This window comes from Coleofasciculus sp. LEGE 07092 (genome assembly GCF_015207375.1).
Classification (GTDB): domain Bacteria; phylum Cyanobacteriota; class Cyanobacteriia; order Cyanobacteriales; family Coleofasciculaceae; genus LEGE-07092.
Window position 1 is genome coordinate 1 of sequence record NZ_JADEWY010000003.1, and the last position, 57,671, is coordinate 57,671.

Annotated in this window: 49 protein-coding genes and 1 pseudogene (1 of these 50 running past the window's edge); 39 read left to right on the forward strand and 11 right to left on the reverse strand. The window is 43.9% G+C overall.

Annotated elements, in window-relative coordinates; all coding sequences use genetic code 11:
- The first annotated feature begins 144 nt into the window (after positions 1-144).
- Positions 145-1,656, forward strand: coding sequence for a helicase C-terminal domain-containing protein (locus IQ257_RS01215; protein WP_193876134.1), 1,512 nt, complete (start codon positions 145-147; stop codon positions 1,654-1,656).
- Positions 1,657-1,719: 63 nt separating this feature from the next.
- Complete coding sequence (locus tag IQ257_RS01220; protein ID WP_193876132.1) at positions 1,720-2,130, forward strand: hypothetical protein; 411 nt, start codon at positions 1,720-1,722, stop codon at positions 2,128-2,130.
- A 49-nt stretch (positions 2,131-2,179) separates the two neighbouring features.
- Here IQ257_RS01220 and pth read toward each other — a convergent pair whose 3' ends face one another.
- The 7 genes from pth to IQ257_RS01255 form a co-directional block, all read right to left on the reverse strand.
- Complete coding sequence (pth, locus tag IQ257_RS01225) at positions 2,180-2,803, reverse strand: aminoacyl-tRNA hydrolase (RefSeq protein ID WP_193876130.1); 624 nt, start codon at positions 2,801-2,803, stop codon at positions 2,180-2,182.
- Positions 2,804-2,907: 104 nt separating this feature from the next.
- A complete protein-coding gene (locus tag IQ257_RS01230; protein WP_193876128.1) occupies positions 2,908-3,132 on the reverse strand; it encodes a DUF2811 domain-containing protein in 225 nt (74 codons plus the stop codon).
- 545 nt (positions 3,133-3,677) lie between these two features.
- Positions 3,678-5,375 carry an HD family phosphohydrolase gene (locus IQ257_RS01235; RefSeq protein WP_193876126.1) on the reverse strand — a complete coding sequence of 566 codons (1,698 nt, stop codon included), beginning with the start codon at positions 5,373-5,375 and terminating at the stop codon, positions 3,678-3,680.
- 862 nt (positions 5,376-6,237) lie between these two features.
- Positions 6,238-6,657: a secondary thiamine-phosphate synthase enzyme YjbQ gene (locus tag IQ257_RS01240; RefSeq protein WP_193876124.1), complete on the reverse strand. Its 420-nt coding sequence runs from the start codon at positions 6,655-6,657 to the stop codon at positions 6,238-6,240.
- A 122-nt stretch (positions 6,658-6,779) separates the two neighbouring features.
- Entirely contained in the window at positions 6,780-7,397 is a 618-nt protein-coding gene (locus IQ257_RS01245; RefSeq protein ID WP_193876121.1) for a hypothetical protein, read from the reverse strand.
- A gap of 9 nt (positions 7,398-7,406) precedes the next feature.
- Positions 7,407-8,192, reverse strand: coding sequence for a hypothetical protein (locus tag IQ257_RS29690; protein WP_228060324.1), 786 nt, complete (start codon positions 8,190-8,192; stop codon positions 7,407-7,409).
- Entirely contained in the window at positions 8,189-9,289 is a 1,101-nt protein-coding gene (locus tag IQ257_RS01255; RefSeq protein WP_193876119.1) for a glycosyl transferase, read from the reverse strand. Before IQ257_RS01255 ends, IQ257_RS29690 begins: the two co-directional genes overlap by 4 nt.
- A gap of 458 nt (positions 9,290-9,747) precedes the next feature.
- Between IQ257_RS01255 and IQ257_RS01260 the strand changes: the two genes are divergently transcribed.
- The 20 genes and pseudogenes from IQ257_RS01260 (at position 9,748) to IQ257_RS01355 (ending at position 30,994) form a co-directional block, all read left to right on the forward strand.
- Positions 9,748-11,238 (forward strand): hypothetical protein, encoded by a 1,491-nt coding sequence (locus tag IQ257_RS01260; RefSeq protein ID WP_193876117.1) that lies wholly within the window; start codon positions 9,748-9,750, stop codon positions 11,236-11,238.
- Positions 11,239-11,282: 44 nt separating this feature from the next.
- Positions 11,283-11,696: a hypothetical protein gene (locus IQ257_RS01265; protein WP_193876115.1), complete on the forward strand. Its 414-nt coding sequence runs from the start codon at positions 11,283-11,285 to the stop codon at positions 11,694-11,696.
- Between the two features lie 51 nt (positions 11,697-11,747).
- A pseudogene (locus IQ257_RS31325) lies at positions 11,748-11,924 on the forward strand (ABC transporter permease); the annotation flags it as partial.
- Between the two features lie 16 nt (positions 11,925-11,940).
- Positions 11,941-13,164 (forward strand): glycosyltransferase family 4 protein, encoded by a 1,224-nt coding sequence (locus tag IQ257_RS01275; protein WP_193876113.1) that lies wholly within the window; start codon positions 11,941-11,943, stop codon positions 13,162-13,164.
- A 157-nt stretch (positions 13,165-13,321) separates the two neighbouring features.
- Complete coding sequence (locus IQ257_RS01280; protein ID WP_193876111.1) at positions 13,322-15,100, forward strand: calcium-binding protein; 1,779 nt, start codon at positions 13,322-13,324, stop codon at positions 15,098-15,100.
- Between the two features lie 97 nt (positions 15,101-15,197).
- Entirely contained in the window at positions 15,198-16,358 is a 1,161-nt protein-coding gene (locus tag IQ257_RS01285; RefSeq protein WP_228060325.1) for a glycosyltransferase, read from the forward strand.
- A gap of 33 nt (positions 16,359-16,391) precedes the next feature.
- The gene (locus tag IQ257_RS01290) at positions 16,392-17,351 is read left to right on the forward strand and encodes a class I SAM-dependent methyltransferase (RefSeq protein WP_193876109.1); all 960 of its coding nucleotides are present in this window, start codon (positions 16,392-16,394) and stop codon (positions 17,349-17,351) included.
- An 18-nt stretch (positions 17,352-17,369) separates the two neighbouring features.
- On the forward strand, positions 17,370-18,314 hold the full coding sequence (locus IQ257_RS01295; protein ID WP_193876107.1) for a glycosyltransferase: 945 nt from the start codon (positions 17,370-17,372) through the stop codon (positions 18,312-18,314).
- A gap of 105 nt (positions 18,315-18,419) precedes the next feature.
- Positions 18,420-19,163: an FkbM family methyltransferase gene (locus IQ257_RS01300; RefSeq protein WP_193876105.1), complete on the forward strand. Its 744-nt coding sequence runs from the start codon at positions 18,420-18,422 to the stop codon at positions 19,161-19,163.
- Between the two features lie 30 nt (positions 19,164-19,193).
- Entirely contained in the window at positions 19,194-20,336 is a 1,143-nt protein-coding gene (locus IQ257_RS01305; protein WP_193876103.1) for a hypothetical protein, read from the forward strand.
- 66 nt (positions 20,337-20,402) lie between these two features.
- Entirely contained in the window at positions 20,403-21,479 is a 1,077-nt protein-coding gene (locus IQ257_RS01310) for an acyltransferase family protein (RefSeq protein WP_193876101.1), read from the forward strand.
- A gap of 124 nt (positions 21,480-21,603) precedes the next feature.
- Positions 21,604-22,626 carry a glycosyltransferase gene (locus tag IQ257_RS01315; RefSeq protein WP_193876099.1) on the forward strand — a complete coding sequence of 341 codons (1,023 nt, stop codon included), beginning with the start codon at positions 21,604-21,606 and terminating at the stop codon, positions 22,624-22,626.
- Positions 22,627-22,635: 9 nt separating this feature from the next.
- Positions 22,636-23,781 (forward strand): glycosyltransferase family 4 protein, encoded by a 1,146-nt coding sequence (locus IQ257_RS01320; protein ID WP_193876097.1) that lies wholly within the window; start codon positions 22,636-22,638, stop codon positions 23,779-23,781.
- 20 nt (positions 23,782-23,801) lie between these two features.
- The gene (locus tag IQ257_RS01325) at positions 23,802-24,602 is read left to right on the forward strand and encodes an FkbM family methyltransferase (RefSeq protein WP_193876096.1); all 801 of its coding nucleotides are present in this window, start codon (positions 23,802-23,804) and stop codon (positions 24,600-24,602) included.
- A gap of 47 nt (positions 24,603-24,649) precedes the next feature.
- Complete coding sequence (locus IQ257_RS30985) at positions 24,650-25,189, forward strand: acyltransferase (RefSeq protein WP_369076441.1); 540 nt, start codon at positions 24,650-24,652, stop codon at positions 25,187-25,189.
- A 206-nt stretch (positions 25,190-25,395) separates the two neighbouring features.
- Positions 25,396-26,022: a sulfotransferase domain-containing protein gene (locus IQ257_RS01335; protein ID WP_193876094.1), complete on the forward strand. Its 627-nt coding sequence runs from the start codon at positions 25,396-25,398 to the stop codon at positions 26,020-26,022.
- A 399-nt stretch (positions 26,023-26,421) separates the two neighbouring features.
- Positions 26,422-27,099, forward strand: a complete 678-nt coding sequence (locus IQ257_RS01340; protein WP_228060327.1) for an FkbM family methyltransferase — start codon at positions 26,422-26,424, stop codon at positions 27,097-27,099.
- 135 nt (positions 27,100-27,234) lie between these two features.
- On the forward strand, positions 27,235-28,458 hold the full coding sequence (locus IQ257_RS01345) for a glycosyltransferase family 4 protein (protein WP_193932904.1): 1,224 nt from the start codon (positions 27,235-27,237) through the stop codon (positions 28,456-28,458).
- On the forward strand, positions 28,445-29,761 hold the full coding sequence (locus IQ257_RS01350) for a hypothetical protein (RefSeq protein ID WP_193873352.1): 1,317 nt from the start codon (positions 28,445-28,447) through the stop codon (positions 29,759-29,761). Before IQ257_RS01345 ends, IQ257_RS01350 begins: the two co-directional genes overlap by 14 nt.
- A 27-nt stretch (positions 29,762-29,788) precedes the next feature.
- Positions 29,789-30,994 (forward strand): glycosyltransferase family 4 protein, encoded by a 1,206-nt coding sequence (locus IQ257_RS01355; RefSeq protein WP_228060328.1) that lies wholly within the window; start codon positions 29,789-29,791, stop codon positions 30,992-30,994.
- Between the two features lie 17 nt (positions 30,995-31,011).
- Here IQ257_RS01355 and IQ257_RS01360 read toward each other — a convergent pair whose 3' ends face one another.
- Entirely contained in the window at positions 31,012-31,968 is a 957-nt protein-coding gene (locus IQ257_RS01360; RefSeq protein ID WP_193873353.1) for a sulfotransferase family protein, read from the reverse strand.
- A gap of 39 nt (positions 31,969-32,007) precedes the next feature.
- Here IQ257_RS01360 and IQ257_RS01365 point away from each other — a divergent pair, with 39 nt between their 5' ends.
- Entirely contained in the window at positions 32,008-33,201 is a 1,194-nt protein-coding gene (locus IQ257_RS01365; RefSeq protein WP_193873354.1) for a glycosyltransferase, read from the forward strand.
- The gene (locus tag IQ257_RS01370) at positions 33,201-33,836 is read left to right on the forward strand and encodes a YdcF family protein (RefSeq protein ID WP_193873355.1); all 636 of its coding nucleotides are present in this window, start codon (positions 33,201-33,203) and stop codon (positions 33,834-33,836) included. The genes IQ257_RS01365 and IQ257_RS01370 overlap by 1 nt, the downstream gene beginning before the upstream one ends.
- Here the strand turns inward: IQ257_RS01370 and IQ257_RS01375 are convergent.
- Entirely contained in the window at positions 33,763-36,072 is a 2,310-nt protein-coding gene (locus IQ257_RS01375) for a GumC family protein (RefSeq protein WP_193873356.1), read from the reverse strand. The genes IQ257_RS01370 and IQ257_RS01375 overlap by 74 nt on opposite strands.
- Positions 36,073-36,124: 52 nt before the next feature.
- Here IQ257_RS01375 and IQ257_RS01380 point away from each other — a divergent pair, with 52 nt between their 5' ends.
- Both IQ257_RS01380 and IQ257_RS01385 read left to right on the forward strand, forming a co-directional pair.
- Positions 36,125-36,265 carry a hypothetical protein gene (locus tag IQ257_RS01380; protein WP_193873357.1) on the forward strand — a complete coding sequence of 47 codons (141 nt, stop codon included), beginning with the start codon at positions 36,125-36,127 and terminating at the stop codon, positions 36,263-36,265.
- A 641-nt stretch (positions 36,266-36,906) separates the two neighbouring features.
- Entirely contained in the window at positions 36,907-38,244 is a 1,338-nt protein-coding gene (locus IQ257_RS01385) for a glycosyltransferase family 4 protein (protein WP_193873358.1), read from the forward strand.
- Positions 38,245-38,286: 42 nt separating this feature from the next.
- Here the strand turns inward: IQ257_RS01385 and IQ257_RS01390 are convergent, their stop codons facing one another.
- On the reverse strand, positions 38,287-39,420 hold the full coding sequence (locus IQ257_RS01390) for a cob(I)yrinic acid a,c-diamide adenosyltransferase (RefSeq protein WP_193873359.1): 1,134 nt from the start codon (positions 39,418-39,420) through the stop codon (positions 38,287-38,289).
- 111 nt (positions 39,421-39,531) lie between these two features.
- The gene (locus IQ257_RS01395) at positions 39,532-40,011 is read right to left on the reverse strand and encodes a DUF3531 family protein (protein WP_193873360.1); all 480 of its coding nucleotides are present in this window, start codon (positions 40,009-40,011) and stop codon (positions 39,532-39,534) included.
- Between the two features lie 865 nt (positions 40,012-40,876).
- Here IQ257_RS01395 and IQ257_RS01400 point away from each other — a divergent pair.
- The 13 genes from IQ257_RS01400 to IQ257_RS01460 all read left to right on the forward strand — a co-directional run.
- Positions 40,877-41,872, forward strand: coding sequence for a glycosyltransferase family 2 protein (locus IQ257_RS01400; RefSeq protein ID WP_193873361.1), 996 nt, complete (start codon positions 40,877-40,879; stop codon positions 41,870-41,872).
- 13 nt (positions 41,873-41,885) lie between these two features.
- Positions 41,886-42,737 carry a glucose-1-phosphate cytidylyltransferase gene (gene rfbF, locus IQ257_RS01405; protein ID WP_193873362.1) on the forward strand — a complete coding sequence of 284 codons (852 nt, stop codon included), beginning with the start codon at positions 41,886-41,888 and terminating at the stop codon, positions 42,735-42,737.
- Positions 42,661-43,698, forward strand: a complete 1,038-nt coding sequence (locus IQ257_RS01410; protein ID WP_193873363.1) for an NAD-dependent epimerase/dehydratase family protein — start codon at positions 42,661-42,663, stop codon at positions 43,696-43,698. The genes rfbF and IQ257_RS01410 overlap by 77 nt, the downstream gene beginning before the upstream one ends.
- Positions 43,695-44,972 (forward strand): class I SAM-dependent methyltransferase, encoded by a 1,278-nt coding sequence (locus IQ257_RS01415; RefSeq protein ID WP_193873364.1) that lies wholly within the window; start codon positions 43,695-43,697, stop codon positions 44,970-44,972. Before IQ257_RS01410 ends, IQ257_RS01415 begins: the two co-directional genes overlap by 4 nt.
- Positions 44,969-45,499 carry a dTDP-4-dehydrorhamnose 3,5-epimerase gene (rfbC, locus tag IQ257_RS01420; protein ID WP_193873365.1) on the forward strand — a complete coding sequence of 177 codons (531 nt, stop codon included), beginning with the start codon at positions 44,969-44,971 and terminating at the stop codon, positions 45,497-45,499. The genes IQ257_RS01415 and rfbC overlap by 4 nt, the downstream gene beginning before the upstream one ends.
- 25 nt (positions 45,500-45,524) lie before the next feature.
- Positions 45,525-47,066 (forward strand): glycosyltransferase family 39 protein, encoded by a 1,542-nt coding sequence (locus tag IQ257_RS01425; protein WP_193873366.1) that lies wholly within the window; start codon positions 45,525-45,527, stop codon positions 47,064-47,066.
- A 54-nt stretch (positions 47,067-47,120) separates the two neighbouring features.
- On the forward strand, positions 47,121-48,782 hold the full coding sequence (locus IQ257_RS01430) for an NAD(P)/FAD-dependent oxidoreductase (protein ID WP_193873367.1): 1,662 nt from the start codon (positions 47,121-47,123) through the stop codon (positions 48,780-48,782).
- Between the two features lie 121 nt (positions 48,783-48,903).
- Positions 48,904-50,577: a glycosyltransferase family 39 protein gene (locus IQ257_RS01435; protein WP_193873368.1), complete on the forward strand. Its 1,674-nt coding sequence runs from the start codon at positions 48,904-48,906 to the stop codon at positions 50,575-50,577.
- A 55-nt stretch (positions 50,578-50,632) separates the two neighbouring features.
- Entirely contained in the window at positions 50,633-52,240 is a 1,608-nt protein-coding gene (locus tag IQ257_RS01440) for a glycosyltransferase family 39 protein (protein ID WP_228060329.1), read from the forward strand.
- A gap of 39 nt (positions 52,241-52,279) precedes the next feature.
- The gene (locus IQ257_RS01445; RefSeq protein ID WP_193873369.1) at positions 52,280-53,872 is read left to right on the forward strand and encodes a glycosyltransferase family 39 protein; all 1,593 of its coding nucleotides are present in this window, start codon (positions 52,280-52,282) and stop codon (positions 53,870-53,872) included.
- Positions 53,873-53,896: 24 nt separating this feature from the next.
- A complete protein-coding gene (locus IQ257_RS01450) occupies positions 53,897-55,024 on the forward strand; it encodes a glycosyltransferase (RefSeq protein WP_193873370.1) in 1,128 nt (375 codons plus the stop codon).
- Between the two features lie 67 nt (positions 55,025-55,091).
- The gene (locus tag IQ257_RS01455; protein ID WP_193873371.1) at positions 55,092-56,345 is read left to right on the forward strand and encodes a glycosyltransferase family 87 protein; all 1,254 of its coding nucleotides are present in this window, start codon (positions 55,092-55,094) and stop codon (positions 56,343-56,345) included.
- An 18-nt stretch (positions 56,346-56,363) separates the two neighbouring features.
- Positions 56,364-57,671, forward strand: partial view of an ArnT family glycosyltransferase gene (locus IQ257_RS01460; RefSeq protein WP_193873372.1) — the 5' portion only. The gene runs 348 nt beyond the window's last position; 1,308 of the gene's 1,656 nt are visible here — the first part of the coding sequence; it begins with the start codon at positions 56,364-56,366; its stop codon lies beyond the right edge, outside the window.

A 57,671-nucleotide genomic window follows, 5' to 3' on the forward strand; every position in this document is an offset into this window, starting at 1 on the left:
ATCTCCCCATCTCCCCATCTCTCCCGCTCCCCTTGGCATAATTAAGATGGCGCGATCGCTGCTTTTGTGTTGCTCCAGTAGCAACAGGCAAGGCAATGGAGCGCTAGTATAAATGTTCTGGGGGCGTTCAGGCGGTAAGTCAGCGTGATTGAAGTCGAAGTCCATTCTTCTCTACGTGCCTTTCTACGAGAGCAGGGTCAACCCAGTTGGCCCCATCATTTGACGATGGCGCGGCTGGTGGCTCGAGCGTTGCGGCTGGGTCGTCCAGCATTGATTCAAACGGGCAGCACGCAAGCACGGTATCGTTTGAGCTATCTAGCACCAGCATTGATTTGGGACGGACCAGTTATCTTGGTTGCCCCCGTATCGGTACAGCAGTGGTTGCTGCGGGTCGAGATTCCTCGCTTACAGCAATGGATTGGCACGGATAAGCCCATTCAAACGGGCGACAAATTTCCCGATGAGCGTTTTGACGGACTGCTGATTACTTCACCCGCATCTTGGCTGGCAGATCGGCTGGAAGACAAAACCTGTTTTCCTAATGGTGTTCCAACTTTAATTGATGGTGCCGATGACTTAGAAGGGTGGGTGCGGGAGCAACTCCAAGGCTGCCTCCAGCCCTGGGATTGGGATGAACTGATGCTGGCACGTCCTCATCAGGCTGACTGGATTCGGGACGTGCGCGTGCGACTGACTAAAGCGATATTTCAGCACCCTCCAAACCCCTATAATTGCTGCCTGATTGATGTACCAGAACAAGAGACATTACGGCAGTTGTTTGAAGTTCTTCAGAGTTCAGTTAAAGACCAATATCGCTATCTGCCCACATCCTGGCGATATTTTTGGCACTGCTGGCAGCGGTCAGATCAGCTAATCTGGGCTACCATTGCGCGATCGCAAGGTCACTTTTGCCTGTACTGCGAACCCTTAGAAGTGGCAGGTGTTCTCAGCCAAATTTGGTCTCAGCAACCGGTGGTGTTAGTGGGTGAAGCGTTGGATTTGGAAGCCTCTGCGTCTGTATACCGCCAGCAGCTCGGTCTGGGAGAGGTAACGTGCTTGAAGTTTTCGCCAGACCGACAGAGCGAACTGATTCAGCTCTACCTGCCTGACGGACTACCGATGCCGAATACGCCGCGATTTCAGGATGCTCTGATTCAACAAGTACGCACTCTGTTAATCCTGAGTGCCAGTATGAAAGGACCTGTTGTTTTCTTGGTCGGAGATATACCCCTGAAAGCTCAAGTCGGTGCAGTTTTAGCGGCTGAATTTGGGTCGCGGGTGCAGGTAGAGAAGACCGATTTGAACGAGAGCAGCATTCTCGTTTGCGGCTGGGAATTCTGGCGCTCTCATCAGACCTTTCTCCCGCCCCCCCAACTCTTGATTATTGCCACCTTACCCATTCCTTCCTTAGAAAATCCTGTCGTTGCTGGTCAAGTCGCTTACTACAAAAAGCAGCGCTTAGATTGGTTTCGCTTGTATCTGCTACCTGCGGCGTTGAGAGAATTACAACGAGCGATCGCTCCCGTGCGAGAATCTCAGGGTGTAGTGGCTCTTTTGGATAACCGAGTCAATCACCGCAGCTACGGGCGTCAAGTTCTATCCGCTCTCAGTCCTTTTGCCCGCATTAACTATCTTGATGCCAGTTGGTTTGATTAAACTTTTGATCGAATACTCACACTTTGTACAATACATCTATTAAAAGCTTGTGAATTGAGCAAAATGAAAAAGAGTTATTTGCTTGTGACCTTAGCCTTGTTGACTTGCGCTGTTACATCCCAGCAAGTTCTAGCGGACGAGGTTTGGACAACCGAAGAATACGATGTGGTCTATCTTGAAGATCGCAACAACACCGCTATCTGGCAATACGATCAAGATGGAGTGATCTTTATCGACGGTTTAGCAGGAGAGTACACTGACCGAGGTTCATACAGTGGCTATTGGGTACAGAATTCTTCGTCAGTGCGTTGTGATACCTACAGAGAGGGTGCTGATGGCAAACCAACTTACCACTGGGGCAGATTTGAAATTACGTTCATTGACCCAGATTTCCCCTCCCGTTGGCAAGCTGACGTTAGTCTTTGCGATCGCGACCCCATTTTTACCTTGAATGGCACACCTATCACGCAGTAAGTACCATCTTTCTCCACCAAAAAGTTTTTGATCTACTGAAATAGACCTCCTAATCGATTACCCCTGCATTGCGGCTATTGTAAAGGCTCATTGACTTTTCAACCCCTTGCTTGAGGGACAGTTCAATCGCGTCAGTAGCTAGTTGCAGAACCTCAGATACAATCTGGGATTCTTGAGGAGAGAACTTGCCGAGGACGTGGGATACGGTGTCTTTATCCTTACCAGACTTACTAATACCGATTCGCAGGCGTGGGAAATTTTGCGTACCCAAATGAGCGATCGCAGACTTCATGCCATTGTGTCCGCCGGCGGAACCAGAAAGGCGCAGTCGCAGACGCCCCACGGGTAAATCTAAATCATCGTAGACAATCAATACTGACTCGGCTGGTAGCTTATACCAATCAATGGCAGCACGAATCGCTTGTCCAGAACGATTCATGTAAGTCAGGGGTTTGAGCAAGCGGATTTTATCCCCTGTCACTCCTGTCCCTTCTGCCAACATTGCCTGAAAGCGCCGATTTTCGCTCCAAGACATCTGCCCCCGACGTGCCAGGGAATCAACAACAGCAAATCCAATATTATGTCGTGTTTGGTTGTATTGGGAACCTGGATTTCCCAAGCCCACAATGAGCTGAGGAATTACTAAAGTCGGCGCGGAAGTAGCTTCTGTCATCGATTTGTACAACAGAACGGTAGAGGCTGGGGAGTTGTCCTTGTCATTTGCATACCAACCAAGGACAAATGACAAAGGACACATAACTATCCAGTGTTAGTCAATCAACCAGGATAGTGAAACAAAGACTCCAGATAGACACGGGCGCAGGCACGATAAGTCTGCGAGGTTTCTGGCGTCCTGCCATTTCCATTTTGAAGTAAAAACAGCGATAGCGCTGCTGCAAAAACTCGGTCTTGATCCCAACTCGGATGAGTTTCCAGGTAGCGCTTGAGGGACTCGTGTAAGTCTTCAGGGATTTCTGCCAAAATGCTGATGGTTGCGTTCATAGTTACCTCTGTGATCAATAGCGTGTTGGAACAAAGCAACCTTGCTCTGTTGCGCCTGTGGAAATCGGCTAATGCCGCTCTTGCTTTCTCAAATAATGAGTTGGTCGCACTATTGTCGGCTGAGATGGGGTGGGGTTGTCAATAATGCGAAATATTACAACCTTACTCAAATCCCCAAAATATTTACGAGATAATCAGGCTTTTAAAGCGATCCCCGTTACATATCTTCACATGAACTCAGTCCATTACTGTTACAGAACAGCTTGCTGAGAAAATCCCCAGTAAGACGGGAAGACTCGATCCCATCGTTCATTCCTGTGGAAAACCAGCCACAACTTGTGGAAAAGGTGGAAAGACTGTGTGGAAATGCTGGGGAATCTTTTGGGGAAAACAGAGGCGAAGGATAAGAATTGCAAAGTATTGGATTGAGATGGAGATGGGGAGACTTCGGCGTGAGCGCTCAGTCGAACGCTGGGGAGATGGGGAGCTGATTCCCTTGTCTCCGTGTCTCCGCGTCCCCTTTTGTGCAGGAACTGTCTCAATCTTCAAGCTACAGAGTGAGCGTCAATGGTGAGGGTATGACCTAAAACCCTAAAAATCTGACGCTGCTCGAATAACTCGACCAAGTCGCTGTTGATTTTTGTTTTGCTGGCTTCCTGCCGGAGAATTTTGAGGGCGGTTTCTATGGGTAGCCGACGCTTGTAGGGGCGATCGCTAGCGGTGAGGGCGTCGTAAATGTCAGCAATGGTTAACATCTGTGTTTGCATGGAGATTTCTGCTTGTTTTAAACCCTGAGGGTAGCCACTGCCATCGAGTTTTTCGTGATGCCCGTAGGCAATGGTAGGCACATCTTTCAGATGCTTTGTCCAGGGAATCCGCTTCAGAAAGTGGTAGGTGTGAGTAACGTGAGCTTCGATACCCAAGCGTTCTTGGGGTGTGAGGTTGCCTTTTGGCACCAGTAACTGAACCATCTCTTCCTGGGAAATCAGGGGTTTGACTGTACCATCAACATCACGATAGGTATATTGAGATAGGGTATTCAGTTGAGCCATAGTCTCTTCTGAAAATGCCTGGAACTCTCTTGTCAGTACAATTTCAGGTTCATTGAGTTTTTGAACTAGCTCCTGGTAGCGCTCGAGGGTTTCAATTGCCCGAGTCAACTGGTTATCCAAGTGTTCAATTTTTTGGCAATGGGGACAGCTTGACCCTGAAGCACCGTTTTTATGACTGTGGCTGGGATGCTCTAGCAAGTACTGAAATTTGTTTTGAGCGCATTCCATTTCTAGAGTGCGCTGTGCCAGGGCAAAACGATGCCGAATGATTTCCAACTGTTCGGGGAAGAGTTTTTTCCGCTTGCCTAAAATAGCTTCTGGGACGCCCACTTTACCAAAGTCGTGCAACAGTGCGGCGTAGCGGATTTCTCTGATTTGGCGATCGCTCAAATAAACTGACCCTAGTGGACCGACCGTAACCAAAGATGCTTCTTCACCCAATCGCACAGTAAGTTCGGCAACCCGCTCTGAGTGACCAGAGGTTGTCGGGTCCCGCGCTTCAATAATCTGAACAGATGCCCGGACAAATCCTTCAAATAAATTTTCAATACTCTCTTGTAACTGATTGCGTTGGATAGTAATTGCCGCTTGAGACGCTAGCGATCGCACAATGCGCTCTTCCCATTCCGAGTAGGGTTGGATCATTGAGAGCGCATTTTCATTCGTGAACGCGACATCAGCATTTACCTTGCGATTAATAAGTTGGAGGACGCCAATTACCTCCCCATCAGGCTCTTGCATCGGCAGCACCAACACTGAGCAAGTGCGATAGGGCATATTGGTGTCAAAACTGCGATCGAGCTGATAAGGCACATCTGGTGGCAAATTGTAGGCATCTGACAAATTGAGGGTTTCACCCGTCAGTGCTACGTACCCCGCCAAACTTTTGCGAGTTAACGGCATCGAAAACTCATGAAAGGGAGCGTTGGGGAGTGAATCATTCTGCGCCACTTTGAACACTAACTTAGGAGGAGTGCTACTACGATCGACTAGATAAACACTACCAGCATCGCTACAGGTGATTTCTCGACTTTTGGATAAAATTAGCTGGAGCAATTCATTAAAATCGTTACTGCGTGAAAGGGCAGAACCAATTGCTAGCAACTGCTCGATCAGTTCTACTCTTTCATAAGATTCTTGCAGGAGTTCCTGGCTTTCAATGTTCGGGATCTGAAATTTATAAACACTCATGGATTCTTAAGAATTTAATTAACGATGCAGGCTAATGGCTGGTCAAAGCTGACGGACATAAAAGCTTTAAGCGACTCATTCGCAAGCACCGAATTGCTCCAGACTCGAAGCCATTTTAGGTCGCTCAGTGAGTTTTAATTATATCTATTCTATGCAAAATGTTGAAGAAATAAAACAGCCATATGACTTATATTTATTCAACTTTTAGTGCAATATTTATCTTTTTTGAAAACAAATTATCACTTGGTATAGAGGTGTTATTTTCAGGGTTTTCGTTCATGGCATTTCGATGTTTTTTTGCAATTATTCAGAGAAAATTATCTCAAAATTTCTCTCAAGAGGGCGAAGCATTAAATAGGGAACAGGGAATAGACGATTTCAGAATTCATCTAGACTGGCTATCGTAAATGAGGAATCCCCTACTCACGACTCCCAACTCCCTTGCGAGGAATCGCAAGAGCAGTAAACGCTCCCTAAAACCAACTTTCAATGTCTTGGGAAGGAATTCCGGCAATTATGGCAAAATGACTTCATACCATCAGCCTCAGGGATGTGATGCGCAAAATCCCTGAGCTGCACCTGCATTCAGAATTTAGCGCAGGCTGAAGCAAGCCGATATTCAAGTATGGGGAGAGCCTTGAGTAAGCTGTTCCCCATCTAGTCGATATTATTGTTGGTGTTGTTAAACTCTTAGGGGATTTTTTCAGGCTCCCCAGCTCCTTGTGTCGTTAACCTCAGTTACCCTGGTTAACTGACAAAACTTGTGAGCAGATACCCAAAAAGCCATCATTCCAAGGGAGAGGGAACAAGAGGATGGATCGGCTTGGGGGTGAGGGCGCTAGACGTTTGTAAGCCAATCAACTCAGTCACCTATGATATGAACCACAACCTCGCGGTGGTGATTGTGCCGCCGATGTTCCCAAAGGTAAATTCCCTGCCAGGTTCCTAGTAGAAGTTTCCCATTAGCAATGGGAATTTGTTCTGATGTCTTGGTGAGAACGGTACGGATGTGAGCTGGCATATCATCTGAACCTTCGGCATCATGGATGTAGCTTTTGCCATCTTCTGGGACTAATTTGGCAAAAAAGTTCGATAAATCTTTGAGGACATCGGGATCAGCATTTTCTTGAATCAGCAGACTAGCTGAGGTATGGCGCAAGAAAACCGTACAAAGTCCGGTGTCAATGCCCGACTCCTCAACTACACCTTGTACTTTTGCGGTAATTTTGGCAAATGATTTGCCGTTGGTTTGAATGGTAAGTCGCTTTTGGTAATGACTCATGGGTGGGTAGAGATTGGAACAGCACGTCCTACAATGGCGAGTGCAAGAAGGCAGAGAATAAATAAGCGGTCGCGTAAAACTTCCCTTTGTCTTCCTTGCCTCCTTCTATCTAGGAGTACACCTTAACCGAGCTGCTTGAGTTCTTGGGCTGCCGTTTCTGAAGGTTTCTCTGACAAGGTTGCCGAGTCTTGCTGCCAGCCTTCATTCTCGCTAGTGCTAGTTTCCATTTTGCCTAGCTGCTCTGCCAGTAATCCTTCAGCTTCGCCTGTCAGTTCTTCCTCACCCGATTCACCGTCAAGTTCAGCAAGTTCCAATGCATCTAGCGGTTGTGTTGATACAGGTTCAGTCCCTGCTTTTGCTTCATACTCACCCGATTCACCCTTATTATCCGTTTCTGATTCCTCTCGATAGTCTGCTAGTAAAGATTCACGCTCCTCTAGCTCCTCCTCAGAAAACTCCTCATCCAGTTCAGCCGTATCCAATTTCAATACGTCTAAGTTTTCGGCTTCCTCAGAGGTATCTGTCGGCAGCTCCTGACACTCGTCACTTGCCTCATCAGTAATCTCTAGTATTTCTGAATTTGCGGCTTGGGCGTCACTCCAAGGGGAATCGTAATGATTCCATGGCAGGATGGGCGTGTTGGGAAGGTTGCGCGTCAACACTGTAATGTTATCTGGGTCGGGTTCTGGTAGATTCAACCCTTTTCCAGAGTGGTTGTTGCAAACTTGTCGAGAATTCATAATCTGAACCTAGCCAAAACTACTCAGGTCGATCAACGGGACAAAGTAAACCGCTACTACATGCAAGGTAATAACCAAAGCCAATCCCCAAGTGACGTAAGCAGAATACTGCAATGAGGACGAGACATCCTCCAGTCGCTGCTTGTTTGCATTATAGGTCTCTACCAGATTAACAATCATTCGCAATTGATACTCTTCGGCGGACAAGACTAAGTAGCGCTCCAGAAATTTTTTATCTCCTAAATTGGGACTAACTGCCAACTGACGGGGTAAAAAGGCGTTGATCAGTAGCGTGAAATTTAGCAGAAATCCTAGCAGTTCGGCAAGGCTGAAGAAACCTGGGAAAAAAAGTAGCCGAGAGATTGTTAAGCTGGTGAACAGAGCGCCATTGGTGACAAACAAGATATTTAACTTGGTGGTTAGGGCATGGCTTTGCTCTCGTTGTTGATCGAGTACCATGCGAACGTCTTGAGCTGCCAGTTCTAAGGTTGAGGGAAACGGTGTCTTTTGGCTTTCGGGCGGCTGAACCGTTTTGGCTGTCTTGGTCGTCTTGGCAGTCTTGACAGGTTTGGTTGTTTCTGATAGGGTATTTGACTTACCTGTCTTCGAGGTTGTAGTCAGCTCTGGAGTTTTAGCGGTCTTAGAAAGTTCTCCTGTCTCTAAGGTGTTTGGGGACTCTGAAGCTTCAGCCGTTTCTGGATCTTGTGCTACCTCTATTTTAAGAGCATCGGTTTTCTCTGGGGTTTGGGAGTTTTGTTCGGTTTTTTCTACAAGAAAATTAACTGGGGCTATCATTGCGGCAAACAGGATGAGTGAGTCTGAAAATAACGGACGACAGCTTGGGCGATCGCTTCCGTACCATCTTTGGCGACTGAATGGGACTGCTTGGGAGGTTGTAGAGAACGATGCAAAAACTCCCAGCGACCTTGGAAAAATTCTGTCGGGGTTACAATTTGATGGTAAGCGTAATTTTGAATACCTTCCAGTAGTAAGGGGGCTTCGGCAAAGTCCTCGCGGGTGAGAGAGACGATTGGGATGTTGAGGCGCAACGCTTCGGCAAAGGTACTGTATCCGGGTTTGGAAACCACTCGCCCACATAGTGGCATAAAATCGACGGGTCGGTAGTCATGACCGACGACTTTCAGTAAATTGGGTAACTCTGGGGCAAGGGAATCGAAGGTGATAAACTGCCAGTCTGGAAACTGAGATAAGGTGTGATAGGGAATTTGTTGAAGACTGAGTCCGCCGAAGGTGAGTAAGACGGTTTGAGATGGAGGCGTATTCAAACCTAATTTTTTCCGTAATTGATCGAGGCTGTAGCGCGGTGTTCCTCCCGTGAGTCCCACATCAGTAATCGTGGGGAATGCTGCCATGGGTTCGTGCAAGGGCAGGCGAAATAAGCGATCGCACTCACCGTAACACTCACTAATCCAATCCGCAATCTCAACAAATTCTCCACCCCAATCCCGATAGATAAAATCCCAGCCGAAGTTACTCATCATCCAGCTAGGAATACCAGCCGTTTTGGCAATTTTTGCGGCTAAGGGGGGAATATCTGCCAAAACCAGTCCAACCCGATTGGTGCGGATAAAATTGACTTCACCGGCGATGATTGAATTTTGAGCAGCACGAATGGCTTGGAGTTTTTCTAAGGTGGCTGTTTTATCCATGCTCAAGCTGTCTGCTTGAATTACTCCAACATCAAAAGCCCGTGGACGATGAATAAAATCTCCTGGAATATAAGACTCTAACAACCAACGGGGTGTTGTGGTCACTAGAATTAGCAGGATTTCTGGACACAGTCGCTGAATCGCTGCCGCTACGGATGAAGCGCGGACAGCATGACCGAAACCGTGGCTAGTGATGGCAATATATAAAGCAGGTCTAGACATTGTGGTAGTCAACTAAGGGAGTTGAGATAGATGTCGCGGGAGCATGTCAACTTTGTAGGTTGGGTTTCGTTCCTCAACCCAACTCTAGTTTGTCGGTTGGGTAGAGCGATAGCGAAACCCAACCTACATGAGTGCTACGTGCAAACTTGACATGCTCCCGATGTCGCCAACATTTTTGCCTGAACTCTTTGCTTTTCTCAAGGGGAAAATACACAAATCTTTTAGGCGATTAATCTCTAAGGTATCTTTTGCCAGAATTTTTACAACATTCGGGAACGCTGTATAATTTTTGTGGACATAATCTGTTGGATACTACTGGCAGGGAATATAGCTCCCATTACCTTTAAAGAATGTAGGGGCTAAAAATTTGGTGCTACTTTAAGCGGTAGTGTTTATTTTCCTGATCGCATAAACCAGCTTTTGTATAAAGGGACAGCACCTTATAGGAAGCTAGTCCTGTGCAAGCCAAGTCTGATTTTAACGTCCCTCATCAAGATTTACTCTCTACTGACCCATATTTTATAAGTGAAGCCCAGTCTTCTTTGAGAACTAACGGGAAAGAATTGGGCGATCGCTCAACTTTGTACTTGGGATATGCCCCAAAGGTTGCCATTTATACCTTAGCGGCAATTACGACGGGGGGTTTGCCAGTTTCTGCGTGGGCTAACTCCGATGTCAGTATTGCCGAGCAACCGGAAATCTTGGAGCTAGAGAATACTGAATCGATGGAAACCTTGGCAGTACAAGAGGTTGCGATCGCTTCACCCGAATCGGTTACAGTACAAGAATTTGCGCCAGAAACTTTGGCAGCGTCTGAAGGGTTGGTGGTTGAGGCTAAACCTGAAGTCAGATCAACAATGTCAGAGGCAAAAGACGTTGCGCAAGCAACTTCAGTGTCTAAATTAGCGATCGCACCGCCTGAACAGGAACCGCCAAACTGGGTGATGCCAACCCTTGCTAGTGCCGAACCTGGAGGAGAAACCCTTCAGGTATTGGGAGAGGAGGTTAGGAGAGGAAATTTAGACGAATCCATTCAAGAACCTCGTCCTCAACCCCTTAAGCCGTCTTCTCTCCCTACCCTTGAAACTCCAGAAACTGAAAGAACGGCAAGGGAGTTTTTAGCGGCTTCTCAAGAAAAATCCTACAAAGTTGCCCTCAATACTACTGCCTCTGCTACCTGTCTCGCCCAAGTGCCAGCCAAAAATTCTTCTTGTTTAGAAGTAGAGCGTTTGCAGGATGAGCTACGGGCGTTGGAAGATTTAGAGGTTGAGGGACAATTTCGAGCGTCACCCGCACTGAGTATTGTGATTCCAACCGCCTTTGGTGCGGATAATAATACAGGATTTATCAGCGCCACATATCAAGAGCGCACTCGCTACAGTAATGTAGATGACGGTGCTTTGGGAATTGGTATTGGTTTAGGGGATGCGGAGAAAGCTGTAGGGGTAGAGTTATCTTATGCGATCGCCAGTTTTGGTTCTAATCGGGATTTTGGCAGTGGTGGCTTTAATGTGAAAGTGCATCGCCGCTTGCCCAGTGATTGGGCAGTAGCAGCGGGTTGGAACGGTTTTTTAAATGTGGGTGACGATAATGACTTTGAGCATTCTCTCTATGGAGCAGTGAGTAAAATTTTCCGGACGCGAGAGGATATTACCCAGCCGTTCAGTCGAGTAGCGGTAACAGCCGGTGTGGGCAATGGGCAGTTCCGGACGGAGGATGCTGTTGATAACGACAATGGGACGATTAATGTATTTGGTAACATTGCCGTCCGCGTGGCAGAACCTGTGAGTTTAATTGCTGAGTGGAGTGGACAAGATTTAGGAGTCGGTGTTTCGATTGCTCCGTTCAAAAATATCCCGTTAGTCATTACGCCAGCCGTGCGAGACATCGCGGGAGCCGGGGATGGGCCTCGATTTGTTTTGGGTACGGGTTTTGCCTTTAAGTTCTAAGAACGGAAGTGCGTGAATTTGAATGAGAATGTGGAGTGAGAGTGATGGATAGAAGAAAATGGCTCAGTTGGGTTATTGGTACATCTGTGGTTAGTAGTGGATTAATGGCAACCCCTGGCAAAGCTCTGCCACCGAATCAATCGGATATTACAGGAACCAACATTTGGAACAATACGGCACCCATCTTTGAGGAAGAGGGGAAACTCTCTCCGGCAATTCTAGATGAAGCTCGCCGTCTTGACGAAGCGCTAGAAAATGCCTCGGAGCAATGCTGCAATGTGTCTAAACCTGTTGCGCCGCGTCGGTTTTCTAGAACTCCCCCTGACCCAAATCGGGTTTGTAGCAACCCGGATTGTGTAGAATTGGATAGCTTAGTGGAGGAAACCAGAGACTTTCTCGATGATGTAGACCGTTTGCGGGCGGAACAGGTGAGGGCAAACCGGAATCGCCTTTGGTAGTTGGTCATTTAATTGGGTAATGGGGTATGCTCTATCCTACAGGTGTAAACGATGCAGACGAAAGAACTGATTATTGAGGCAGGTCGCACGGAACACCAGTATTGGAAAGACTTGTGGCGTTACCGGGAGTTGTTTTACTTTCTCGCTTGGCGGGATATTCTGGTACGGTACAAGCAGACAGCGATCGGGATTGCCTGGGCGTTGATTCGACCGTTTCTGACAAGGATTGATAGTGTAAAATTACATGAAAGTCTTACGGATAAACCAATCCGATACTTCCGGAGGGGCGGCGATCGCAGTTTATCGATTGCATCAAGGTTTACTAGCTCAAGGTATTGAATCGCGATTTTTAGTCAACCAAGTTAACAGTAGTAGCAATTGCGTAGATGCTATCCCACCTAGACGTAGAATTGACTATCAATTATTGCGCTTGACTCGACATATCGGATTCAACGATATTCATTTAACTAGTACATTTGATATTCTCAAACATTCGTTTTATCAAGAGGCAGACATCCTCCATTTTCACAACTTGCATGGTGGCTACTTTAACTATCTAGTACTTCCCTCATTGACAAAAAATAAGCCGTCCATTCTCACGTTACACGATATGTGGGCAATTACTGGACATTGTGCTTATAGTTTTGATTGCGATCGCTGGAAAATTGGCTGTGGTCGATGTCCTTATCTACATACTTATCCAGCTATTCAGAGAGATAGTACTCGCTGGGAGTGGCAGCTAAAAAATTGGGTTTATAGTCGCTCAAATTTATGTGCTGTTGTGACGACTAGTCGCTGGCACGCTGAGCAGGCGAGGCAAAGTATGTTAAGCCATGTGCCAGTTCATCGTATTCCCCCCGGACTAGACACCCAAGCCTATCAACCCCTGGACTCTGAACAGTGTAGAGTACTGTTGGGTATACCAACTGACAAAAAAGTGCTGATGTTTGCTGCCGCCAAACTCAATGATCCGCGCAAGGGTGGTGATTTGCTGATAAAAGCACTACAAAGTTTACCTGAATCTTTAAAAACTGAAACAATACTGCTAATTCTGGGTAATGGCGGGGAAGCAATCGCAGAGACAGTGGGGATACCCACTCTCAATCTTGGCTTTGTCGGTAGCGATCACTTAAAATCCGTTGCTTATTCTGCTGCTGACTTGTTCCTCTTTCCCACTCGTGCTGAGAATTTCGGACTGGTAGCGCAGGAAGCAATGGCTTGTGGAACACCAACAGTATCCTTTAAAATTGGCGGGGTTCCCGATTTGGTGCGTCCGGGTGTTACAGGCTATTTAGCTAAACCTGAAGATGTGACAGATTTCTGTAATGGTATTATGCAATTGCTTGAAGATCGGAGTCTACGTGAGTATTTAGGTCAACAATGTCGTAGGATTGTCCTTGAAGAATACCAATTAGAACTCTATGCTCAACGATATATTGAGCTGTATCATCAGGCTTTGGCAAACTAGGGTGTGATCAAGCAGCTAACCGGATCAAGACTTGTGTGTTTACTCCTAATTTTTTTCATAAAAATTAATTAAAAAAATACCTAGTTCAGTATTGATCCGGATTCAATAATTATAGATTGAAGGCTACGCTAGAAATAATCGAACAAGGTCAATCAATATGGCACGCATATCAGGTACGAGTTTAGACGATCTCTTAGATGCGATAGCATTGGGTTTTGGTGGAGAAGATAACATAATCGGAGGTGGTCAAGGTCGAGATACGTTGATTGGTGGTAGCGGCAATGACAGATTGACGGGCGGCTCAGGTCGGGACGTTATGGAGGGGGGTAATGGTGATGACACGTACTTTGTTGACGCTGATGACAGGTCATTTGATATTCGAGAGGCTCCTAATCAAGGCTTTGATACTATTATTTCTCCTGTAAGCTGGACATTGCGTAGTAATTTCGAGAAACTAATTCTGACGGGAAGTAACAATATCGATGGTACAGGCAACGATGCAGACAACACGATCATAGGTAATATAGGTAACAACATACTTAGGGGTTTGCAGGGTAATGATATTCTTAATGGTCTAGCAGGTAATGATCGGCTTGAGGGGGCTTCAGGCGATGATCACCTGGATGGGGGTCTGGGTGATGACACATTAGTTGGGGGTGCTGGCAATGACCGATACTTTGTTGATAGTACGAACGACGTAATTATTGAGGAAGCTGGTGCTGGTGGAGGCATCGATCTGGTTTTTGCTAGTGTCGATGGCTATACGTTGAGTGCTAATGTCGAGAGTCTATTCTTGAGTCCTAGTATCATTTCTGGTACTGGCAATAACAATAACAATTACATTCAAGGGAATACAGAAAATAACATCCTGAATGGTGGAGGCGGTAATGACTTTCTGAATGGTCGTGACGGCAATGACACTCTCAATGGTGGTGATGGTAATGATCGGCTCGATGGAGGTAGCGGCAGCAATATCCTAAACGGCGGTTTAGGTGATGACCAATACTTTGTGAGAAATGTTGGTGACGTTATTAACGAAACCGCTGGTCAGGGGACTGATACTGTCAATTCACTTTTAGGGGACTACATTTTGCCGAGTAATCAGGAGGTAGAAAACCTGGTATTGGTTGAAGTCGATCCTCTTAATCTTTTAGTTCCCCCAGTGGCAGTTACAGGTGCAGGCAATGACTTAGCCAATACAATTACTGGCAATTCCCTCGATAACATCCTGAATGGCGGCGGCGGCAACGACACTCTGGACGGGGGTGCTGGTATGGATATCTTGAATGGCGGTAACGAGAACGATCTCCTGAATGGTGGTGACGATAATGATACCCTCAACGGGGATGAGGGAAATGATGTCCTCAACGGAGATGCGGGAGACGATCTCCTCAACGGTGGAGCAGGAGATGACAGGCTTAGAGGTGGTGATGGCGTTGATACGCTCAATGGTGATACTGGGAATGATTCTCTGCTTGGTAATGCTGACAATGATATCCTCAACGGCGGTGCAGGAGATGATCTGCTTGAGGGCGGTGATGGTGAAGATCAATTAACCGGCGGTGCAGGTCGTGACCGACTTTTTGGCAATGCGGGGAACGATACCCTGATTGGTGATTTTGGGTTTGTTGGTGAAGTTGATACTATGTGGGGTGGAGCAGGAGCCGATACATTTGTGCTTGGGGATGGGACTAATATCTTCTATGACGACGGCGATCCGACTACTGTTGGTAACACAGACTATGCCTATATTCGGGACTTTAGCATCGCCGAAGGCGATCAGCTTCTGCTTACAGGCGCAGAGGCAGACTATATTTTCAATGCCAATGCTGCTGGAGGTACTCAAGTCCGTTTGAATGAACCGATATCTGAAGTTATTGCCATCATTACGGGAGTTTTACCTGCTGAGGTTATGGGTGCAACTATTTTTGTATGAAGCCGAAAAAGCTGGCTCTCTCGTACCTACGTTGATAAGCCAAGCTGATTATTTTTGAAGCTTGATTTTCCAACTCACTGATAACTCAATTGGAGAAATGCCTTTAAGAGTTTTGCTGATTTCCTCAGTGCTGCCACGATATACTGTCGGCGGTGAGATGCTTCTTTATAGGCATTTTTCCCAGGAGTCAGAGTTAAGTTTAGTGATTGCCACAGATAATTCTGAGGGTTTGCTGGTAGAAGATACTGTGGATGTAAAAGCTAACCCACTACTAAATCGGCTCAATAAAACCCGGCTGTCCAGGTGGGCGCATGATGTCCGCCAGTGTTTCAATAGCTTTTATAACTACAATCAGCTTCTGGATTATATCCAACACAACAAACCGGATTTAATTGTCACAGTAGCCCATGGCGAGTTATGTTGGCTAGCTCAACAACTGTCTCAGAGGTTTAATATTCCTCTGGTGACGTTTTTTCACGATTGGTGGCCCGCTCTAGCTTATGTCCATGATTGGGCGAGGGGAAGGATAGCCAGTCGATTTCGACGTCTTTATCAGCAAAGTCAGCTTTCCTTGTGTGTCAGTGAAGGAATGCGACAGGCACTAGGGACACACTCGAATGCAAAAGTTCTGTTGCCCATTCCCGACAACTCTGTTCTCGTGACAACAACAGAAAAATTAACGTGTCAGGGAAAATTCAATGTCATCTATGCGGGAATTCTTTCGGGGATTTACAGTTCAATGCTACAAGCTTTATGTAAGTCAGTTCAGCAAATTCATGAGTTTCAGTTAAAGTTATTTGGTCTCAAGCCAGATTGGTCAGACTTCCTGTTGCAACAGGTTAGAGCAGAGGGAATCTATGCTGGTTTTATCTCAAGAGAGTTGTTAACGGATGAGTTAAACAAGGGTAATGCCTTACTCGTCGTTATGTCTTTTGAGCAGCGGGATAAAACCCGGATGCAAACGAGCTTTCCTTCTAAACTAGTGGACTACTGCCAGTTTGGAAAGCCAATTATTATTTGGGGGCCAGACTATTGTTCAGCCGTTCAGTGGGGTCGTCAATATCAGTCCGCTTTATTAATCACCTCGCCGTTAGTACAAGATTTAGTGACAGCGATTAAAAGACTGGCAATTCATCCGGAAGAGCAAAAGCGTCTTGGCAATAAGGCTTTAGAAATGGCAAAGGGTATGTTCAATCCCGAAAAAATTCAACGGCGGTTTATGGAAAGTATTCAGCAAGTCGCTGCTGTGAAATATTAGAAGATAATTAATTTTAATCGAAATCATAAATTTATGTTACCTAAGAGTGTTAATAATTTTATTGATGGTCTCTTACTTACTACCTTCAAAAAAATACCGAGCCGCTTCGTGAGGAGATTGCTTTGGTTATTGCACACTCATCCTACTATTACAGATAAGTGGGGATACTACATTCGTCAAGTTCATTATTACGAACCACTGCCTGACTTTTCAAAAATCACTCATGAACAAACTTTTAAAAGACGCTATTCAGATTGTATAGATTGGAATTTTAAAAATCAAATCGAATTAGTTCATAAATTAAGTTCTTACTATGATGAAATTCATGAAATAGCTAAGAAAAAATCATTAAACGCTAATTTTGATTTTTTTAATCCTATATATGTTGAACTCGATGCAGCAGTTTACTATGCGTTAATTAGAGAAATAAAGCCATCAAAAGTTATAGAAATTGGAGCGGGATATTCAACTCAACTTGCTCGTATAGCAATTGCCAGAAATCATGATGAAGGAAAGGGGGGTAACATTATTTGCATTGAACCCTACCCCCAGCCAATACTATCCCGAAGCAATCTTGAGGTGGAAGTCATCACTGAACGAGTTGAAACCATCGAGCTAGGCTTTTTCGAGCAATTAAGTGCTGGCGACATCCTTTTTATCGATTCCACCCACACTGTAAAATTTGGCGGTGATGTCTGTCGAGAAATTCTAGAAATTTTGCCAACGCTTGCTAGTGGGGTTTGGGTTCATTTTCATGATATATTCTTTCCCTACGATTATCCACCAAAATGGCTGATTGATGAGCGTAGAGCTTGGAATGAACAATATATGCTTGAAGCCTTTTTAGCTTATAATTCCCAATTTGAAGTAGTCTTGGCTAATCATTGGTTGGCTATAGATTATCCGCAGGAAGTCGCCAAAATTTGGTCTGGAGTTCTGAAATGGGAAGAACCTTATCATAAATGTGGCAGCCTATGGCTTCGCAAAAAGTAATAATAAGGGGAATACATTATGTCAACTGTCTCCATTATTACCCCACTTTACAATAAGGCAGCCTATATTACTGACACTATTCAATCGGTACTTTCCCAAACCTACTCCGACTGGGAAATGCTAATTGTAGATAATGGATCGACTGATAGTAGTTGGGAACAAGTTCAGCAAATTCAGGATTCGCGCATTCGCCTTTTGCAGTCACCGAAGCACGGACCAGGGGCAGCTCGCAATTACGGATTGACTCATTCTCAGGGAGAATGGATTCAGTTTTTGGATGCCGATGACTTACTAGAACTCGACCATTTAGAATTACAGCTAGCAGTTGCCAAACAAAATCCTGATGCTGAAATTATTGTTTGCTATTGGCAAGAATTTAGCGATGATAATCCCACCCTTAAAACAATCAAGCAACCCTCAGGTATCGGACAGCCAATTCAGGTTCTGCGGGATAGTGCGATCGCTTTTGCTCCTTGGGCTGTACATGCAGCTTTAGTCAAACGCTCTACCCTATCTCTTGATTGTTATTGGTCCGAGCAACTCGATCTGTACTTAGGAGAAGATATTGCGTTTTGGTTTAAATTGCTGAGTAGATGCACAGTAGCTTATGGAGAAAGCAAAGGAGCACTCTATCGTATCCATACTTCCCAGTGCCGCACTCAATACTTAAATCCTGAAAAATGGTTTGAAGGAGTTCATGCAGCAATTGAGTTAAATCGGCAGTATTGGCACAATACGAACCACTCCTACACGCCAAGGCAATGCGAAACTCTGATGCGTGTTTATTCAGAAATTTATTGTTTGGCACGGAAACAGAAATCACCTACTGTAGAAGAGCAAGCCCTGTCTGAGGCATCAGGCTGGTTAAGCGAGTATTTTCGAGTAGCGCCTAAACCGAAGCCATCAATGCTCCTTCGTCGTCTGATGGGAATCAAGCCTTTTTTAAGGCTGACTCAACGTTAGGCATTCTTGATGAGGTGGTGTCTTCTATCCCGATCACCTAGCGGCAGACGTGTATAGTAGGTAGATGCCTCGGCTCTTGCTCATCCTCGTATTCTGATTCCAGTGATGTTATCACGCTCACTCAGAAATTTAGTCTTCAAGTTTCGCTATGGGTTCAAGGGAGTTCCTTTCCAAATCGCCGATCAAACTATACGCCTTGATGAGTCCCTCAGACGCTGGAATGTTGGAGCAGAGTTGTCTGCTCATCAGATTTTAGCAGAATATTTAGGTAAAGGTGATATATTTATTGACGTTGGCGCAAATTTTGGCTTACATACGCTCTATGCTGCTAAATTAGTCGGCAATCAAGGTCATGTATTTGCTTTTGAACCCGTACTATCAAACTTAAAACTGTTGCAAAAAAATGTAGCCTTGAGTGGGGTTCAGCAGCAGGTAGAAATTGTGTCCAAAGCACTGTCGAATTCATCTGAATCCTTTTTGACGTTTTATCTCCCACCAGAAGAGGTTGCAGTAACTGCCTCTATCTGTCCAAGTGACGAAAACATTCAGACAACAAAAGTTGCAAACGTTCGTCTTGATGATTATTGGAGCAATATCAACCTACCAGTCCACCTCATCAAGATTGATGTAGAAGGAGCTGAATTAGAAGTTTTGCGGGGAGCAGAAAAACTGCTTAAACAATGGCAGCCGCAGTTACTGATTGAAGTTCATGGATTCGCCCTGCCTAACTTCAACACTAGTGTAGACGAACTGCGAGAATTTCTGAAAGCGCTTGGCTACCAAGAACGGTTATTAGAGGGAGATCAATTCCACGAGGAACACTATTTTCAGGCGCTTTACAGTAGCTAGATAAATCATATTTCATTCTTGAAACAGCCTATGAGATTTGGTATTGTTGTAACCACTATTTACGGTGGTGATTTCATCAATGAGTATTATAACCACTTCCTAGCTTGTAGCGACGTTGAGCAAATTCATTTCTACGTGGTAGGCGATCTCTCAACACCAGATGGCTGCCGAGAGCAGGTAGAGAAATATACCAAGCAGGGTCTACCTTGGTATTACCTAAACCCAGACCAACAAAATGAGTTTCTCAAGCCTTTCCCAAAACTTGCTGCTGAAATTCCTTGGCAGACTGACAACCGCCGTAATGTGGGATTTTTAATGGCTTATCGCGATCATTGTGATGTTATTATTGCAATTGATGACGATAACTATCCCCAAAAAGACTGGCAGTTTCTTGGAGGACATTCTACAGTTGGTCAAGAAGTTTCTCTTCTCACAGCCGTTGGATACAATGGCTGGTTTAACTCCTGCTCTATGATGGACGTTCAATGCCCTTCTTTGGGAAGTGGAGAGACAGTTTATGCTAGAGGCTTTCCTTATCAGCGTCGTTACACCGCCTGTTCACAGATTGATACCGAAATTTCTACAGGAATTGTCGCTGTCAATGCAGGTCTTTGGTCAGGTGATCCTGATGTTGATGCTGCCACTCGTTTGGTTACTCGTTGTGTTGCCAAAGAAAAGTTTACCACTGACTACCTCCTTGCACCTAACACATTGATGCCAATCAATACTCAAAACACCGGGATTATTCGAGAGGCTATTCCAGCTTACTATTATGTCAAAATGGGGCATCCAGTTGGGGGCATGAAACTCGATCGTTTTGGTGACATTTTTAGCGGCTTTTTTGTGCAGAAATGCGTTCAATCTGTGGGACATCGGATTAAAGTTGGCTCTCCGGTTGTGGAGCATCGCCGTTCTCCTCACAACCTCTACAAAGATCTCTGGCATGAATTAGCAGGTATGGTTGTCCTTGATGATATGTTGTCGCTCCTGGAAGAGCCTTTGCCCCCTACCAAGAGTTATGAGGAGGCAGCGCTCACACTAGCTGGCAAACTTCGAGTGTGGACACACAAGCAAAATGGTTTTCTCTGGGATGACTCTCTTCGTGCTTATTTCGACAATGTTGCCGATAATATGTTGCTCTGGGTTGATACTTGCAGGCAGCTTGATAGTTAGAGGGATCTTTTTTCTATGTAGGAAACTCAAGAGATCTGAAATCTATTATTTTTTGAGCGCACTATTATGAGGTATATTACTCAATTAGATGGAATTCGTGCAATCTCTGTCATTTTTGTCCTTATCGGTCATTGGTCTACGCCACCTCTCAAAAACGCTATACCGTGGGGAAACATCGGAGTTTATACCTTCTTCGTCATCAGCGGTTATCTGATCACGAGCATCTTGTTAGAACTCAAAGCTGTAATGACACCAGGTTCCGCTTTGAGCAATTTTTGGGGACGGCGCATCCTTCGTATTTTCCCAATTTATTATCTTACTATTACTATTCTCTGGCTTATTCAACATCAGCCTGTATCAGATCATGCAGTATGGCATTTTACATTTTTATCTAATTTCTTAATGATGTCATCTGTGGGATATCAAGGTACTACAGACCATCTGTGGTCTTTGGCAGTCGAAGGTCAGTTCTATCTCGTTTGGCCCCTTGTCATTTTTTTACTGAACGATAAATATTTACCCCCAATCATTCTATCTTTACTCATTCTCAGTCCAGTGTGCCGTTTTGCGCTTTATATGCTGGGGATGGGTTCTATTATTAAAGTATTCCCCCTCTCTTCTGTAGACTTTTTAGGAATTGGCGCACTTGTAGCATTAGGAAATAGCAATAGACAGTTCATGGGATTTAATAGTAAAGAGTTCTTAAAAGCAGTTGCTCCTTTTGCTGCTACGGGATTTGTTTTAATCGAATTATTAAGGCATTTGGGATACCACAATATCCTGTACAGTTTAGTAGAAACATCTTGTTTAGTTTTAGGGTTAGGTTGGTTGATTAGTGCTACCTCGAAGGGAATAACTGGAATCTTCAAAACTTTATTAGACTTAAAGGGACTTCGGTTCATCGGGCGTATTTCTTACGGTTTATATCTCTACCATTTGTTTGTTTCTTATTATCTAGTCAAAGCTTTTCCCCGGCTTTCCTTAGAAGAAGGTATCGGCAATCCTTGGGTGAGTTTTATGATATTTTTTATAGGTTCCTTTCTTTTGGCAACTGCCTCATGGTTTATAGTAGAAAAACCTTTGATGATTTTCAAAAAATATTTTCCTCTCCATAATCAAAAAAGTAGCAAACAAACGACTTAAAAGCGTTATAAAACTAGCTTTTTGAAGGCGCTTATAATTTTTCTGAAATTAGTTCTATGTTAGAAAAAATTAATAAAATTCAGACTCCAAAGTTTTTGGTAGCAGCGTATCACCAGCTAAACAAATGATTTCCCTCGTCACTACTGTACTCAATGATCGGCAAGGATGTGTGGCATTCTTCTCCCAAATGGATATACAAACTTGTCTGCCGAATGAAATTGTCATTGTAGATGGTGGTTCAACAGATGGGACTTGGGAATTTCTGCGAAACTATCAACCCAATCAACCTTACTCAGTACGGGTTATTCAAGAAGTTGGTTGTAATGTCGCTCGTGGTCGGAATTTAGCGATCGCTCATGCTAAAAATGAGCTGATTGCCTCTACAGATATCGGTTGTCTCTGGGAACCTCAGTGGCTGGAGGAACTTGTCCAACCATTATTAGAAGATAGCCACCTAGAAGCTGTAATGGGAAGTTGGCAAGTGTGCTGGGACGATTTGAAAAGTGATTGGGCAAAAATTGAGTATGTGTTATACAATCAACTGAAATTAATCGCTACTCCTAAATCTCATGCGTCCTCACGCTCAATTGCCTATCGCAAGTCGTTGTGGGAAAAGATTGGTGGGTATCCTGAAGATTTAACGTTAGCAGGAGATGATATGGTTTTTGCCCTGCTGTTGCATCAGAAAACCGCTTGTGTTGGTTGCGCCCCTATCCCGCGTTGTTATTGGCAGCGTCCTGTCAGCTTGAAGTCTTTTTGTCAGGAAGCTCGCCGCAACTTTCGCGGTGGCGGGGAGGCAGGTATTTGGTTAGATTATGGAATTCTGGTAGGGGGCAGGTTGTTGAGTGAAGTATTACTCTTGCTTATCGGTCTAATTTGGTTACTGGGGGCTTCCCCCAGTTGGGGAGGGGCAATTTTATTAAGTGTTTTTTTCGTCAGCTTAGGGCTGCGAGTATTACGATTAGTCCCAACAATTGAACGCTTTCACAGCTATGATGAATTAGAGGGATGGTTCCGCCTTCTATTTTTTGAATATCTGATTAAGTTTTGGGGTTTAGTTGGGCATTGGCAGGGATTTATCTCAGGATTTAAACATTGCCATGAATGCCGAAAAAGGCTTCGTAGCTTAAACAGTAAGATGGTATAAATATTACAGATGAAACTTCTTTATTACTCACCAGCTAGTTATGGAGGCATTGCTGATTACGCCCACGAGCAGGCAAATGCTTTGGGGACGTTGGGAGTAGACGTGACTTTCCTTTGCACTCCCAACTATCCGACTGGTAGGGGGGAAACATATAAGGTTATGCCAATTCTGCAAGACATAACCTTTAAGAATTTAATTCCCCATAAAATATTAAAATCAGTACACTTTAGTTATGTCATTCTGACCAACTTTAACAAATTGGCTAGATTTATTGAGAAAAATGGCTATCAGTATGTGTTGCTAGGTTCATATGTGGAATATTTAGCGCCTATCTGGTCTGGTCGTTTGAGAAAATTAGCCAAGAAAGGAGTTATATTTAGTGCTGTCGTACATGACCCCGTGCGTAATTTTGTCGTTGGGCCTCGCTGGTGGCATCGCTGGTCAATCGCCTGTGGTTATTCTTTCTTAAGGGAAGCCTTTGTTCATGAAGCTATTGAACTCGATACCATTCGGTCAATGCCTCAACTCCAAACAACTGTAGTTCCCCACGGAACATATTGCTTTCCTGATGCCAATCAATCGCGAGAAAAAACACGAGCTAGTCTGGATTTGACCCTTGACGCAAAACTAATGCTGGCTTTTGGTCATATTCGCGATAACAAGAATCTCGATCTTGTGATCCGAGCAATGGTAAATTTTCCTGATTTATATCTACTTGTTGCTGGAAAAGAACAATCATCAGGTCAGCGTCCCGCAGCTTTTTATCAGCAGTTAGCAACTAATCTAGGAGTGGCAAATCGCTGTCGATGGAAAATCCAATTTATCCCAGATATGGAAGTTGCTAACTTCTTTTTAGCTGCCGATCTTATTCTTCTTACCTACAGCAAAACTTTTCACTCTGCAAGCGGGGTCTTAAATGCAGCAGTTAGTTACCGGAAACCTTGTCTGGCTTCAGCAGGTGGAGGCTTTTTATATTCTGTAATCCGAACATATAAGCTGGGAATAGGGATTGAGGCGGATGATGTAGATTCTATAGTGAATGGAATCAGACGGTGGTTAGAAAATTCCCCCAGTCCTCAATGGGAAAGATATTGTAAGGAAAAGAATTGGAAGCTGAATGCCGAGTTAGTGATAGCTCGTTTAGGTTATATTTAGCAATTAATTCCTAAAACTGTATGTCTACTGTATCCACCATTTTTAAACTTATCAATCATGCTCAAAAAGGAATATTTTTGCAGGATAAATGGCTAGCTTTTCTAATCGCTGGTTTAGGTGTAATGGGTCACCATCGCGTCAAACTACGTCTGTGGTTTATCAGACTCATCAATAACCTTAGTGTGAAAACTTTAGTTAAGCTATATTTAAACTGTAACGGGCGGTCGATGTATTTCTCTATGCGCCAAGGTAATGAGGCAGATTACCTAATGGGTGGTGAATTAGTTAGGGGAACCTATGAGATTCCTGATTTTGAACCTAAAACAATTATAGATGGCGGTGCAAATATTGGTGTGTTTGCCATTCACGCTTTGAGTTACTTCCCCAAAGCTAAATTGATTTGTTACGAACCGGATTTAGCCAACTTTTACCAGCTTCAGAATAACTTAGAACTCAATCGTTTGCAAGCAGACACCCATCAATTGGGTCTTTGGTCAAAAAACACTACCCTTTACTACCATGCTCAATCTTCCCACACGGGCTTCGTTGACGAACATCCACCTGGAGTTCCCATTGTCTGTACTCTGCCTAAAATTGAACCGAACTGCTGGCTTAAACTTGATATTGAAGGAGCAGAGTATGAAGTACTACCAACGTTACTGAATAATGGTCAGTATCCTCGCTGGATCAGCATGGAAATTCACTACTTTGATACCAAAGGTCAGTCTTTACTTGCTCTATTACGCGAGCATGGTTACACAATCAAGGGTAGTGAAGATTATACCGTTAGCTGCACCCTAATTTCAGCGTATCAAAGTTGAACACACACTATACCATCTTTCAAAAACGTCTATTCAACTTTGCACCCGTGAACTCTAGACTATTCGCTGGCAGTGTTCTGAGTTATAGCTACAATTATTTGATTGGAAACGTGCCATTCCGCCAAATCCGTATGACTTATCTCAAAGCCTATTTAGCAGGGGTAGGTAAGGGAACATCAGTGCAGATGGGATGTCGGTTCTTGAATGGAAGAAAAGTTTATTTTGGTGAGCGCAATGTAATTAATTTCGGCTGCTTATTTGATGGTCGCCACTATCCTATTCGGACTGGTTCTGATGTCTCCATCGGACCAGAAGCTGCAATTTTAACATTGGGACATGACCCGCAGTCGTCAGTATTTAGCAACAAGGGCGGAGATGTAACGATAGGCGATCGCGTTTGGATTGCTTACCGAGCTATTATTCTGCCAGGAGTTACTCTTGGTGAGGGAGCAGTAGTTGGTGCTGGTTCAGTCGTGACCAAAGATGTAGAACCTTACACTATAGTAGCAGGTGTACCGGCAAAAATTATTGGCAAGAGAAATACTCAACTGACTTATTCCCTAAATTATTCTGCTTTTTTGTTATGATTCAATCTCCTGATACTCTTCAAAAGTTAATAAGACGAAAATCTGAATTAAAAAGAATCCCAGTCCCTCTAACCCTCCATGAATTCAAAGCATCTTGCTATGGACCAAGGGTTCTGGCTAATAGTTGTCCAAAATCAGGGACTCATCTACTCTTACGTGTTCTTTCTTGTTTGCCTCTGCTGGTTCCTCGTTGGAGATATGATATTGTGAAGGGAAAATTACACCTCCCTGAAGAGTTACCTAAAATTCGCCAGGGGCAATATATTGCTACGCATTTGTACTGGAGTCAGGAACTAGTTGACGCTCTTAAGAGTGCAAACATTCGTAATTTATTTATCATTCGTGATCTGAGGGATGTTGCAGTTTCCCGTGCCTATTACCACACCTATTCTTTAAGCAGTCATCCGGCGTTTACCTATCTCAACTCATTAAAATCTGACGCTGATCGACTCATGGTTGCCATTCGTGGGATAAATAAACCTGGCATGGGATTCTGTTCAATAGGCGACTGGGCTAGAGGTTATGCACCCTGGTGGGATGAACCAACTTGTCTAACCATTCGCTTCGAGGATCTAATTGGACGTTTTGGTGGCGGTAGTGATGAGAAGCAAGTGCAAGCTGTCCGGGCGATTGCTTCTTATCTAGGCATGGAAGTTTCAGAAAATCAGATTAATGAAATAGCAAGTAAAGCGTTTTTTAAGAATGCAAATACCTTTCGCAAAGGACAAATTGGTGACTGGAAAAATCATTTTTCAGAGGAACACAAACGTGCATTTAAGGAGGTTGCTGGCGAAGCTATTATAAAGTATGGATATGCAGATGGGTATGATTAGTAAATTTCTCAATTGGTGTTCGTATCTGGATTGCCTACCGAGCAATTATTCTGCTAGGAGTCATCATTGGCGAGGGTGCAGTAGTGGGTGCGGGTTCGGTGGTTACTAAAGAGGTGGAACCCTACACCCTCGTTGCGAGTAACCTAGCCCGATTTATCAAGAAGTTCTCGCCTAACCTGCACTATAAATTAAACGACCAACCCTGGCTACTTTAAGAAACTTAAGCGCTCAGGAACATAATCTACAAAAATAAACTGATTCCCTTGCTAAATCTTCCCGCGAAACCTCAGATGGAGTTCATTTTAATGAAGCCGGAACTCGTGAAGTGGCTAAACTGTGGATAGAAAAAATTAATGCTGCTTTTTTTAAACAACAATTAAATCTTTTTAATCATTAAAGATGAGCTTATTCTCCTATCTAAGCAAAAAGCCAGTTCCCTTGACCTTATTAGCAGGTCCGTTTCGAGGCGCTCGCCTGATCCTAAACCCAGCTTGCTCTAAGCGAAAGCTACTGGGCATCTACGAACATATCCTGAATCCTTGGCTTAAGCAGGTTATTCCTAACATCCAGGTTGTTTACGATGTCGGTGCAAACGACGGCTATTTTACTTATGGGTGTGCCCAAGCACTCAAACGCCATCACCACGAGGGTCACATTATTGCCTTTGAACCAAGTCTAACTCAACAGTCAACATTATCACGTCCTGCCGATTGGTCTCAATATGCTGGCATTGAATTTGAATTCATTCCCTTATTTGTTGGTGCTATCTGCAACAAATCAACGATAACCTTGGACAAAGTCTATAACGAACGCCCATCCCTTCATCGCAAGCGTTCCTTAATTAAAGTAGATGTGGAAGGTTCTGAAGTTGAGGTACTTCAGGGGGCAACTTCATTGCTCCGAGAACCCCATCACTGGGTCGTCGAAGTCCATGGTGACCATCTACTAAATCCGGTGCAGGATTTTTTTGCTCAAGCCAACAGAACTGTGGATGTCCGTCCACCCGAACCTCACTGGTTGCTAGGATCAGAATCACGCACTATCAAAACCTCTTGGGTTACCACTCGACTGGATTAAGTTGTTAGAGCTTATCTACAGCTAAATACAAACTAAAAAGGATGCACACGCCGTTCTCTTTGAAACGAAAGAAATAGCAAGAATCTTTAAAAACTGCGTAAATAACTCTCTTATTCTCCGCCGAATAAATCTGAAATGCCTTTTTCACCCTGGATTTGCTGTCAACTGGGAGCCCGCGAACACTACGCTATTCCACGGGCATTACACAAAGCTGGACAACTCGCTCATCTGATTACCGATGCTTGGGTCTTACCTCAGTCTCCACTAAACTTGCTGCCTACACCGTTGTTAGCCAATTTACGCGATCGCTTTCACCCTGACTTAACCCAGGCCTCCGTTCACGCCTTCACTGCCTCTTTGATTCGCTTTGAACTGGCGAAACGAATCCAAAAAACTTTAGGATGGGAACGCCTTATCGCCCGTAACTGTTGGTTCCAACAACAAGCTGTTCAGACCCTAGAAACCGTCACCCCACAACTCAACTCCCACCCCACCCTATTTGCCTACAGTTATGCAGCATTAGAACTGCTCCGCTACGCCAAAACCAAAGGGTGGCACACTATCCTAGGGCAAATTGATCCCGGACCAGTTGAGGAAAAGTTAGTTCAAGAAGAACATAGCAAATATCCGACCTATCAATCCAACTGGCAACCCGCACCGCCCCACTACTGGGACAACTGGCGTGAAGAATGCTCCCTAGCTGACCGGATTGTGGTAAACTCCCTCTGGTCAAGCCAAGCCTTGCAACAAGCTGGTATTCCTGGCAACAAGATTGATATTATACCTCTTGCCTACGAACCCCCTGAGGTAGCATGGGATTTTGTGCGAACCTACCCCCTAGCTTTCTCCGCTGAACGTCCCCTGCGGGTGCTGTTTCTAGGTCAGGTAATCTTGCGTAAAGGCATTGCTGCTATTCTAGAAGCTGCTCAACTCTTACATAACCAACCCATAGAATTTTGGTTAGTTGGTTCTCCAGGCATTGCTGGGCAAGCTAAAATGCACAGGCAGATCCAGTGGATTGGTGCTGTGCCTCGCAGTCAGACAGCCAAGTACTATCACCTAGCCGATATTTTCCTGTTTCCTACCCTGTCTGATGGTTTTGGTCTGACACAGCTAGAGGCACAGGCATGGAAACTGCCGATTATTGCGTCCAGATTTTGTGGCGAAGTCGTGAAAGATCGAGTAAACGGGCTGATATTACCAGAAGTTACTAGGGAAGCGATCGCCCAAACTTTAGAATTCTGCCTGAATAATCCTCAGCAACTTCAAGCATTCGCCAGGAAAACTACTACCATGTCTAAGTTTAGCTTGTCCCGATTGCATCACCATCTCCAATCTCTACCCTATGTCCATATTTGAATACCCAGAGCTAGTCTTCACCCAATTTGCGCTATTGATTATTAGTGGGATTTGGTTGCTGCGGCGGAATGATGAAATCCCTCTGCTAATCAGCAGCTTTTTATTTTACATGGCATCCTACCGCTATTGGGCAGTTACTAGCGGCATAGATAAGTGGGTGAATCTTGGCAGCTTTGGCTTTAGGGCAATTACCAAAGAGGCAGCTCTCATCGCTCTAAGCTACATAGTATTGGGTCAAATGTGCTTACTGGGAACCTATATGGTGCAGCAAAGGCGGGTTTTACCAATTGCCATTCTCTCTTGTGATTCTTCCTTGTTACGATGGCTACGTCCTAAAGTTATCTTCTTGGGCTTATCTTGCCTGCCGTTAGTAGTCATTACTCGCTCTAACGTCATTGAGCAAATAGCTTCTGGACGTTCCCTCGCCTTCCAAATTAGTGGTTACCTGCGTTTGTTTCCCTTTGTTCTAGTTGGGGTGGCTACACTCATCGTCTGCCTTTGGAAATTTGGTGGATTTTCCTCACTGTTTAGTAAACTTGCTGCCTTTGTTATTCTTGCTAGTTTAGCGAATCTCACGTTCAGTTCCAGTGGACGCTTCCAATTTTTAGGGTGGATCGTCGCTAGTGGCATCATTATCTCTTCTTCCTATCGACCAAAAGTTCGCCTAGCGGTTCTATCCAGTATAGCTATTGTAGGTATCAGCATATTTGCATTAGCCGGAGCCATGCGAAACCCTCAATTGACCTCTGATATTTTAAATCAAGCTGCTTGGGAACGTGCATTCAGTGCAGAAGATGCAAATATGCTCGATGGTTTCGTACTCATACAAGAAGTTTACCCCCAACGTTTAGACTTTCGTTGGGGTATGGAGCATCTAGAAATTCTACTTCGTCCTATTCCCAGAGCCTTATGGCCAGATAAACCTGTGGGAGGCTACATGAATCAACTGGGACTTATCACTGCCAATACGGGTTTTACATTGGGAATTTCGCCGACCCTGTTCGGGTCATTTTTCGCGGAGGCTGGCATCATCGGTGTTTTCCTTTGCTCCTCAGTTTATGGGGTAATTTTGGCAACTATTGTTCGTTATACGACTAAACTTCAACCTTTTGCTAGTATTCTGATTCGTGCCATAGTTTGTGCCTCTTTAATCCCGCTCTTGCGGGGTGGCGACTTACCTGGAATTTATGCTTGGATTGGTATGGCTTTCTGGCCTTGCTTTCTATTGCTCTGGTTCAAGCGGACAAATTTCAGATTAAAATCATCCTCATTCATTCAGGCTTACGATTCTACTTATGAATAAATCTCTTTGGATTGGACGAATTAAGCATTGATTACGGCTTCGGATATGCACATTATCGTGATTTTCTACAACATTGGAGGCTATCATGCTGCTCGTCTGAGTGCTGCCAATATTGCCTGTGAGCAAAAAGGTTGGCATTTGACTGCTCTCCAAGTTACAGACAATACACAAGAACGTCCATGGGGTAGTATAGAACACGAAATTACATTTCCCCTAAAAAGCTTATTGCCTATAGAGACTACTCCTCCTACCCTTGATCGAAGTCCCTGGTCTGATGTCGCCGCTTCTTTAATACCCGCTTGTCTAAATGCTCTACAACCAGATATCCTGGCTATCCCTGGATGGGGCTTTCCTGTATCTCGCGCCGCACTTTTTTGGAGCAAGCGCCACCGAGTGCCAGCCATTTTGATGAGCGAGAGCAAATGGGATGATGAAAAACGCTGGTGGTGGAAAGAACAGATAAAATCCTGGCTTTATGTCAGAAACTATACGGCTGCCCTGGTTGGAGGTCAACTCCATTGCGATTACCTGCTCAAGTTAGGTTTTCCTCAAGAGCGCATTTTTATGGGCTACAATGCCGTCAATAATGACTATTTTGCTTTAGGTGCTGAGGCAGCAAGGAAAAACCCTGTTGCTGCCAGACAACGCCAGCCAAAGATACCCAAAAGACCCTATTTTTTGGTCGTCACTCGGTTGATTCAACGCAAAAACGTGTTTCGTCTTGTAGAAGCCTTTGCTGCCTATCGCCAACAAATTGGAGAGGAAAACGCCTGGGATCTTGTTATCTGTGGTAGTGGCGAAGCAGAAACCTCTATCCGTATTCTTATTATCGAAAAACGGCTCAATGCCTGCGTCCATCTACCTGGTTTTATCAGTTATCAAGCCATTCCAGATTGGTATGGGCTAGCCCATGCTTTCGTGCATCCGGCTCTGCAAGAACCCTGGGGATTAGTCGTGAACGAAGCTTGTGCGGCTGGACTGCCGATATTATGTAGCCGTACAGTGGGAGCCTGTGATGAACTCGTTCGTCAGGGTCATAATGGTCTCTTATTTGATCCAACCAGCAAAGAAAATATGACTGACACCTTATTAGCCATGCATCAGCTTTCATCAGATGCACGGATCAAAATGGGACAATTCAGCCAAATTATTGTAGCTAATTATAGTCCTCAACATTTTGCTGAGGGTCTCTTAAAGGCGAGCGAAGCTGCACTGATGATTAAGTCAAAGTAGCTTTAAATTCTAGACTTTTATAAAACCTTTAAAGGAATAGCCCGATTCGAGAAACCAAATCTTTCTTGATAATGATTGAAAGTATCACACATCGGTGATGGTAAACTGAGCCTATTGCCCAAAGTCGGTTGAGCTGGATGAATCATCTGGGTCACTTCATTAAGCCAGTTGCTAGGACTATCTAATTCTAAGAACTGGCAAAGGCTGTGCAATGTAGCTTCCGGATGTAGAGTCAACTGATTGTATGTAATTTCATAGAGGCGGTGACCAAGATGTTCGCGCCAGCTATCCACCTCGCCTAAGCTTACTAACCATTCGTATGCTCCTTTTGAGCGGTGGTCTTGCAGTTGATGAACTTCCTTAGGATAATATCCAGCAGATGCTCCATCCCGTGCTAAAGCCTTCCACTTATAGTTTTCAACTCCCCACCACTGATTGAGCTGAGGTTTGCCTGCAATTTTGTAGCTATTGGTTGAGGCAATACGCTCAATAGAGCAGGAAACATCAACACCATCACGGACAAGGTGGATAAATTTTGCCGTAGGAGCCAAAGCCTTAAGATAACCAATTCTCATGGCATTGAAGGGTGTTTTTTCAAGAATAATTAGAGCATTGATATTAGGTTTAAAGCCGATAATCAAATGATTGAAACGAACTTTTGATTCCTCATTACAGTGAGATACATTCATCAATAAGTGAGCATCAATTCGATAATAAAGATTCAGTACATCCGTCTTTGGCTCGATAGCAGCCCAGAGATGGTAAGGCTCAAACAAGTAGCGAACCTTCGGATGCCGTGCCAAGATATCTCCGAGGATGGTAGTACCCGAACGACCACAACCCATCAAAAATACAGGGGATAAAAAATTCAGTGTAGTCTCATCTGAGCGAGAATGCCGAGCTTTATAGTCTGCGCTATAGTGGAGCCAGCTATATTTGATTTGTCGAAACCAAGGCTTTAGGGCATTTATCATGTTAAAAAAATATTCGAGAGATCGCAATAACTATATAGTATGAAGATTTTAGAGATTACACCCTATTTGGGTTCAAATTATGGCGGACCGGGAAAAGTAGTGATTGAGTTAGCCAAAAATATCGGGAGTTACGAGGTATTTCTTGATATTGTTACCAGCAATGCTAATGGATGTGATAAACTCAACTCTCGTCTTGAAGTATGGATTGAGGAAAACCATTACAAAATTCAGTACTTTAATTGTTGGCATCGGAATGACTTCATTGTGAGTTCATCTTTATTAAAGTGGCTATGCCAGCATATAACCCATTACAACCTAGTTCATACAAATACTATTTTTGCTCCCCTGATTACTCTTATTCATTGGGTATGTATATTCTACAAAATTCCCTATATTATAACTCCTCATGGGATGCTAGAACCCTGGGCAATATCCCACAAAGCTTGGAAAAAGCAGTTCTATTACACTCTACTTGAAAAGCCAGCTCTCCAGCAAGCCAGTGCTATCCACGTTCTTTCAACCACCGAAGCCAAAAACATAAAGCTTCTAGGATTAAAGCCACCTACTGTTGTTATTCCGAATGGTATTCACTCACAAGAATTTAAGAGACTGCCAGCTCCAGAAATTTTATATCAACAGTTCCCTGCTGCCAGAAATAAAACTTTAATTCTGTTTCTCGGTCGCCTTGACCCCAAAAAAGGACTTGATTTACTTGCTCCTGCCTTTGCTAAAGTTCACAGTCAGTTTCCTGAGACTCATTTAGTCGTAGCCGGACCTGATAATATCGGTTTTCTGCCAACAGCTAAACGTTATTTTGCACAAGCAGGATGTCTAGATGCTGTCATCTTCACAGGTATGCTCACTGGCTCATTGAAATATGCGGCTTTAGCGGCTGCTAATTTATACGTTGCCCCGTCTTATTCTGAAGGCTTCAGTATGTCTGTCTTAGAAGGCATGGCTTCTGGATTGCCCTGTATTATTACAACTGGCTGTAATTTTCCAGAAGCGGCTGAAGCACAAACGGCTTATGTTGTCGAGATTGATACGAATGCCATTGCTGATGCCTTAATTCACGGTTTGAGTAATCCTCACCAAGCTAAAGCAATGGGTACTCGCGCTCGTCAATTTATTTTCCAAAACTATACCTGGGAACAGTCTGCGAAAAAGCTCATCCAAGTTTATACAGCCATCCTTGAACGAAAGCCTTTGCCAGATGATTTGACCTATAGCTAGTGAAGGATTTTTATTGTCATCACAAACGATACCGTCTTATCTGTGCGGTTAGCACTGTCCTCATCCTGATCCTATTGAGCATTATTCCCCTGCGACTGGCAATCGCATATTCCCAAGCTCCCCACCCCCAAGCTATTCTCACCCTTGGTGGTGGTGTGGAGCGAGAAACCTTCACAGCTCAATTTGCCCAAGCTCATCCGACTCTAGACATCTGGGTTTCTTCTGGCATTCCCTCCAACAAAGCCCGTCCTATCTTTCGCGCTGCTGGAATCAATGATGAACGGGTACATCTAGATCGTCGCGCTGTGGATACTGTCACTAACTTTACCTCTTTAGTGCCTGACTTCAAGCGCCGCCATATCCAGCACCTCTACCTGATCACCTCCGACTATCATATGCCCAGAGCTACAGCGATCGCTATCCTTGTCCTTGGCAGCCAAGGCATCGCCTTCACCCCTGTCTCTGTACCATCAAACATACCCACAGAATCCTCATTCCGCCTTCTGCGCGATGTCGGTCGTGCTTTCCTCTGGGTTGTTACGGGTCACACTGGTGCTAGCCTCAACCCTCGACTGTCATTGTCTCCTGTACAGCAGCTCTACCATAGTAACGGCGATAGTAATCATACGAACTAGCCGTATAGCCCTTAACTCCATTCGCTACTACTCCTAGCACCCTAGCATTAGACGTTCTCAATCCATACAAGACTTGCGACAACACTGCCCGGTCAGTTCGTCCCAATCCCACCACCATTACAATTCCATCCGTATGAGCTGCAAGTAACCGAGCATCCGCCAGACCCAATAGGGGGGGTGTATCAAAAATTATCAGGTCAAACGTCTCTTGGAAACGTTCCACCAAATTCCGCATCTTTTGAGAACACAGCAACCGAGTCGGGTCAGGTGGAATCTGCCCTGCTGTCAGTACGAATAGATTATCTTCTAAGGAGGATTGCTGAATCACATCATCTACATTCATCTCGCTGGAAATGACATTGCTCAATCCCCAAACATTCGGTAAATCTGTTGTGGTATGTATCTGAGGACGCCGCAAATCTGCATCTACCAACAACACTCGCTGCCCCATAGCTGCGGCTGCCTGTGCCAGAAACGTTGCTGTCGTCGATTTTCCATCTGCTGGAACCGACGAACTTACCACTAGTGAGCGAATTGGTTGGTCGGGACTGAGAAAGTGGAGATTGGCATGGAGCGAACGAAATTCTTCTAAAAACGGAGAGGCGTGATATCGATAAGAGCGTCCGCCTACTTCCGACGCCAATGCCTCAGTATTCGCGGCTGAACTTGCCCCCGCACGGATAATGCCTTTCTTTAGGTCTTTGCGAAATGGAATTGTTCCCAAAAGTGGCAAACCCGTGCTGTCCTTCAACTCATCGGCAGAATGAAATACGTTATCTAACTTTTCTGCTAATAACCCGGCACCTGCCCCAGCGAGTAACCCAGCCACAGTTGCCAGCGCCAGACCACGGGGTATGTTAGGAGAAATCGGAGCTTCCGGTAGTTGTGGCATGGCGAGTAACTGCCAAGGTAGAGTCTTTTGTGCCGACTCAATTTGTAGTGTCTCCCGTACTGCCAGAAAGCGGTTCAAGCTCTCTGTCGCCACTTTCAGCTCTCGCTGTAAATCTGTATACCGACGGGCAATGCCTGGTAACTGTTTGAGTTGGCTAGTCGCCAAACGTTCCGCTTGGACCACCTCGGTAGCACGAGCCTGCAAAACTTGAAGTTGGTTTTTCGTGTCAACCAGCTCCTGAGTCAATGTCAAGCGAATGGAACTGGGGGACGAGAGGGATTCGGTGTTGCTGGGAACCCCAGAGATTTGGTTGCCTAGAACCGTTGAGGCTTCTTGATCCAACAGGGGCAGCAAATTCTGCCGCTTTTCCCGCAGCGCCTGCAGCGTCGGAGCTTCATCGGTAAATCGCGCTGACTCAATCGCAATCTTGCTATCGAGTTCCGAAAGCTGGTTGAGTAACTCCTGGTAGCGGGGAGCTTCTGAAAGCGCTGCTGCTGTAAGTGCTTGTTCCTGAGATACTCCCAACTCTGCTAACTGATTTTGCAGGTTGATGTAGAGCGACTGAGTTTCACTGAGCTGGCTTTCTGTCTCTTGTCGCTGTTGGACAATTTGACCGATGCGAGTCGTCAAGAGTTGACCTTGAGTATCTGGATCGACGAGGTTATACTGCTGTCGAAAGGTCTGGAGTCTCTCCTGAAGCTTGTTTACTCGTTCCTGGAGTTTGGGCAATTGGTCGTTGACAAACTGAATTCCCTGTCGGATGCTGGTTTGCTGCTCTTGCTTGGAGTAATCAACGTAGCCTTCGGCAACTTGCTCCAAAATAAATTGAATTTTTTGGGGGTCTGAATCCTGATAACGAACTTCTAAAATTTTGGTTTGTTGCAGCCGAGAAATTAGCAGTTTGCTTCGGAGGGTATTGTAGTCAATCTCTGGGTACTGGTCTTGAATTTTCTCGACAATCGAAGTCATGACCTGCGGACTCCACAGTACCTGAACCTGAGTATCGTAATCCAGACTGCTACCTTGAACCCCGGCACTTTGCTTGAGTGATTCGTCGATCCGATCTAACTTATTTTCCCCAGAAATTGGCTCAACCAGTAGCTGAAACTTGCCTTCGTAGTTAGGTTCCTGTTCCAACACTTTAGCGACTATGCCAGAGGTTACGGCGATCGCTACCCCAGCAATAACGAATGCTCGTCGTCGCGCCACCGCCAGAATCTGACGCAGGTCGAGCTTGTCTTCCTCAATCTCAGAAAACCCCTTGGTGTAGAGTTGAGGCACTTCGGAGAGTGGTTTGCCGTTACGGTTAGGCAGCAACGGCTGATAATCCCCATTTAGACCCATAAGGCAAAAACTTGAACTTGGCTTTTACAAAACTGACGTGAATTCTCCTATCATGAACCTTGATAGAGAGGTTAATCGGAATCAAACCCTATCAATTACTGATACAGTGTTGGTACGCTTTATCAGGACAAGCTCTAGAAGGGAGTCAGAGAATCCGCCGCCCGTGCCAACGGTGGGAGCCATTACCTTATGAACCTGTGGCTGTTTAAACCCTCGACGGAAGCAGAGGCACTTTTGTAGAGGAAGTCCGTCAGCAGAGTCAGGGAATATTTACCACACAGCCATCTAATCCATAGGTGACATAGATATCATATTTAAAAATTGATGTCAATACCTATCTAGTGATTTTAGAAGCAACGGGCTTTCTGGGTAACAAGCAACAGCTACTGTTCGTATAGACAGTGTGAATGAGTTGTCGTTCAGTTTAGAAAGCTTAGTCGTCATAAAATAAAATAGAAAAAATTCAGATAGTTACTGAGTCTGTAACACTCACTCAAGATAGTGAATCATATTTTTATCGATTGATAAAGAAACACTATCGGAGCAAATGATGCTGATTTTCATCTAGAATTGTAATTTCTATACGGGGATTAAATGGATTATCTTTATTAAGGTAATTTTCAAGAAAATGAGGTTCCAGAATGAAATGTAATCCACGAATAATAGAATTAACTAAGATGAACTCATAAATTTATAACGCATAAGAATCCCTTGAAAAAGTTAGAAAAAATCAAACAATGATAGACGTTCCAATCCGAATATAAATAAATTGTATGGGTAAGTCCTAACGTCACCCTGTATAAGTCAGGTAATCCCACTCAAGAATAAAGCGACATGAGCAACGGCAAGACCCCAGTACGACATGGCAGACCCATCCAACTCTCAATAATTACCCAATTTTATCCGCCTGACTACGCCGCGACAGGACAGCTCATTGAAGAACTCGCTGTTCGGCTGGGGAAACAGAGTCTTTTCGTTCAAGTCTTTACAGGACAACCGGGTTATGCATTTCACAACCAGTCTGCCCCAGCCCTTGAGCATTTCGAGGGAGGGGTAATTCAGCGATCGCGTGCCACTCGAATTTGGTCGAAACGCATCCGGGGCAAAGCTGTTAATGGATTGCTATTTTGCCTGCGTGCTGGACTTCATTTGCTTAAGAGTCGCAGTCGCGGCGATATCCTTTTAGTGACGACTGCCCCTCCCTTCTTACCAATTTTGGGATACTTGGTCAAGAAGCTCTTCAATGTCCCCTATGTCTGCTTACTTTACGATCTCTATCCCGATGTAGCTGTTGAACTGAGTGTCATCTCTCGCCATCATTGGTTTGTACGACTTTGGGATACGATAAACCGCCGCATTTGGCGGCAGGCTCGACAAATCATCGTACTTAGTCCATCTATGAAAACGAGGATTACGGCAAAATGTCCGGAAGTTCGGGGTAAGATTTCGGTCATTCATAATTGGGCAGATGCTAATGTGATCGTACCCATTGTTAAGCAAGAAAATTGGTTTGCCCAAACCTTCAATCTGGTCGATACCTTTACAGTTCTCTATTCCGGCAACATGGGACGCTGCCATGATATGGATACGATCTTGGAAGCGGCAGAACTCCTACAACACGATTCAATTCAATTTGTTTTCATCGGCAATGGTGCCAAACGCAAAGCTTTTGAATCTCAAGCCACTCAGTTAGGTTTGAAAAACTGCTGCTTCTTACCGTATCAAGATAAACAAAACCTGCCCTATTCCCTAACCGCCTGTGACTTGTCCTTGGTGAGCGTGAGTGTTGGCATGGAAGGCTTAGTGGCACCTAGCAAGCTTTACGCCGCCTTAGCTGCGGGGCGTCCTGTGGCAGCGATTTGCGAATCCCACTCCTATTTACGGACAATAGTCACAGAAGCCGGATGTGGTGAGGCTTTCAATAATGGTGATGCTTCTGGTCTAGCGGCTTTTATTCGACGCTTGTCCACCGACACTCACCTTGTCAAGCAAATGGGTGAAGCAGGACGGTACTACCTAAAAACCCACTTTACACCTGAACTCATTGCCAACCAGTACTCACAACTGCTGCACAAGTCAGTAATCGAGGGATGGGAATCATGCGCATCAACTACTGTTGGAGCCGTTAATCCTCACCCCCAACCCATCTCCCATCCAAAAAGAGGTAAATAGACAATAGCGATCGCAATCTATTGTTATCAGAACAATCCGCTGCTAAAAATCTACTCCCCGCTTCAAATCCACACCTTTTTCGCAGTAGTGTTTGTGACAAATCATCTCGGAATGAACGGCGGCAAGGTCAAAATATGTCGGTTGATTTTTGCAGCGACCTGTAATAATAACTTCCGTATCGCGGGGTTTACGCAGCAAAGCATCCACAATCGGTTCCACCTGCAACAGTTCTAAGTCAACGGTGGGATTTAGCTCATCCATGATGATTGTTTTATACAAACCCGATGCTAGGGCTGCTCTGGCAATTTCCCAGCCCCGTTCTGCCTCAACATAATCTAAAATCTGCTGTTGACCCCGCCAAACGATCGCATCTCGACCACAGCGGTGATGATCGACTAAATTGGGGTAACTTCGTCTCAAGGCTGCGATCGCTGCATCTTCTGTATACCCACTTCCCCCTTTAAGCCACTGCACAATTAGCACTCGATGGGACTTATCGGTGCTAATGCCCCGACCGATTGCCTGCAATGCCTTCCCCAACGCATTGGTTGATTTGCCCTTGCCGTTTCCCGTATAGATTTCAATGCCCTCAATCCCCTGTTCTCTAGAAATGGGATGGTCATGGGGGACAGACTCGGTGTGCAAATCGGCGATATCCAGGAGGGCTTGGGGCGTTCCTCGACCGGTGACGATAATTTCTAGATAGGGGGATTTGTCTTTCAGTGTCTGAACTACCTCCTCTACTGCCAACAAACCCAAATCTAGAACGGGATTCAACTCATCTAAGACGATAACAGAATAGAGTTCAGAAGCGATCGCGCCCTTGGCAACATCCCAACCCCGGTGCGCTTCCAATGCATCAAAGCGAGTCACTTCCTCTTTCGTAAAAAACGAATCTCGTCCTGTGCGCACTTGATCAATTAAATGAGGGAAGCCCCGACGCAGCGCTTCAATTGCCGCATCTTCATCGTAGGTACGCCCTGATCCTTTCAGAAATCTCAGCAGCAAGACGCGGCTAGACTCAGTGGAGTCAATGCCCAATCCAATCGAGCGCAATACAACGCCCAATGCTGCCTGAGACTTGCCTTTACCAACCCCATCGTAAACGTGAATTTGACCGGTGATGCGCTCGGAACGCTCAACCGCCGTGCGAATACCAATACCCGTTCTGGTCATTCGGCTCCTTGAAACGTTAGAGAGTGAACTACTCAGACTACAACACTTTGTGAGTTGGTGTGGTACGGTTCCTCTCTCGTTTCTATCGTCCCCATAAAAATACAAAATTCCTTATTCATGATTCCTAATGCCCTGACCATTTTCTTGAGATTCGTAGAAAAGCGCTTCCCTAGCGGTTTTTACTGACCAATCTTCATTTTGACCACCAATAATTAATCGTTCGATTTGGACATATTCCTTTTCGAGCTGTTTGAGAGAATTGATCAAGACATCAAGAGCGAACGCATCACTTGTACCCAAATCAAACCAGCAGCGTCCCCAAGTCCCTTGATACTCAAAATCTGCTTTATTATGCATCAGTGCCATCAGACTGCTGTCTGCTTGACGCTCATCATAGTCCATGTAGCTGATATCAACACCCATTTCCTGAACTTGGAGGTTTTCTGCATCAAATCCTCCCAGTTTGCCTAAGTAAAACCACGAGTTGAACAGTTCTTCAATGTATTCCTTTTCCATGGGGGAAGGAACGGTGCTGAATTCCAGCCAAATCCACAAATCGAACGGGTTATACTCGCGGAACTGTACCTGCATTACTGTTAAATTTCCAGGGTTTCGACCATTCTAACCAAAAGTAGCAACCTATACCAAGTTACCCTCAAAAACAACAACGTAATTGAGAACTTCCTATTCCCTCTTTCCTTCTCTCTTTCTCAAAGTTACGGCTTAGAACGCAGCTTGGTATTAAAGGTTTGGCAGAAATTTTTGGTAGTCTTGATGAAATAGGCTGTACTCTAAGAATTTTAATACTGTATAATAAAATACGATCTTCCCTTTATGCATATTTTTGCACTTGAGTCAATGAGATAGTCCTCTAATAGTATAAGATGCACACTATTGTGAGGAAATTATAAAGGTTTCATCAAGATCAAGAAAGCGTTTTTTAAGACTTGATGAAGTCGGTGTTTATTCTTGTCTGTCTAGATGAGAGATCAGGTATACTCGTGCAGAGCCAATAACCCAGCGATGATCCTAATGAGCGTGGGATTGAAAGACAACAAGCTTTGTCAAGGGGCTGCTAAATGACTTTTAGGAGGTTAAGATTGCGGAGAAAGCTTCTTTTATAATAGTGTTTTCATTTGAAAATAAACAGCCCAAGTCTTTTATTATAAGGCTTTCAACGCTTTTATTGTTTACGAGCTATCTAAAAACGCTGTATCAGCCTTATCTGTGCGTAATCTACTTAAAACGCCCAACTGCAAACCTTATCCTGGATCAGAAAAGTCTAGTTTAAAAAGTGCAACCTGTGCAGTTCTAGGTTAAATTGACTAAAACAGAACCATAATCCCTGATCTAGAAGGAAGGTCTTCTAGATATGACTGAGAAAGCTTACTTTTTCAATCCTAATTCATTAATCTATGAATTTGCTTATTTTTCCCGATAGCCAGAGGTGACGCAAGTGTCTTTAATTCTACCCGATCTTGAAGACAAGCATCTCCAAGGCAGCGATAAACCGCTTGTCACCATCGGTATGCCGATCTTCAATGCCCAGAATTACCTGCGAGAGTCGCTGGAGGCACTACTGAATCAGACTTTCTCTAATTTTGAGTTAATTATTTCTGATAATGCCTCTACTGATAATACCGAAGCGATTTGCCGAGAATACGCCAAACAGGATTCTCGGATTCAATATTATCGCAATCCTAAAAATGAGGGAGGAGCCAAAAACTTTAACCTGGTTTTTGAGCGCGCTCGGGGAGACTACTTCAAATGGGCAGCCTATGACGATTTGTGTGCTCCAGATTATATAGAGCAATGCCTGGAAGTCTTAGAGCGTGAACCTTCTGTGGTTTTATGCTATCCACAAGCCAAGGAAATTGATGCCGATGGCAATGAAGTCAGTCTTTACACAGAAAACCTGAACCTTTATTCATCAAAGCCACACGAACGGTTTTATCAACTTTTGGAAACCTATGGTTGGTATCATGCGACTCAAATTTTTGGGTTAGTGCGCACTGAAGTGCTGAAACGAACACAGATGATGGGGAATTATCCCCATGCCGATAGAGTTTTGCTAGCAGAACTGGCAATTTGCGGTCAATTTCATGAAGTTCCAGAAATTCTGTTCTTCCGACGAATTCACCCGCAAAATTCGCAACAGAGTAACAAAACAGATGAAGAACTAGCTATAAACTGGTTTGATCCCAATAACCGGGGCAAACTGCTGCTACCGAGATGGCGGCGCTATATCGAGTACTGCCGTCTGGTTTGGCGAACTCCATTGAGCGGAGGGGAAAGGCTGAAGTGCTACGTGCAAATTTTGCGACGTTTGCTGCTGTCGCCGGGATTCCCAATCCGAATCAGGGGGATGGTAGAAGAGTTAAGGAAAGCGATGAAACTACTGCCACACTTCCTAGCAGGACTATCGAACGAACAAACAACACCACACAAGTAAACAGAGACGAACCATGAAAGTCGCTATTCTGGCTGGTGGACTTGGCACTCGCCTTGCTGAAGAGACAGGCGTAAAGCCAAAGCCGATGGTAAAAATCGCCGGAAAACCCATTCTCTGGCATATTATGATGCACTACTCCTATTATGGCTTCCGTAATTTTGCGATCGCCCTCGGCTATAAAGGTGAAGTCATCAAGAAGTACATGGTAGACTATTGCTCCTTAAACAGCACTCTCACCGTAGATTTTCCAACTGGAGAAGTGACGATGAAAGGCGGGCGCATACCCCCTTGGAAAGTTGATTTAGTGGATACCGAGGTTCATACCCAAACAGGAGGGCGGCTCAAGCGTCTTACTCCCTACCTAGATAATGAAACGTTCATGCTCACCTACGGAGATGGTGTATCTGATATTAATTTATCAGAGCTACTAGCATTCCACCGCTCTCACGGCAAATTGGCAACTCTCACAGTCGTCCATCCACCCGCACGCTTTGGTTATTTGGAACTTGATGGTGAGTACGTCAAAGAGTTCTCAGAAAAACCGCAAACCCGAGAAGGATGGATTAATGGTGGCTTTTTTGTTCTAGAACCAGCAGTCCTTGATTACATTGACGGGGATGATACCCAATGGGAGAAAGAACCCTTGGAGCGATTGGCAAAAGATGGGCAGCTCATGGCTTATCAGCATACGTCCTTCTGGCAATGTATGGATACCTTGCGCGATAAGCGATTTTTAGAAGCCCTTTGGCAGAGTGGTGATATACCCTGGAAAGTTTGGGAGGAGCAAAATGCGTTTATTACTGACCGGTCACAAGGGCTACATTGGGACAATTCTGACCCCTATGCTGTTGGCAGAGGGGCATGAGGTTGTCGGTGTTGATAGCGATTTGTTTGAGCAAAGCACCTTTGGGGATGGGATAGTCAATATACCTGAACTGAAAAAGGATATTCGTGACATAGAAGCATCAGACCTGAGGGGATTCGAGGCTATATTACATTTAGCGGGTCTTTCTAATGATCCCCTTGGCAACTTGAATGCGGAGTTAACTTACGAAATTAATCATTTGGCATCGGTGCGTTTGGCTGCCTTGGCAAAACAGGTAGGGGTAGAACGCTTTCTTTTCTCATCCTCTTGCAGCACTTACGGCGCAGCAGGTAAGGATAAAGTCACGGAGGAAGCCCCATTCAATCCCGTTACCCCTTACGGAGAGTCAAAAGTGCTAGTCGAACGGGACGTCTCAAAACTGGCTGATGATGACTTCAGTCCTACATTTCTGCGCAATGCCACTGCCTACGGTGCATCGCCCCGTCTACGTTTCGATTTGGTGTTGAATAATCTGGTTGCCTGGGCAGTGACAACCGGACGAATTTATATTAAAAGCGATGGTACTCCTTGGCGTCCCATTGTTCATATTGAAGATATCTCACGGGCTTTCATTGCTGTATTGCACGCACCTCGGGAAGTCATCCACAACCAAGCGTTCAATGTGGGCAGTACAGAGGAGAACTATCAAATCTGCGACTTAGCTGAAATTACGCGGGAAGTCGTTCCTAGTTGCCAGATTGAATATGCTCCAGACGGAGAACCAGACAAACGCTGCTATCGAGTAGATTTTAGTAAAATAAGGCGAGTCTTACCCGAATTCAAACCCCAGTGGAATGTACGGCTGGGGGCAAACCAGCTTTATGAAGCGTACCAGAAGGTGGGGCTATGTGTGGATGATTTTGAAGGATCGCGCTACAAGCGTATCGACCACATTAAACAACTGCTAAGTAGCGATCGCTTAGACCTTACCTTACGCTGGAGGAGTTACGCAAACTCATGAAAATTGCTGAAGCACTCCCTCAGGGAAAAAAAGCAGGAAGCATTCGAGGTTACTGTCGGTTCTGCGAAACACCCTTACAACATACCGTTGTCGATTTGGGGATGTCGCCGCCTTGCAACCGGATTCTCACCTTTGAGCAGTTGAATCAGCTCGAAGCATTCTATCCTCTACAGGTGTTTGTTTGCGATCGCTGCTTTTTAGTGCAACTGCTTGAGTATGTCAGTCCGGTGGAAATCTTCAACGAGTATTCCTACTTTTCGTCCTATTCAGATTCTTGGTTACAACACGCCAAAGGATACACAGAAACGATAGTAGAGCGTTTCGGATTGCACGGGCAAAGTCAAGTTGTGGAAATTGCCAGCAATGACGGTTATCTACTGCAATACTTTATGGAGAAAGGGATACCTGTTTTGGGAATAGAACCCGCCGCGAATGTAGCTGAGGTGGCGCTGCAAAAAGGTATTCCCACCGTGGTGAAGTTCTTTGGAGAGCAAACCGCTCACGAACTAGTTGCTGAAGGGAGGCAAGCTGACTTACTTATAGGGAATAACGTATTGGCTCATGTTCCTAATCTCAACGATTTTGTGGCGGGGATGAAGATTCTCCTCAAGCCCCACGGCGCAATTACCATGGAGTTTCCCCATCTGATGCGTTTGATGGAGTGTAACCAATTTGATACCATTTACCACGAGCATTTCTCCTATTTCTCGTTCACGACGGTTGAAAGAGTTTTTGCCGCCCACGGATTGACTTTGTTTGACGTGGAGGAGTTGCCTACCCACGGAGGTTCTCTGAGAATTTACGGCTGTCATACTGAAGACCAGTCTAAACCAATTCGCGATCGCGTCACTGAATTAAAACATCGGGAAGATGCTGCTGGTTTGACCCGTTTAGACACTTACTTTACCTTTAGTGAACAGGTCAAAGCTACTAAACGTAAGCTATTGGAGTTCTTGATTGCCGTCAAGAACCAGGGAAAATCAATTGTGGGTTACGGTGCCCCTGGTAAGGGGAATACTCTCTTAAACTACTGCGGCATTCGTTCTGATTTTATCGACTATACGGTTGACCGCAGTCCCTACAAACAAGGACAATTTTTACCAGGAACTCATATTCCCATCTTTCATCCTGACAAAATAAAGGAAACCCAACCGGATTACTTGCTCATCCTGCCTTGGAATCTCTTAGAGGAAATCACCGAGCAAATGTCTTATATCCGTGATTGGGGGGGGCAATTTGTTGTTCCGATTCCTGAAGTCCAGGTTTATCAATGATTTTCACTGAGACGAAGCTAAAGGGCGCGTTCTTTATTGAACCGGAACGATTGCAGGACGAACGCGGCTTTTTTGCCAGAACCTGGTGTCAGCAAGAATTTGAACAACAGGGACTGAATCGGCGATTGTTACAGTGCAACATTTCTTTCAATCCTCAAAAGGGAACCCTGCGGGGTATGCACTATCAAGTTGCTCCTCACGCGGAAGCTAAACTAGTGCGGTGTACGGCGGGAGCTATTTATGATGTCATTCTCGATCTACGTCCTGAATCTTTAACCTTTAAGCATCATATCGGTGTGATTCTTTCAGCAGAAAACTACAAAATGCTTTATGTGCCTGAGAGGTTCGCCCATGGATTTCAAACGTTGGAGGATAATACAGAAGTGTTTTACCAAATGTCAGAGTTTTACCATCCCGAATCGGCAAAAGGAGTCAGGTGGAATGATCCAGCCTTTGGCATCAACTGGTTGCTTGACGTTACGTTAATTTCTCCCAAAGATCGACACTATCCTAATTTTATTTCATGAGAGATTTTTTATTATAGTAACAAGGATGAAAGGACTCAAGGGACTACCTCCAGTCTGGTTACGGTATTTAATCATTGCCGTTTTAGGGTTAGGCATATTTTTTCGAGGGGTTAACCTCGACGGAAAAGTCTTTTGGGGAGATGAAGTTGTGACGTTGTTGCGCATTTCTGGCTACACACAGGCAGAATTTGTGCAACAGCTACCTTACAATCAAGTTATTAGCATTGAGGAGTTGCAGAAGTATCAGCGTCCTAAACCGGAAAGCAATGTGAGTGATACGATTGGCTCGTTAATCGCCGAAGATCCCCTGCAACCGCCCTTATATTTTGCTATTGGGCGATTTTGGGTCGATGGGTTTGGCAGTTCGCCGACAGCAATCCGCAGTTTGTCTGTTCTGTTGAGCTTACTTGTGTTTCCCTGCCTTTATTGGCTATGCCAAGAATTGTTTGAATCCCCCTTAGTGGGATGGATAGCGATCGCTTTATTTGCCATCTCGCCGTTCCACGTCCTCTATGCTCAAGAAGCTCGACAGTACAGTTTGTGGACTGCTACCATCCTGCTATCGGGTGCAGCTCTTTTGGGGGCGATGCGGCGGCAAACTCGGCTGAGTTGGGTGATTTACGCGGGGACGACGATTCTGGGGTTTTACACTCACCTTTTTTCGTTATTTGTCACCCTAGGACAGGGAATTTATGTAGCGATCGCCCAGCGCTGCCGTTTGAATAAGATAACGATCGCTTATCTACTGGCATCAGGTGCAGCTTTTTTAGGGTTCCTTCCCTGGCTTCTCAATGACAAAGTTGACGAGCCAACTTGGACTGCTCAACCCATGTCTTTGCCGTCTTTAATCAAAATCTGGGTAGGGAATATAACGCGGATTTTTTTCGATTTAAATTTTGATACCAATACTCCGCTAATCTACGCCATTCCTCCGACTTTAATCCTACTAAGCTTGATCGGATATGCCATTTATTTTCTGTTTCGCCACACCCCCCAACGGATTTGGCTGTTTATTTTAACCTTGATTGGTGCGACGGGGCTGGCTCTTATCCTCCCTGATGTAATTGTCGGCGGCAGGCGTTCGAGTATTAGTCGATACCTGACACCCTGTTACGTGGGTATTCAGTTAGCGGTTGCTTACCTGCTGGCAACCCAGATGGGTTCTAGAGGTTGGCAGCAAAAGTTTTGGCAGGTTGTTACTGCTGGACTCATTTCCGTTGGAGTCGTGTCCTGTGCATTCAGCTCCCAAGCTAATACCTGGTGGCACAAGAAGCCTAATCATTATAATCCCCAAATTGCTCGGATTGTCAATCAAGCTCCCCGCCCCCTTTTAATTAGCAATGAGGAGGCGATTTACTGGCTAGTGTCTCTAAGTTATCTACTGGAACCTAAGGTGCAATTACAATTAATAGTTGATCCAACTGTGCCTGAGCGTTCTGAAGGGTTTAGTGATGTGTTTTTATTCCATCCCTCCCAGAATTTGCGAGATGGAATTGAGGCAAAATTAAAAGATGAGATAAAACCGAGTTTTGAACAGGGTGGACTTTGGTATCTGGAAAAATCCTAATAAAAAGGATTCGCTTTTCTAAATCTTGATAAAACCTTAACGAAGATTAATAACATGACTCAGAAAGTAGCGATTATTATTGGAGCCGGACCGGCGGGATTAACAGCAGCTTATGAGCTGCTCCAGAAAACCGATATTAAACCCATTGTTTATGAAATGAGTAATGAAATAGGAGGGATTTCTAGAACGGTTAAGTATAAAGGCTATCGTATGGATATCGGGGGACACCGATTCTTTTCTAAGTCCACTACTGTTATGGATTGGTGGTTAAAGATTTTACCGATAGAAGCCAGCCAAACTGAAAAAATAACTATTGCTTATCAAAATAAAACCCAGGAAATTAAAGCTACAGTTCAAGCAGAAGATGCAAAAGAAACGGATTTAGTCATGTTAGTCCGTAACCGCAAATCCAGAATATTTTTCCTCAGAAGCTTTTTTGATTATCCGATTAAATTAAACAAGAATACAATTTTTAATCTGGGTTTTAATAGGACGTTCAACATTCTATTTAGTTACTTAAAAACTCGGATCGCGCCTATCAAAAATGAAAAAAATTTAGAGGAGTTTTTTATTAACCGTTTTGGCAGAGTTTTGTATCGTACATTCTTTAAATCCTATACGGAAAAAGTTTGGGGAGTTTCCTGCTCAGACATTAGTGCCGAGTGGGGCGTTCAACGGATTAAGGGTTTATCCATTTCAAAAACCATTGAACACATTCTCAGAAAGATACTAAGGCTAAACTCTAAATCTATAGCTCAGAAAAATGTTGAAACCTCTTTAATCGAGCGATTTCTTTATCCGAAATACGGACCGGGGCAGCTTTGGGAAGAGGTGGCAGAGCGTATTCAGGCAGGGGGAGGAGAAATTCATCTTAATGTTGGGGTTAAAAAGCTATTTTTAGACGGAAATCAAATTACGTCTGTAGACCTGGGGAATGCAGTCACAGGTGCGACTGAACGGGTAGAAGGAGACTACTTCTTTTCCACTATGCCTGTTAAAGAGTTAATCAGGGGATTGCAGACGGATATTCCTTCAAAAGTGAGTGAAGTGAGTGAGGGATTAGTTTACCGAGACTTTATCACGGTCGGTTTATTAGTAGAAAAACTTTCAATCCGAGATAAAGATAAAAGCAAAAAATTGATTCAAGACAACTGGATTTACGTTCAGGAACCGGATGTCTTGTTAGGTCGAATTCAAATTTTTAATAATTGGAGTCCTCATTTAGTTCAAGATATTTCTAAAGTTTGGTTAGGATTGGAGTATTTTTGCTATGAGTCTGACGAGTTATGGCAGATGAGTGATGAAGCGATGGCAAATTTTGCCATTGATGAATTAGCCAAAATAGGCTTTATCTGTAAATCAGATGTATTGGATAGTACAGTAATTCGAGTCCCTAAAACTTACCCAGCTTATTTTGGCACTTATCCAAAGTTTGATAAAATCAAAACCTATCTTGAGCGTTTTCAAAATCTTTACTTGATTGGCAGAAATGGAATGCACAAGTATAACAATCAAGATCATTCGATGTTGACGGCTATAGCAGCGGTAGAAAATATTAGAGATGGGGTCAATGATAAATCGAACATTTGGGAAATAAACACAGAGCAGGATTATCATGAAGCTAAATCTCACGAAAAAAGTACAGCGAAAAAAACGAAACCTAAGCGCTTTTTCAGTCAATCTATAGTCAATTTTTTAAGAAAAATTGGATTATAAACTGCATTTTTTCTCAATTTTTTGATTAGTAATCAGGCTAAGGAAAACGAACAGCTTGATAATCAACCAAAAATCTCAGGCGATCGCAAGTCGCGGGCTTAATCGAAGTTCATAATAAGCTATGAAATTCCTGAAGCTACTGCCTCAAATTAGGGTGAGATATTTAATCATTATCGTTTTAGTACTGGGTGTATTTTTTCGATTTGTTAATCTGGAGCAAAAATTTTACTGGTACGATGAGGTCTACACCTCATTACGAGTTTCTGGCTACACGAGTACAGAAGTCATCCAAGACTTGCTTGATGGTCATGTTATTAGCATTGAAGAGTTACAGAAGTACCAACACCCCAACTCGGACAAAGGTGTAATCGATACAGTCAAGGGTTTAGCGATTGAAGAAACACAACTGCCGCCCCTGTATTTTTTGATGACGCGGTTTTGGGTGCAGTTGTTAGGTCATTCCGTGGCAGTGACTAGAAGTTTGTCTGCCTTGTTGAGCTTGCTGGTGTTTCCTTGCCTCTATTGGCTGTGCCGAGAATTATTTGAGTTTCCGTTAGTTGGATGGGTAGCGATCACACTGATGGCTGTTTCACCGTTCCATGTACTGTACGCTCAGGAAGCCCGAATGTATAGTTTGTGGACGGTTACTATTTTGCTATCGAGTGCTGCTTTACTACGAGCCGTGCGTGTTAACACCAAAGGGAGTTGGGGACTCTATAGCGTAACCTTAGCATTAGGACTTTATACTCACTTGCTTTCTGTGTTAGTTGCTATCGCCCACGTAATTTATATCGCTGTTATCGAACGCTTCAAATTGAGTAAGGTAGCGAGGGCTTATCTTTTTGCATCCTTAGGGGGATTCCTTATTTTTTCACCTTGGCTTTTAGTCGTTATCATTCACTTTTATGGAACGGGAGGTGTAACAGGGTGGACGGGGAACAGCTTGTCCCTTTTAACCTTAGTGAAAATTTGGATTCTTGGCATCAGTCGAGTTTTCTTTGATGTAGATCTTGATAGTGTTATTGAGCAGTATGCAATAGGACTAGGTTTAGGCAATAATTCTGCCGTTAAAGAGGTCTTTGCCAACTCAGTTTTATTAATTTCAGTAAGTATCATTCTTCTCGTCTTAGGATTAATTGCCTATTCACTTTATTTTCTCTGCCGCCAAAGCCCTAAACGGGTGTGGCTGTTTATCCTAACCTTGGGTGGAGTTACAGCCTTGAGTAAAATTTTGCCAGATTTGATCTGGGGGGGGCAGCGGTCGGCAGTCAGTCGTTATCTTATTCCCTGCTATTTATCTCTACAGTTAGCGGTAGCTTACTTACTGGCGAGTAAAATTAGCACGATTTATGCTGGAACTCGGCAACAGAAGCTATGGAGAGTTGCCACAATTGCATTGATTTCGAGTGGGGTTTTATCTTGTGCAGTTATTTCTCAGGCAGAGGCTTGGTGGAATAGACCCGGTTCCCCCTACCATTATCCAGCCCGACTGATTAATCAAACGGCTAACCCCCTGTTAGTGAGTGATGCGGTTATAAACTGGTCAACTTCTAGCAGTCATTTGCTCGATCCAGATATTAACCTTGTCATTGGTTTTAGCTATCTGCTTGGGCAAAACGTGAGATTTCAGTTTGTATTTGAACCCCAAATTCCTCAAATTCCTGAAGAGGTCAGAGACGTGTTTTTCTTCAGTCCGTCTAAAACCCTGCGTTCTGGACTCATTCAAGAATATAAACACAAGATAGAACCAATTTATAAGCCCGGTGATATTTGGTATTTTGAAAAATTGGAGTAAATGTATAGAGGTCTAGATAATTGGCAATTGAGTCATCTTTATCCACATTATAATAATGATGATAAATTTCTGGAAAAGCAAAACGCAGAAACTGTACGGGGACGGCTTAAAAGCTTTAATTATTATCGCAATAGTGCTTGGTTTATTCTTTCGGTTCGTCAATCTAGACGGAAAAATTTACTGGTTTGATGAAGTTTTGAGTTCCCTACGAATTGCTGGCTACACGAGAGCTGAATTGTTCCAAGAAGTCGCAAGCAGTCAGCCCATGACCCTTCAAGATTTGCAGCATTATCAGAGTCCTAACTCTGAAAAAGGCTTGAGGGATACGATTAAATCGTTGGTAGTAGAAGACCCCCTGCAATCACCACTCTATTTTATACTGGGGCGATTTTGGATGCAGTTATGGGGTAATTCTGTAGCAGTGATCAGAAGTTTATCGGCTCTGTCGAGCTTACTTGCTTTTCCCTGCCTCTATTGGCTGTGTCGAGAACTCTTTGAGTCACCGCTTGTGGGATGGATAGCGATGGCTCTGATTGCGGTTTCACCCTTTCATGTGCTGTATGCCCAGGAAGCACGGATGTACAGTTTATGGACTGTAACAATTTTACTATCTAGCGCGGTACTCCTAAAGGCTATGCGGGTCAAAACCCACCTGAGTTGGGGAACCTATGCGGCAACAGTTGCACTAGGACTTTATACTCATCTTTTTTCAATTTTTGTTTTCATGGGGCATGGTGTCTATGTTTTGATAACCGAACGCTACCGTTTTAGTAAGAGGTTTAGGGTATATCTCTTGGCATCGCTGGCAGGATTTCTAGGGTTCCTACCCTGGATTTTAGTAGTCGCGTCTCACTTGAGCCTTATCCAGCAACAAACAGCCTGGCAATCTGCTAGAGTCAGTGTGTTGTCTTTGGGGCAAACTTGGGTGGTTAACCTGAGTCGTATTTTTTTTGATGTGGGTATTGGTGCTGGTGATGCCCATTTAGATACTTATGCAGTTCTTTTAATTGTCCCGATTTTAAGCTTATTAGGGTTAAGCGCCTATGCCGTTCATTTCCTTTATCGTTATAGTCCAAAGCACGTTCGATTATTTGTCTTGACCTCAATTGGGGCGACAGCACTAGCCTTAATTCTCCCTGACTTAATTATAGGAGGTCGTCGATCAACCTTTGCTCGATATCTCATTCCTTCCTATTTGGGTATTCAATTAGCGGTTGCCTACCTTTTCTCTACTAAAGTCACTATTATTCCTCTTAAGACAACCTTCCAGAAGTTGTGGCAAAGCTTTTTTGTCTTAGTGTTATCAGCAGGAATTTTATCATGTGTCATTAGCGCTCGTTCTGAAACCTGGTGGAACAAGTCTATTAATGAGTCGGTTCCCCAGGTTGCTCGTCTTATTAACCAATCTAAAAAACCGCTGTTGATTAGTGACAATAGTGAGGTTAGTGCCATTTTACCTCTGATTTATGTATTAGATAATAAGGTAAAGATAATGTTTATAGCAACTCCCAAAATCCCTAATATTAATTCAAAATTTAATTCCATTTTCTTAATCTATGCTTCTGAAGAACTACGAGATAAGCTTGAAGAAAATCGTGACTACAAAATCGATACGATTTATAAACCTGGTGAGCTTTTGCTCCTAGAAAAAAGCCGTGAATAACTTAATAAAATTAGGGTAATTAGTAAACGTAGTAATTTTATGCAAACAACAGTAAACCAAACTCGCAACTTTTCCTGGACTGGGTTACGGTTCTTCGTGCTCATCCTGTTAATTCTGGGTATAGTTCTGCGATTCGGCAATATCGATAATAGAGCCTACTCAGGGGACGAAACCTCTACGTCCCTACAGATTGCGGGTTACACTAAAACAGAATTAAGAGAGTTGGTTTTCAATGGTCGTGTTTTGAGCGTTGAAGAGCTACTGAAGTATCAGGATACCAATCCCAATAAAAGCTTGCTTGATACAGTGACGGCGATGGCGGCGGAAAACCCTCATCATCCGCCCCTCTATTATGTAATAGCCCGATTGTGGGTGCAGTGGCTGGGTCCTTCTCCAGCAGTGACTAGAGGGGTGGCTGCTTTTATTAGTTTGCTTATTTTTCCGAGTATTTATTGGCTGTGCTGGGAATTATTTGAATCATCCCTGGTAGGATGGATAGCGATCGCCCTAGTAACCGTTTCACCATTTCATGTGTGGACTGCCCAAACCGCTAGGGAATATAGCTTATGGGCAGTTATCATTTTAGTATCGGGTGCCGTACTACTGCGAACCTTACGGCTCAATACAAAGCGCAGTTGGCTGACCTATGCAGGAAACCTTACGGTGGGGGTTTATTCTCATTTATTTTTCTGGTTAGTCGCCATCGGATATGGAATCTATATATTTATTCTGGAAGGATGCAAACGCACTAAGACATTTAATGCGTATCTACGAGCATCATTGATAGGGTTTTTGGTGTTTGTACCCTGGATTGTATTAGTTAATACAGACTGGACGAAAGTTTATACTACGACAACCTGGACAAAGGAAAAACTCCCCCTAGTCTTGGGAGACGATAGCTTGCTCAAACGGTGGGCGGGGAACCTTTGCAGCATTTTTGCTTTTTTTGACTTTGACTATCAGAAGCCATTTCTTTTGTGGTTAACTGCTTGTCTGCTGGCAGGGATGGTGGGATATGCGATTTACTTTCTGTATCGTCACACCCCTCAACGGGTTTGGGTATTCATCTTTACCTTAATGGGAGTGACAGCTCTCACTCTCGTTCTACCGGATTTAGTTTTGGGAGGAGTACGTTCAGCGTCGAGTCGGTATCTAACCCCTTGTTACTTGGGGATTCAGCTAGCGGTTGCCTACCTGTTGGCGATGAAGATGATGCCTCTATCTGTTAAAGTCTGGCAACAGAAGCTATGGCAATTGCTTTTTATTGTGTTAATTTCGAGTGGAACCCTCTCGTGTGTCATTACTCCACCCCATCATCGATGGAATGGAACCAGTGTCGCATCTGAAGGTGTGGAAGTTAGTCAGGTGTCTCGCATCGTTAATCAAGCAAAATCTCCACTATTCATTTTGGATATTCGCCCGACTGAAATTCTACCCTTTAGCTATCAACTCGATCCCAAGGTGCGGCTTCAGTTAGTTGAGCGACCCAATGTTCCCAATGTTGCGGAGGGATTCAGTGATATATTTTTGTACAGTCCATCTCGAGAATTACGAAAAGGACTGGAACAAGAGCAGAACTACAAGTTAAAGGTTGTTGATGAATCTCTCCAGGTCTGGCAGTTAGAAAAATAGCAAACAGTCAAATCAGGTGACACAATGATCAAGGTCTTCATGCTCTGCTCGGGTTTGGGTCACACTCAACGAGGCTATGAATCTTTTTTTCGGGAGTGCTTTGATATTTTGTCGAATGATTCTTCTCTGGACATAACTTTGTTCAAGGGGTGTGGCAATCGTGAAGAAAAAGAAATTCCCCTATGGAATATACCTTACTACAGTTGGCTCGCTGTTCAACTGGGAAAATTAACCAAACGAGGCTCCTACGGTCCCTTTGTCGTGGAACAATTTTCATTTTTTTTAAATCTTTTGCCACACTTACAATACAATCAGCCTAATGTCATTTATTTCAGTGAAGACTATTTGGGGAATTGGCTCAATCGGTGGCGGCGTTTAACCCAGCAAAATTATAAACTATTGCTTCGCAATGGCGGTGCTACATCACCTCCCTATCACCATTTAGATAGCGTCCAACATATAAATCCCACTCAAGTTCAACGAGCGTTGCGGTATGGAGAACCTGTTGACAAACAAAAATTGCTTCCGTCTGGATTTCACATTCCCTTTGACTTACAAATACTAACCACTTCTGAGCGAGAATCTTTACGACGAAAGCTCAGACTTCCCGACAAACAGCCTTTAGTTCTTTCTGTAGCCGCTATTAACAAGTATCACAAGCGGATGGATTACATTATTCAAGAAGTTGCTAGACTTCCAACGCCACGACCTTATCTTTTACTACTTGGTCAGCAAGATTTAGAGTCGGCTGAAATCTTAAAATTAGGTAATCAAGTGTTAGGAACGGATAATTTTCAAATTAGAACAGTTCCTCGTAATCAAGTGGATGATTATTACAAAATTGCTGATATTTTCGCATTAGCTTCCCTAAGAGAAGGATTGCCACGAGTACTTGTTGAAGCAATGTCTTATGGCTTACCCTGCTTGGTTCATGATTATGAAATTACCCGCTACATTTTAGGAGAGCAAGGCTATTTTGCTGATTTACAATTGCCTGGTAATTTAGCAAGTTTAATCTCCCAAGTAGTAGTAAAAGGGTTTCCTTGGTCTAAGCGTTATCATCAGCATCGTAGTGCCTACGAACGCTTTAGCTGGAAACAACTGCATCTTAAGTACGTCGAAATGATTAAAAGTTGTGCTATGGCTTCCTAAACTTATTAAAATATCCTGTTACTAAGTAGTTATCCCCAGATTGTATTTTTTATGAGCGGTTATTTTTATGAGATACATAGCTTATTTTGGTTTAATCTTTATCACAATATTAATTAATAGTATTGCCCAAAAACTCTTTAAAGAAAAATGGAATTTGTGGGCGGGCTATGGTATCCCAATCTTCTTAATGATGTTATTTTTACTGACACCTCCAGGAGGCGGGTTAGGGGACTTTAACAAAGCTTACTATCCGGCTGGACGTTTAATTTTTGAAAACCCCTATAAGCTATATGATGAAACCTGTAGAACTTTTGTTAATCTGCCCATTATCGCTCTTTTATTTGTCCCTTTCTCTTTTACCTATAACCCTGATCAAGCTAGAATGGCATTTACAATAGTGGGAAGTTTATTTATTTTTATAGCTTACAGTATTTTGGCAAATTTTGTTAAAATTAGGGACTATAGGCAGCTAGCTGTAGTAGGAATTTTTGCTATCAATGGACCATTGTACTACAGTCTTAGACAGGGTAATACAACCCATTTTTTATTACTAATACTAACATTAGTGATCGTGTGTCTTCAGGAAAAGCGTGAAATTTGGACAGGAATTTTATTAGGTATAGCTGCTTTAATGAAACCTTTTTTGCTACTTCCCTGTATTTATTTTGCAGTTAGACAGCGATGGCGATTAACCGCAGCAGTCAGCGCAACGCTGTTAAGTGTTGTAGCAGCTTCAGTACTTTTATTGGGTTCAAACCTAAACTTGCTCTGGCTGAATCGGTGTATTTATGCATTTTCAGGTAAAGTAATCGGTGCTTTTAACGTTCAGTCAGTCGATGGCTTTCTATATCGCCTGTTAACTGATGGCGATTTAACTAACTTTATCCCTACAGATATGAGTTGGAACTTTAAACTATTTCGATACGGTTTGCTCTTAATACTAGTCGGTATGCCGACTTGGATATTGTGGCGGACAAAACCCCCTAAAACTGTAAACGACCAAAATTTAGAATTTTCTATTGTTCTTTGCTTATCATTGCTTATTAGTCCTATTTCTTGGACTCACTATTATCTCCTTCTATTACTCCCTTTCTCTCTGTACCTCGGCGATAAATTAGCTATTCCTAAAGGGTGGATTTGGTCTAGCTCAATGATAGTAAGTTTAGTACTCGTCTCACCTCCAGTGATATCATTCAATTCAGATAATTTTCTAATCAGATTTTTTGTTTCTCATTACTTCATCGGCGGAGTAGTATTGCTAGGAACACTTCTAGCAGCTCGATGGCAAACCTCCCCACAAATTCATCATTTTAATAAATAAAATATTGATTATTTAATTATGTACAAAAAAAACAATCGAATTGATGTTAAAAACTGGTTATTAATAGGTATTGTATTCCTAAGTTTAGTGATTCGTATTTTATATATTATAGCCAATAATTCCATTGAAACAGATGGTGCTGGGTACGCATTAATTGACACAGATGGTGCAGGATATGCGTTGATGGCTGAGAGTCTTGCCCAAGGGAAGGGCTTGCTTCCATGGGGAGAAACTGCTTACTTTATCTGGTCTCCTTTATATCCAATTTTAATTGCTCCTTTATACTCTATTCTAAATGACTCTGAGTTAGCTGGTCGATTTATTTCCTTTATAGCTAGTATCGCCACAGTTTTTATAACTTGGTATCTTGGAAAGCGAGCGTTCGGACAGAAAACTGGAATGTTGGCAGCAACATTAGTAGCCCTTTCTGTTCCTCTCATCAAAATGAGCTGGCGGGTGATTACAGAGCCCACCTATAGTTTTTTAATGATGGGTTGCGCCTTACTCACAATTCTCCTGTTCAAACGATTTACTTGGCTAGGTTCTGTAAAACTCGGTTTAGCTTTGGGTTTATTTTATCTATCTCGTCCGGAAGGATTGATACCTGCTGTCTGTATTATTAGTGTTTTCTTTGGCGGCAGTTTAGTTTACCGAAACTATAGAATATCGCTCCTGAAATACGGAACAGTTACCCTAATAGCATTATTATTCATCTTGTTGACCTACCTCACCTATGTTCATGCAAAAACAGGAGAATGGATGCTCACGGGCAAGACAAAAAATAATTGGTATATCAGTCATGTTGTGAATCAAGGACTCAAGTACGAAAAAGTCCAGTATGGTCTTAATGAGACAGCCACCGTCCTGGGTACTAGTAGATTGGAGTCTCCCCAAATCGTTGCTGCAATCGCTGAAAATCCTACTTATTACATCTATCGATACGTGAAATCTGCTTACCGGATGGGGGTGCTGTTTTGCAGATCTATGGGACTATTAGTACCCTTTATTCTAATTGGATTAATTGGATTGTTAAGAAATCCTCAAACTCGGCTTGATGCTTTTTTAAGCCTGTTGTTTCTTTCGCCACTTGTTTTATACCCAATTTTTTATATTCAAAACCGAAATATAGAAACTCTTATTCCCCTGGTTTGTTTGTATGCTGCTCGAGGATTTTTGGATGTCTTATCAAGATTGAATAAGTTCTCTATTTACAATCGCTTTGGTAATATCGTACTGCTTATACTATTTTTATCAGTCCTCAATCCTTTTGTAAAAGAACTACAGATGGCAATGAGAATCAAGTCTACTCAGCAGATTCACGAACAC

Bases quoted from the DNA above. Each gene is read 5' to 3' on its own strand.
- IQ257_RS01350 (WP_193873352.1), top strand. From the start codon at position 28,445: ATGTCCATATTTGAATACCCAGAGCTAGTCTTCACCCAATTTGCGCTA.
- IQ257_RS01445 (WP_193873369.1), top strand. From the start codon at position 52,280: ATGCAAACAACAGTAAACCAAACTCGCAACTTTTCCTGGACTGGGTTA.
- IQ257_RS01360 (WP_193873353.1), bottom strand. From the start codon at position 31,968: ATGATAAATGCCCTAAAGCCTTGGTTTCGACAAATCAAATATAGCTGG.
- IQ257_RS01380 (WP_193873357.1), top strand. From the start codon at position 36,125: ATGAACCTTGATAGAGAGGTTAATCGGAATCAAACCCTATCAATTACT.
- IQ257_RS01300 (WP_193876105.1), top strand. From the start codon at position 18,420: ATGTTATCACGCTCACTCAGAAATTTAGTCTTCAAGTTTCGCTATGGG.
- IQ257_RS01220 (WP_193876132.1), top strand. From the start codon at position 1,720: ATGAAAAAGAGTTATTTGCTTGTGACCTTAGCCTTGTTGACTTGCGCT.
- IQ257_RS01415 (WP_193873364.1), top strand. From the start codon at position 43,695: ATGAAAATTGCTGAAGCACTCCCTCAGGGAAAAAAAGCAGGAAGCATT.
- IQ257_RS01450 (WP_193873370.1), top strand. From the start codon at position 53,897: ATGATCAAGGTCTTCATGCTCTGCTCGGGTTTGGGTCACACTCAACGA.
- IQ257_RS01385 (WP_193873358.1), top strand. From the start codon at position 36,907: ATGAGCAACGGCAAGACCCCAGTACGACATGGCAGACCCATCCAACTC.
- IQ257_RS01365 (WP_193873354.1), top strand. From the start codon at position 32,008: ATGAAGATTTTAGAGATTACACCCTATTTGGGTTCAAATTATGGCGGA.
- IQ257_RS01295 (WP_193876107.1), top strand. From the start codon at position 17,370: ATGTCAACTGTCTCCATTATTACCCCACTTTACAATAAGGCAGCCTAT.
- IQ257_RS01255 (WP_193876119.1), bottom strand. From the start codon at position 9,289: ATGTCTAGACCTGCTTTATATATTGCCATCACTAGCCACGGTTTCGGT.
- IQ257_RS01325 (WP_193876096.1), top strand. From the start codon at position 23,802: ATGTCTACTGTATCCACCATTTTTAAACTTATCAATCATGCTCAAAAA.
- IQ257_RS01340 (WP_228060327.1), top strand. From the start codon at position 26,422: ATGAGCTTATTCTCCTATCTAAGCAAAAAGCCAGTTCCCTTGACCTTA.
- IQ257_RS01435 (WP_193873368.1), top strand. From the start codon at position 48,904: ATGAAATTCCTGAAGCTACTGCCTCAAATTAGGGTGAGATATTTAATC.
- pth (WP_193876130.1), bottom strand. From the start codon at position 2,803: ATGACAGAAGCTACTTCCGCGCCGACTTTAGTAATTCCTCAGCTCATT.
- IQ257_RS01390 (WP_193873359.1), bottom strand. From the start codon at position 39,420: ATGACCAGAACGGGTATTGGTATTCGCACGGCGGTTGAGCGTTCCGAG.
- IQ257_RS01305 (WP_193876103.1), top strand. From the start codon at position 19,194: ATGAGATTTGGTATTGTTGTAACCACTATTTACGGTGGTGATTTCATC.
- rfbF (WP_193873362.1), top strand. From the start codon at position 41,886: ATGAAAGTCGCTATTCTGGCTGGTGGACTTGGCACTCGCCTTGCTGAA.
- IQ257_RS01320 (WP_193876097.1), top strand. From the start codon at position 22,636: ATGAAACTTCTTTATTACTCACCAGCTAGTTATGGAGGCATTGCTGAT.
- IQ257_RS01425 (WP_193873366.1), top strand. From the start codon at position 45,525: ATGAAAGGACTCAAGGGACTACCTCCAGTCTGGTTACGGTATTTAATC.
- IQ257_RS01410 (WP_193873363.1), top strand. From the start codon at position 42,661: ATGCGTTTATTACTGACCGGTCACAAGGGCTACATTGGGACAATTCTG.
- IQ257_RS01290 (WP_193876109.1), top strand. From the start codon at position 16,392: ATGTTACCTAAGAGTGTTAATAATTTTATTGATGGTCTCTTACTTACT.
- IQ257_RS01240 (WP_193876124.1), bottom strand. From the start codon at position 6,657: ATGAGTCATTACCAAAAGCGACTTACCATTCAAACCAACGGCAAATCA.
- IQ257_RS01245 (WP_193876121.1), bottom strand. From the start codon at position 7,397: ATGAATTCTCGACAAGTTTGCAACAACCACTCTGGAAAAGGGTTGAAT.
- IQ257_RS01395 (WP_193873360.1), bottom strand. From the start codon at position 40,011: ATGCAGGTACAGTTCCGCGAGTATAACCCGTTCGATTTGTGGATTTGG.
- rfbC (WP_193873365.1), top strand. From the start codon at position 44,969: ATGATTTTCACTGAGACGAAGCTAAAGGGCGCGTTCTTTATTGAACCG.
- IQ257_RS01430 (WP_193873367.1), top strand. From the start codon at position 47,121: ATGACTCAGAAAGTAGCGATTATTATTGGAGCCGGACCGGCGGGATTA.
- IQ257_RS29690 (WP_228060324.1), bottom strand. From the start codon at position 8,192: ATGATAGCCCCAGTTAATTTTCTTGTAGAAAAAACCGAACAAAACTCC.
- IQ257_RS01235 (WP_193876126.1), bottom strand. From the start codon at position 5,375: ATGAGTGTTTATAAATTTCAGATCCCGAACATTGAAAGCCAGGAACTC.
- IQ257_RS01275 (WP_193876113.1), top strand. From the start codon at position 11,941: ATGAAAGTCTTACGGATAAACCAATCCGATACTTCCGGAGGGGCGGCG.
- IQ257_RS01375 (WP_193873356.1), bottom strand. From the start codon at position 36,072: ATGGGTCTAAATGGGGATTATCAGCCGTTGCTGCCTAACCGTAACGGC.
- IQ257_RS01315 (WP_193876099.1), top strand. From the start codon at position 21,604: ATGATTTCCCTCGTCACTACTGTACTCAATGATCGGCAAGGATGTGTG.
- IQ257_RS01440 (WP_228060329.1), top strand. From the start codon at position 50,633: ATGATGATAAATTTCTGGAAAAGCAAAACGCAGAAACTGTACGGGGAC.
- IQ257_RS01265 (WP_193876115.1), top strand. From the start codon at position 11,283: ATGGATAGAAGAAAATGGCTCAGTTGGGTTATTGGTACATCTGTGGTT.
- IQ257_RS01455 (WP_193873371.1), top strand. From the start codon at position 55,092: ATGAGATACATAGCTTATTTTGGTTTAATCTTTATCACAATATTAATT.
- IQ257_RS01280 (WP_193876111.1), top strand. From the start codon at position 13,322: ATGGCACGCATATCAGGTACGAGTTTAGACGATCTCTTAGATGCGATA.
- IQ257_RS01230 (WP_193876128.1), bottom strand. From the start codon at position 3,132: ATGAACGCAACCATCAGCATTTTGGCAGAAATCCCTGAAGACTTACAC.
- IQ257_RS01345 (WP_193932904.1), top strand. From the start codon at position 27,235: ATGCCTTTTTCACCCTGGATTTGCTGTCAACTGGGAGCCCGCGAACAC.
- IQ257_RS01285 (WP_228060325.1), top strand. From the start codon at position 15,198: ATGCCTTTAAGAGTTTTGCTGATTTCCTCAGTGCTGCCACGATATACT.
- IQ257_RS01310 (WP_193876101.1), top strand. From the start codon at position 20,403: ATGAGGTATATTACTCAATTAGATGGAATTCGTGCAATCTCTGTCATT.